General features: G+C 39.1%; 50 protein-coding genes and 4 tRNA genes (2 of these 54 cut by a window edge). 8 read left to right on the top strand and 46 right to left on the bottom strand.

Translation table 11 applies throughout. The annotated features are described in order from the left end of the window. The 4 genes in view from VCHSUH04_RS03025 to VCHSUH04_RS03010 are tightly spaced (at most 57 nt apart) and all read right to left on the bottom strand, a layout consistent with a single transcriptional unit that may run on beyond the window. Positions 1–262, bottom strand: partial view of a phosphate ABC transporter ATP-binding protein gene (locus tag VCHSUH04_RS03025; RefSeq protein WP_105085293.1) — the start only. It extends 482 nt beyond the left edge of the window; the window shows 262 of its 744 coding nt (coding positions 1–262); it begins with the start codon at positions 260–262; its stop codon lies beyond the left edge, outside the window. Beyond that, complete coding sequence (locus VCHSUH04_RS03020) at positions 262–1,080, bottom strand: PstA family ABC transporter permease (RefSeq protein WP_105085292.1); 819 nt, start codon at positions 1,078–1,080, stop codon at positions 262–264. Before VCHSUH04_RS03020 ends, VCHSUH04_RS03025 begins: the two co-directional genes overlap by 1 nt. Beyond that, positions 1,067–1,948, bottom strand: a complete 882-nt coding sequence (gene pstC, locus VCHSUH04_RS03015; protein WP_157939973.1) for a phosphate ABC transporter permease subunit PstC — start codon at positions 1,946–1,948, stop codon at positions 1,067–1,069. Before pstC ends, VCHSUH04_RS03020 begins: the two co-directional genes overlap by 14 nt. A gap of 57 nt (positions 1,949–2,005) precedes the next feature. Then, complete coding sequence (locus VCHSUH04_RS03010; protein WP_105085290.1) at positions 2,006–2,896, bottom strand: phosphate ABC transporter substrate-binding protein; 891 nt, start codon at positions 2,894–2,896, stop codon at positions 2,006–2,008. Positions 2,897–3,202: 306 nt separating this feature from the next. Here VCHSUH04_RS03010 and VCHSUH04_RS03005 point away from each other — a divergent pair, with 306 nt between their 5' ends. Continuing rightward, positions 3,203–4,576 (top strand): MFS transporter, encoded by a 1,374-nt coding sequence (locus tag VCHSUH04_RS03005; RefSeq protein ID WP_105085289.1) that lies wholly within the window; start codon positions 3,203–3,205, stop codon positions 4,574–4,576. A 53-nt stretch (positions 4,577–4,629) separates the two neighbouring features. Here the strand turns inward: VCHSUH04_RS03005 and VCHSUH04_RS03000 are convergent, their stop codons facing one another. The 5 genes from VCHSUH04_RS03000 to VCHSUH04_RS02980 form a co-directional block, all read right to left on the bottom strand. Further along, entirely contained in the window at positions 4,630–5,145 is a 516-nt protein-coding gene (locus VCHSUH04_RS03000; protein ID WP_105085288.1) for a DUF4178 domain-containing protein, read from the bottom strand. Between the two features lie 123 nt (positions 5,146–5,268). Next, positions 5,269–5,354, bottom strand: a tRNA-Leu gene (locus VCHSUH04_RS02995). A 12-nt stretch (positions 5,355–5,366) separates the two neighbouring features. Next, positions 5,367–5,442, bottom strand: a tRNA-Phe gene (locus tag VCHSUH04_RS02990). Between the two features lie 22 nt (positions 5,443–5,464). Then, positions 5,465–5,540, bottom strand: a tRNA-Asp gene (locus VCHSUH04_RS02985). A 287-nt stretch (positions 5,541–5,827) separates the two neighbouring features. Continuing rightward, on the bottom strand, positions 5,828–7,042 hold the full coding sequence (locus VCHSUH04_RS02980; protein ID WP_105085287.1) for an inverse autotransporter beta domain-containing protein: 1,215 nt from the start codon (positions 7,040–7,042) through the stop codon (positions 5,828–5,830). A gap of 258 nt (positions 7,043–7,300) precedes the next feature. Here VCHSUH04_RS02980 and VCHSUH04_RS02975 point away from each other — a divergent pair, with 258 nt between their 5' ends. Continuing rightward, positions 7,301–7,918 (top strand): hypothetical protein, encoded by a 618-nt coding sequence (locus VCHSUH04_RS02975; protein ID WP_105085286.1) that lies wholly within the window; start codon positions 7,301–7,303, stop codon positions 7,916–7,918. Positions 7,919–8,010: 92 nt separating this feature from the next. Here the strand turns inward: VCHSUH04_RS02975 and VCHSUH04_RS02970 are convergent, their stop codons facing one another. From VCHSUH04_RS02970 to VCHSUH04_RS02885, 18 genes are all read right to left on the bottom strand, one after another. Then, entirely contained in the window at positions 8,011–8,388 is a 378-nt protein-coding gene (locus VCHSUH04_RS02970; RefSeq protein ID WP_105085285.1) for a PaaI family thioesterase, read from the bottom strand. Then, positions 8,385–9,536, bottom strand: coding sequence for an o-succinylbenzoate synthase (gene menC, locus VCHSUH04_RS02965; RefSeq protein ID WP_105085284.1), 1,152 nt, complete (start codon positions 9,534–9,536; stop codon positions 8,385–8,387). Before menC ends, VCHSUH04_RS02970 begins: the two co-directional genes overlap by 4 nt. A 7-nt stretch (positions 9,537–9,543) precedes the next feature. After that, entirely contained in the window at positions 9,544–10,929 is a 1,386-nt protein-coding gene (menE, locus tag VCHSUH04_RS02960; protein ID WP_105085283.1) for an o-succinylbenzoate--CoA ligase, read from the bottom strand. Between the two features lie 158 nt (positions 10,930–11,087). Then, complete coding sequence (gene menB, locus VCHSUH04_RS02955; RefSeq protein WP_105085282.1) at positions 11,088–11,930, bottom strand: 1,4-dihydroxy-2-naphthoyl-CoA synthase; 843 nt, start codon at positions 11,928–11,930, stop codon at positions 11,088–11,090. A 4-nt stretch (positions 11,931–11,934) separates the two neighbouring features. Beyond that, positions 11,935–12,795 (bottom strand): 2-succinyl-6-hydroxy-2,4-cyclohexadiene-1-carboxylate synthase, encoded by an 861-nt coding sequence (gene menH, locus VCHSUH04_RS02950; RefSeq protein WP_105085281.1) that lies wholly within the window; start codon positions 12,793–12,795, stop codon positions 11,935–11,937. Next, a complete protein-coding gene (gene menD / locus VCHSUH04_RS02945) occupies positions 12,792–14,543 on the bottom strand; it encodes a 2-succinyl-5-enolpyruvyl-6-hydroxy-3-cyclohexene-1-carboxylic-acid synthase (protein WP_105085280.1) in 1,752 nt (583 codons plus the stop codon). Before menD ends, menH begins: the two co-directional genes overlap by 4 nt. 39 nt (positions 14,544–14,582) lie before the next feature. Beyond that, entirely contained in the window at positions 14,583–15,725 is a 1,143-nt protein-coding gene (locus VCHSUH04_RS02940) for an isochorismate synthase (RefSeq protein WP_105085279.1), read from the bottom strand. Between the two features lie 320 nt (positions 15,726–16,045). Then, positions 16,046–17,308 (bottom strand): phosphoribosylamine--glycine ligase, encoded by a 1,263-nt coding sequence (purD, locus tag VCHSUH04_RS02935; protein WP_105085278.1) that lies wholly within the window; start codon positions 17,306–17,308, stop codon positions 16,046–16,048. Between the two features lie 131 nt (positions 17,309–17,439). Then, the gene (purH, locus tag VCHSUH04_RS02930) at positions 17,440–18,969 is read right to left on the bottom strand and encodes a bifunctional phosphoribosylaminoimidazolecarboxamide formyltransferase/IMP cyclohydrolase (RefSeq protein ID WP_105085277.1); all 1,530 of its coding nucleotides are present in this window, start codon (positions 18,967–18,969) and stop codon (positions 17,440–17,442) included. Between the two features lie 24 nt (positions 18,970–18,993). After that, a complete protein-coding gene (purN, locus tag VCHSUH04_RS02925; protein WP_105085276.1) occupies positions 18,994–19,611 on the bottom strand; it encodes a phosphoribosylglycinamide formyltransferase in 618 nt (205 codons plus the stop codon). Next, on the bottom strand, positions 19,604–20,665 hold the full coding sequence (gene purM / locus VCHSUH04_RS02920) for a phosphoribosylformylglycinamidine cyclo-ligase (RefSeq protein ID WP_105085275.1): 1,062 nt from the start codon (positions 20,663–20,665) through the stop codon (positions 19,604–19,606). Before purM ends, purN begins: the two co-directional genes overlap by 8 nt. After that, positions 20,652–22,070, bottom strand: coding sequence for an amidophosphoribosyltransferase (gene purF / locus VCHSUH04_RS02915; protein WP_105085274.1), 1,419 nt, complete (start codon positions 22,068–22,070; stop codon positions 20,652–20,654). The genes purM and purF overlap by 14 nt, the downstream gene beginning before the upstream one ends. Before the next feature lie 9 nt (positions 22,071–22,079). Further along, positions 22,080–22,808, bottom strand: coding sequence for a phosphoribosylaminoimidazolesuccinocarboxamide synthase (gene purC / locus VCHSUH04_RS02910; protein ID WP_105085273.1), 729 nt, complete (start codon positions 22,806–22,808; stop codon positions 22,080–22,082). Between the two features lie 66 nt (positions 22,809–22,874). Next, entirely contained in the window at positions 22,875–23,366 is a 492-nt protein-coding gene (purE, locus tag VCHSUH04_RS02905; RefSeq protein WP_105085272.1) for a 5-(carboxyamino)imidazole ribonucleotide mutase, read from the bottom strand. A gap of 433 nt (positions 23,367–23,799) precedes the next feature. After that, positions 23,800–24,240, bottom strand: coding sequence for a hypothetical protein (locus VCHSUH04_RS02900; RefSeq protein WP_105085271.1), 441 nt, complete (start codon positions 24,238–24,240; stop codon positions 23,800–23,802). An 11-nt stretch (positions 24,241–24,251) separates the two neighbouring features. Continuing rightward, complete coding sequence (locus VCHSUH04_RS02895) at positions 24,252–24,698, bottom strand: hypothetical protein (RefSeq protein ID WP_105085270.1); 447 nt, start codon at positions 24,696–24,698, stop codon at positions 24,252–24,254. Positions 24,699–24,724: 26 nt separating this feature from the next. Further along, positions 24,725–25,300, bottom strand: coding sequence for a xanthine phosphoribosyltransferase (locus VCHSUH04_RS02890; RefSeq protein ID WP_105085269.1), 576 nt, complete (start codon positions 25,298–25,300; stop codon positions 24,725–24,727). A gap of 247 nt (positions 25,301–25,547) precedes the next feature. Beyond that, positions 25,548–26,453: a LysR family transcriptional regulator gene (locus tag VCHSUH04_RS02885; protein ID WP_105085268.1), complete on the bottom strand. Its 906-nt coding sequence runs from the start codon at positions 26,451–26,453 to the stop codon at positions 25,548–25,550. A gap of 269 nt (positions 26,454–26,722) precedes the next feature. On the opposite strand from VCHSUH04_RS02885, the gene VCHSUH04_RS02880 reads away from it, so the two are divergent. Further along, positions 26,723–30,463 (top strand): phosphoribosylformylglycinamidine synthase, encoded by a 3,741-nt coding sequence (locus VCHSUH04_RS02880; protein WP_105085267.1) that lies wholly within the window; start codon positions 26,723–26,725, stop codon positions 30,461–30,463. 162 nt (positions 30,464–30,625) lie between these two features. Further along, positions 30,626–31,861, top strand: a complete 1,236-nt coding sequence (locus tag VCHSUH04_RS02875) for an FprA family A-type flavoprotein (protein ID WP_105085266.1) — start codon at positions 30,626–30,628, stop codon at positions 31,859–31,861. 60 nt (positions 31,862–31,921) lie between these two features. Here VCHSUH04_RS02875 and VCHSUH04_RS02870 read toward each other — a convergent pair whose 3' ends face one another. After that, a complete protein-coding gene (locus tag VCHSUH04_RS02870) occupies positions 31,922–32,647 on the bottom strand; it encodes a response regulator transcription factor (RefSeq protein WP_105085265.1) in 726 nt (241 codons plus the stop codon). Next, complete coding sequence (locus tag VCHSUH04_RS02865; RefSeq protein WP_105085264.1) at positions 32,644–34,143, bottom strand: HAMP domain-containing sensor histidine kinase; 1,500 nt, start codon at positions 34,141–34,143, stop codon at positions 32,644–32,646. Before VCHSUH04_RS02865 ends, VCHSUH04_RS02870 begins: the two co-directional genes overlap by 4 nt. A 160-nt stretch (positions 34,144–34,303) precedes the next feature. Between VCHSUH04_RS02865 and VCHSUH04_RS02860 the strand changes: the two genes are divergently transcribed. From VCHSUH04_RS02860 to VCHSUH04_RS02850, 3 genes are all read left to right on the top strand, one after another. After that, positions 34,304–34,933 (top strand): phosphatase PAP2 family protein, encoded by a 630-nt coding sequence (locus VCHSUH04_RS02860; RefSeq protein WP_105085263.1) that lies wholly within the window; start codon positions 34,304–34,306, stop codon positions 34,931–34,933. A gap of 32 nt (positions 34,934–34,965) precedes the next feature. Further along, complete coding sequence (locus VCHSUH04_RS02855; RefSeq protein WP_105085262.1) at positions 34,966–36,438, top strand: glycosyltransferase family 39 protein; 1,473 nt, start codon at positions 34,966–34,968, stop codon at positions 36,436–36,438. A gap of 94 nt (positions 36,439–36,532) precedes the next feature. Further along, a tRNA-Ser gene (locus VCHSUH04_RS02850) sits at positions 36,533–36,623 on the top strand. 195 nt (positions 36,624–36,818) lie between these two features. Here VCHSUH04_RS02850 and mmuM read toward each other — a convergent pair. The 3 genes from mmuM to VCHSUH04_RS02835 form a co-directional block, all read right to left on the bottom strand. Next, positions 36,819–37,844 (bottom strand): homocysteine S-methyltransferase, encoded by a 1,026-nt coding sequence (mmuM, locus tag VCHSUH04_RS02845; RefSeq protein WP_105085261.1) that lies wholly within the window; start codon positions 37,842–37,844, stop codon positions 36,819–36,821. A 77-nt stretch (positions 37,845–37,921) separates the two neighbouring features. Beyond that, a complete protein-coding gene (locus VCHSUH04_RS02840; RefSeq protein ID WP_105085260.1) occupies positions 37,922–38,707 on the bottom strand; it encodes a basic amino acid ABC transporter substrate-binding protein in 786 nt (261 codons plus the stop codon). Positions 38,708–39,076: 369 nt separating this feature from the next. Beyond that, entirely contained in the window at positions 39,077–41,014 is a 1,938-nt protein-coding gene (locus VCHSUH04_RS02835; RefSeq protein ID WP_105085259.1) for an OPT family oligopeptide transporter, read from the bottom strand. A gap of 244 nt (positions 41,015–41,258) precedes the next feature. Here VCHSUH04_RS02835 and pepT point away from each other — a divergent pair, with 244 nt between their 5' ends. Next, positions 41,259–42,482 carry a peptidase T gene (gene pepT, locus VCHSUH04_RS02830; RefSeq protein WP_105085258.1) on the top strand — a complete coding sequence of 408 codons (1,224 nt, stop codon included), beginning with the start codon at positions 41,259–41,261 and terminating at the stop codon, positions 42,480–42,482. A 186-nt stretch (positions 42,483–42,668) separates the two neighbouring features. Here the strand turns inward: pepT and VCHSUH04_RS02825 are convergent, their stop codons facing one another. From VCHSUH04_RS02825 to VCHSUH04_RS02760, 14 genes are all read right to left on the bottom strand, one after another. Beyond that, entirely contained in the window at positions 42,669–43,919 is a 1,251-nt protein-coding gene (locus VCHSUH04_RS02825) for an MFS transporter (RefSeq protein ID WP_105085257.1), read from the bottom strand. Between the two features lie 282 nt (positions 43,920–44,201). Continuing rightward, a complete protein-coding gene (locus VCHSUH04_RS02820; RefSeq protein ID WP_105085256.1) occupies positions 44,202–44,795 on the bottom strand; it encodes a DNA glycosylase in 594 nt (197 codons plus the stop codon). 146 nt (positions 44,796–44,941) lie between these two features. Continuing rightward, complete coding sequence (locus VCHSUH04_RS02815; RefSeq protein ID WP_060923819.1) at positions 44,942–45,880, bottom strand: hypothetical protein; 939 nt, start codon at positions 45,878–45,880, stop codon at positions 44,942–44,944. A 54-nt stretch (positions 45,881–45,934) separates the two neighbouring features. Next, positions 45,935–46,666, bottom strand: a complete 732-nt coding sequence (locus VCHSUH04_RS02810; RefSeq protein WP_105085255.1) for a sortase — start codon at positions 46,664–46,666, stop codon at positions 45,935–45,937. A 244-nt stretch (positions 46,667–46,910) separates the two neighbouring features. After that, a complete protein-coding gene (locus VCHSUH04_RS02805; RefSeq protein WP_105085254.1) occupies positions 46,911–47,645 on the bottom strand; it encodes a hypothetical protein in 735 nt (244 codons plus the stop codon). 8 nt (positions 47,646–47,653) lie between these two features. Next, positions 47,654–48,610 carry a flotillin-like protein FloA gene (gene floA / locus VCHSUH04_RS02800; protein ID WP_059361546.1) on the bottom strand — a complete coding sequence of 319 codons (957 nt, stop codon included), beginning with the start codon at positions 48,608–48,610 and terminating at the stop codon, positions 47,654–47,656. A gap of 36 nt (positions 48,611–48,646) precedes the next feature. Beyond that, the gene (locus VCHSUH04_RS02795; RefSeq protein WP_105085253.1) at positions 48,647–49,111 is read right to left on the bottom strand and encodes an NfeD family protein; all 465 of its coding nucleotides are present in this window, start codon (positions 49,109–49,111) and stop codon (positions 48,647–48,649) included. A gap of 93 nt (positions 49,112–49,204) precedes the next feature. Next, on the bottom strand, positions 49,205–51,409 hold the full coding sequence (locus tag VCHSUH04_RS02790; RefSeq protein ID WP_105085252.1) for a heavy metal translocating P-type ATPase: 2,205 nt from the start codon (positions 51,407–51,409) through the stop codon (positions 49,205–49,207). A gap of 19 nt (positions 51,410–51,428) precedes the next feature. Continuing rightward, positions 51,429–51,878, bottom strand: a complete 450-nt coding sequence (locus VCHSUH04_RS02785) for a CopY/TcrY family copper transport repressor (RefSeq protein ID WP_105085251.1) — start codon at positions 51,876–51,878, stop codon at positions 51,429–51,431. A gap of 283 nt (positions 51,879–52,161) precedes the next feature. Next, the gene (gene uraA / locus VCHSUH04_RS02780) at positions 52,162–53,445 is read right to left on the bottom strand and encodes a uracil permease (protein ID WP_105085250.1); all 1,284 of its coding nucleotides are present in this window, start codon (positions 53,443–53,445) and stop codon (positions 52,162–52,164) included. A gap of 110 nt (positions 53,446–53,555) precedes the next feature. Further along, positions 53,556–54,899 carry an FtsW/RodA/SpoVE family cell cycle protein gene (locus tag VCHSUH04_RS02775; RefSeq protein WP_105085249.1) on the bottom strand — a complete coding sequence of 448 codons (1,344 nt, stop codon included), beginning with the start codon at positions 54,897–54,899 and terminating at the stop codon, positions 53,556–53,558. Between the two features lies 1 nt (position 54,900). Further along, positions 54,901–55,560 carry a tRNA (guanosine(46)-N7)-methyltransferase TrmB gene (gene trmB / locus VCHSUH04_RS02770; protein ID WP_105085248.1) on the bottom strand — a complete coding sequence of 220 codons (660 nt, stop codon included), beginning with the start codon at positions 55,558–55,560 and terminating at the stop codon, positions 54,901–54,903. Positions 55,561–55,730: 170 nt separating this feature from the next. Beyond that, positions 55,731–56,414, bottom strand: coding sequence for a carboxymuconolactone decarboxylase family protein (locus VCHSUH04_RS02765; RefSeq protein WP_105085247.1), 684 nt, complete (start codon positions 56,412–56,414; stop codon positions 55,731–55,733). Positions 56,415–56,692: 278 nt separating this feature from the next. Continuing rightward, positions 56,693–57,671: the 3' portion of a 1-deoxy-D-xylulose-5-phosphate synthase gene (locus tag VCHSUH04_RS02760; protein ID WP_105085246.1), read on the bottom strand. Its footprint extends 779 nt past the window's final position; 979 of the gene's 1,758 nt are visible here — the last part of the coding sequence; the start codon falls outside the window, past its right edge; it ends in the stop codon at positions 56,693–56,695.

The following is a 57,671-nucleotide window of genomic DNA, read 5'->3' as shown; positions in this document are numbered from 1 at the left end:
CGATGAGACCGATTTGGCGACGTAACATTTGCGGATTTATTGAGTCTACAGATAGACCATCATAAATGATTTGTCCATTAGTAACTTTTTTTGGTGCCTGCAAACTACCGTTAAGCGAAGCGAGCAATGTACTTTTACCACAACCAGACGGGCCAATGACTGCAGTAATTGCACATTCTGTAATAGGCAAGGTTATGTGTTGCAAAATAGGATGCTCACCAATGGACACCTCTATATTTTTAATATCTAATATTGTGCTCATCAAGACCGCCCTCCTATCCAGCGACAAATGATATTAATGCAAAGTAATATAACCATCAACACGAAGGCTGTAGCATAGGCTAAATCTACGGAATAACCTTCGTTGACTAAAATGTACAAATGGTATGGCAAGGCCATAAATGGATCCGTTATATTCGGTATGGACCGCGTATATAATACGGCGCCAGTGTACATAATCGGTGCGGTGGCTCCCATCGCATAGGCCGCCCCAAGGGCTATAGCGCTCAATCCGTCGCGCATGGCACTAGGTATGACCATATGCATCCATATATAACTTGGTGAAAGCCCCATATTGAGAGCTGCCTCATACGTTTCACGAGGAAACTCGTGGAATACTTTCACAAGGCGCAACGTAATAAAAGGTATAACCATTACCGTTAACGTAATCGACGCAGATAATAAGCTTTTATCGATACCTAAATATAAAATCAGCACACTATAGCCGAATAAGCCAATCAAAACAGATGGCAATCCGGACATACAGCGTAGAGTGAATAAAAAGCATTCTGATTTCCATCTGGAAATATTGCCATATACCATGTAAAGAGCACAAGGAATACTTACAATAGCCGCCATAGAAGCCGTTAATAAGCCCTCGAGAATACTGCCGATTATGGCAGGGAATATGCCTCCTTCTACACCGAGAGGCATGCCCGCTGGATAGAGCCAGAGGAAATCAACAGTTATTAACGGTCCACCATGATACACAATATAGGCGCAAGCAGCGATGAGTATTGCCATAACTAGGACTAGACTGCCATAAGCCCAAGTAGCTAATGCAAGATTAGATAACTTCATGATGACCGTCCTTTCTAGTTTTCCAAGAATACATATAGACTAGAACATTAGTCAGTATCAAAATCATTAACAATACTAACGCTGCTACATATAAACCGCTATAATGCAAACTGTTGTACTCTACACTACCCATTTCAAGGGCAATAAGAGATGGAATCGGCTCAGCCTTACCTAATAAGCTAGGCAAGATAGGCGCATTACCGACAACCATCATAACGGCCATGGTCTCGCCCATAGCACGGGAGAAGGCTAAAACAGAACTAAGAATGATTGAACCTTTAGCACTAGGTAATACTATCGCTTTCATAGTATGCCACGGCGATATGCCAAGGCCCAAAGCCGTTTCTTCATAGCGCAGACGATAGGTTTCGATAGATTCTGTACAGTGAGTCACAATATAAGGCAAAATCATAAAGGCTAATACGAGACTAGCCGATAAAATAGACTCACCAGTAGACAAAGAAAACATGGATTGAACGGCTGGAACCACTACGGCAAGACCGATAAAACCAACAATAACAGATGGTATACCGGCAATCATATCGATAGTAGATAAACAGAATTGGCGAATACGTGGCGATACGCCTAGACTCAGGCCTATAGAAGTACCAATCCCTAAGGGCAACGCCCATAGCAAAGATAACAGCGACACATAAATGCTAGCCGAAATAATATAGGAAAGACCTAATACAGGGCTTTGCGCCATAGGCTTCCAGACTGTACCGGTTATAATATCCATCCAAGACATATGTATTAAAGCAGGCCACGCCTCTATCGCCATATAGAGGACAAGCCCTATATATAAGGCGAGAACAGACACCGCCATAATCGGTACTATGCCAGATGTAAAACGATCTGATAAATGCATAGACTCTCCTTTCATAAGAAAAAAGCAAGGCCGCAGCCTTGCTTTTATTCTATCTGATTAGTTTACAGGAACAAAGCCCATTTTATGAATAACTTTACGGCCTTCTTCAGACTTCAAGTATTTTGTGAAAGCGTCTGCTACGCCACCCATATTACCTTTACCTACGATGAGAAGTGGACGTTGAATTATGTAAGAACCATCAGTAATCGTTTCATCTGTTGGTGCTACACCATTAACTTTGAAAGCAACGATTTGGCCTTTGTTTTGAATCAACATGCCATAAGATGCATAACCAATAGCATATGGGTTTTCTTTAACTTTAGTTACAAGAGCACCCATGGATGGAGCTTGAATAGCGTCTTTAGTTACCTCTACAGAACCCATGATTTTTTGTTGGAATACTTCATGAGCACCGCCACCAAGGTCACGTGTTACTACGATAATTTCTTGGTTAGGCAAGGATGGATCTACTTGATTCCAAGTCTTATACTCGCCAGAGAAGATTTTAATAATTTCTTCTTTACTGAGATTATCTTTTACTGCGTATAAAGGGTTTTCAGGATTTACGGCAATTGTCAACGCATCAATACCTACTTTGATTTCGTTGTAATCTTTAATTTTTGCTTTTTCGCTGTCTTTTACTTCCCGTGCAACTAAACCGAAGTCCGCAGTACCATCGATAACGGCTTTAATGCCAGTGCCAGAACCACCAGAAGATACATAAATAGTAATATCTTTATCTGGCAAGGAGCTATCTGCATGATTCCAAGTTTTATTTTTCTCTGTGAAATCTGTAGCGATTTTAGAAATAACTGGTGCCAACGTGGAGGAACCATTATAAGTCAATTGAGTAGATTGAGAACTTTGATTAGAACCACAACCTACAGTAATAAGCATGGCTGCACCAACACAAGCAGCGAGGATAGCACGTTTAGTAAAACCTTTCATATACAATCTCCTTAAAATAACAATAACTAAGAGCTATTTAACATCCGTATAATTATACCAAATTCTAAATCATCATTACAACAAATTTCAGCACCTATAGAATGTAGTATTTCTACCACATGTTACTATATCCTAATCCTGCTATATACATATAAATAACATTTTTTTGTAAAATAATCATATATCAATTAATTTTATAATTCTAACGCTTAATTTAGTACCATTAATCATTTACATAAATCGTCTAAAAATGGTAGTATTAGCAGTGCACTAGAATTTGGTTATTATGAAAGAAAGGTAATTACTATGTTTTCATTTCTACAACCAAAAGAGGCAAAACCATCGGTTCCACAGAATATGATTATGAATCTATATTACAAATATAGATTTCAATCTCTAGCCGGTATATTTATTGGTTACGCTGCGTACTATATCGTTCGTAACAACTTTGCCTTATCAACTCATTTTTTATCAGATATCTTACACATGAGCAAAACGGAAATCGGTTTGCTATCTAGTGGTATGCTTATCGCCTACGGTCTAAGTAAAGGCTTCATGAGTAGTCTTGCTGACAAAGCAAGTCCTGCAAAATTTATGGCTTTCGGTCTTATTTGCTGTGCAATCATCAATATTTTTATGAGCTTTGCCGATAGCCTCGCTTTCTTCTTAGTATTAGTAGTTCTTAATGGTTTCTTCCAAGGCTTTGGTGTAGGCCCATCCTTCATCACACTCGCTAAATGGTATCCAAAACAAGAACGTGGTCGCTTTGGAGCAATTTGGAATATCTCCCATAATCTTGGTGGCGGTATCGTAGCACCAATCGTAGCTGCTGCGTTATACTTCACCACTACTGATCACTGGCAATTAGGTAGCTATGGTATTCCTGCAATTATTGCGATTGTAGTAGCTGTTATTATTGGCTTCTTGATTAAAGAAAGTCCAGAACGAGAAGGCTTACCACCAACTAGTGAAATCATTGCCGATACATCTCATAAAGCACATAGAAGTGCAGAAGCACCTCACCTAAGCACAAGACAAATTTTTGTACAATATGTATTAAAAAATAAAAATGCTTGGTATGTGTCTCTAGTTGATACATTCGTTTACATGATTCGTTTCGGTATGCTTACATGGTTGCCTATTTACTTATTACAAGTGAAAGGCTTCTCTAAAGCAGAAATGTCTATCGCATTCTTATTCTTTGAATGGGCAGCCATTCCTTCAACAATTTTTGCAGGTTATATTTCCGATAAATTCTTTAAAGGTTATCGTATGCCACCAGCAATCATTGCAGTAAGTATTATCTTCTTCTGTATCTTTGGCTATTGGCAAAGTGAATCCCTCTTGTGGGTTACATTCTTTGCTGCTGTCGTAGGTTGCCTAATCTACATTCCTCAATTCTTAGCATCTGTACAAACTATGGATATTGTACCGCCATTCGCTGTAGGCTCTGCCGTTGGTCTTCGTGGCTTCATGAGTTACATCGTAGGTGCCAACCTTGGTACAACTCTATTTGGTGTTTTGGCAGACAAATTTGGTTGGAATGCAGGTTTCTACCTCTTATTAGTAGCATGTGTTCTTTGCATTACATTCTGTGTACTTGCACACTTCGGCGCAAAAGAATTAGATGCTAAAGAAGCAGAACTTGAACAATTACAACCAGCTGAAGCAAACAGCTAACAACTAAATTCTAGAGCAAACCAAAAGGTAGCAACATATATTGTTGCTACCTTTTATTTATTCTTAAAAAAATTTGCCAAAAACCAAATAATTGGCCCTATGAATCTCACCTTCTTAACAGTATCCATTTTATCTAGAATAGGCTTAGTTATCTCTGCATTGCTTTCAAGCAACACATATTTTTTATCAACATAAACGCCTTTGGAATACTCTGTCGTATGAACCCGTTTTTCAATAGTAAGTATATGAGTACCCTTATCATCTTCATACTCTTCATAACGAGAGAAAGCACCAATATCTATATCTATATCCCCTCTTGTACCTATTGCCATCTGATAACTTCGATGAACTACGTTCATATCAGATGGTATTACTTTGCCACATAACTTTGTAAACTGATATACATCACGCTTTTCATTCCAACTGATCCAAAACTCAGCATTATTCTTGTGTTTAACAAGCTTATACTTATACCAAATTCTCCTATGAGTATCAATGTAACGAATTTTGCCTAGGATCGTATATAACTCATTTCGGATACGCAATGTATCGCCATAGTTAAATTTCATAAAACACTCTCATTTCCAAAACAATATATATTATTAATTACTATGATTGTACACATAATATAAATTTCTGCCTAGATGGATATAGCAAAAAGGACCTACAGTAAACTGTAGGTCCTTATATTTTGGTGCGGTTGGAGGGACTTGAACCCTCACGAGCGTACGCTCACCACCCCCTCAAGATGGCGTGTCTGCCATTCCACCACAACCGCATGGAATACAAATGGTGCCTCAGGACAGAATCGAACTGTCGACACACGGATTTTCAGTCCGTTGCTCTACCAACTGAGCTACCGAGGCACGTTTTTTTGTAAAAAAAAAATGGCGACCCCGATCAGATTTGAACTGACGATCTTCGCCGTGACAGGGCGACATGTTAACCGCTACACCACGGGGCCGCGTATCAACTCTCGTTGACTACTCGTATATATTAACATGAGCCACTAATATAATGCAAGTACTTTTTTCTAATTTTTTGATGAATTTCTCCAAAATATATAGAAATAAGAATTATCTAGCAAAAATCATTTGGATTTACCATTTATATTTCAAATGCTCATTTATACGCAATATTTCATAAGCCTATAAAATAAAATTGGTATCCACCTATTTTAAATAATAGATAGATACCAATTCATTAAGATTTATTAAGAACTATAAACCACCATAATTAATACGATATTAATTATAAATGATCCCAAGGACCGTCACGCAAGTCTTGTTCCCAGTAATACTCAACCTTCATATCACTGCGTTTAACCTTATCAAACATCTTAGAACGTGCCGAAGTCATCACATTTTCACTATGTTTACCACCAAAGTACGCATATCTAGACTTACCTAAAGTATACATAATAGATACATAAGGTTCTACAGAGCTAATATTACTTTTACCAATTCCTAAGTCTACAGAGATATGAGGCGTCACATTCATTTTAGCGCCTACCTTTAGCCCATGTATGGATTGCCACTTATGTTGGTCAATATAGAACATCTCTGCTGGATGTTCTCCTGGTGCTTTTGTTTTCCAATGATATCCTTCCACATAACTAGATAGCCAACGGGCATTCTTATAATCTCGTGTATACCGTATATCAAAGCCATCCAATACATGTTCATAAGAATATCGAGGTGTTCTTCGAATACCATCAGGTGGTGAACTTAAGCTATCATGAAAATCTATTGCCCGTGGTACTTGACGCAAAGGTGTGTTAATGTCATAAGGCCCCACCTTTTTTTCTGATAGTCCATGGTATACATTGACACTAATCGTATTTAGACCAGCTACATATTCTAATCCGGCACTAACACGAGAAAATTTATCCTTAAAAGCATAGTCATAGAATACATTGGCACCGACGTAGGCATGCTCATGTGTACTAAGGCGACGATAGCCAATACCAGCAGTACCGACAACACCAAGAGTATCATGTTCTACTACTTCACCTTTATCAATATAACTTCCTTGACCGACAATTCTTCCAAAATCTGCGTCCGACCCATTCCAATATGTAGTAGTGGAAACTTTTTCGCCACCATTACCATCTAAGCGACCTTGTACAAACACCACGGATTTTCCATCTTTACCATATTGTTTTATGGGTTGTAATGTTTCTATAAAATACTTTGAGTTCATTTTCTGCTTAGAGTTATGATTCCGGTAATGAAATCGTGAATCATAGCTTAGATTATTATCGGTCATTTGTTTATTAGGCATTGCATAATCATGATAAGAATCTTCCTGAGTCCCTTTGAAACCAATACCTATATCCGTACGATCCATCCAGCTTGATTGAACTGTTTCCCCATTATCCTTATCTGCAGCAAAAGCATATGTAGCAAAGCTACAAGTCAATGCCGTGCATACTAAAGATTTGATAATAACCCTTTTACTAACCATAATCTACCCCTCTTTTATATGAAAATTTCATGAAAGATACTTTTATTATATATCCTTTAACCAGCTAAAGCAATAATATATCTTATCCACTTTACAGCATATATATTCTTTATAGTTTATTAGTGCATATATTTGAAAGTTTTATTATTTTAAGTATCACTAATTAATAATTATAGTGAAGGACCTTTGACTATGATAAAATAAATATATATTATATAAATAATAAGAATGTAATATAAAATACTTTGGAGCAATACAATGAAATCAAAATCACTTATAACCATCTTAATTATTGCTATTGTTGGTGCCTTAGCAGCAGCGTGGTATTTCATGTGGTACATTCCCCATACACCAGCTTATACGTTAAAAATTATCCATCAAGCCGTACAAGATAAAGATGCCGATGAAGCCTTACGCCATATAGATACGAAATCTATTGTAAAAAATATCTTAGAGCGAGAAGGCAATAAATATATAGATACGTCCAACCCATTTGGTAAAGCTACTATTGCAGCAGCTAAGACATTTGGTCCCTCTTTAATCGAAGATGTGATGAGAAAATACATCGAAGATCCAGATAGCTTTAAATCACAGCCATCCACAACAGACACTACTAATACAGCTCAAAGTGATGACAATATGTCCATGGTCGATCGCCTTGTGGATGGCCGTCTCTTCAAAGAGCATGATGTGGAGGTTAAAAATATCAAATCTGAAGACGATGGAGATACAGCTACCGTAACAGTAACAATACAAAACAATAAAAAGAACATGACAAAAGATATACGCGTTTTGATGCGCCATTTAGGCGATGGTACATGGGTTATTTATGATATTCCAGATATGGAAGACTTATATACAGTGACTCGTAAGTAAAAAGTAATTAATAAGACATACAAAACCATAAAAGGACAGTAGATACTGAAGTATTTACTGTCCTTTTATCATTGTATATTACTTATTATCTATTACCGATTAAAGTCCACAATAGACAACGTCACTGTCACTTGGGAGATGAGTCGCTCTGCATCATCTAACATATCAAAACGCCAAACGTGAGATGTTTTACCTTTTACAAGTAAAGTACCATGAGCCGTTAAGGCCCCTTCACATCGTACAGGGCGCAAGTGATTAGCTGTTACAGATTGTCCAACACCAAATTTATCTGCCCCAATAAGTTCATTACTCATCATACCTGCAACGATTTCTGCAAAGGCCAAGGTAGCTCCACCATTTAGGTAACCTTGCGGTTGCTTGTGAAAGTCGCCTAGATTCATTTTCGCAATACATGTAGTATCACTCGTCATATAAGGCTTTTCAATTTGTAAAGATTCTATCAAATTCATAGTGTTCGTTTCTCCACACAATACGCTTCTAATCTATCATCAAAGACGGTTACACCTAAGCCATCTCCATCAGGGATGTGCATAACCCCATCTTTAAATGTTAAGTCTGGATAGATAAGATCTCGTTCAAAATATCTATTAGAATCAGATAGATCTCCTGCCATATAGGAATCACCTAGAGCCGCTAGTTGGGCGTGCATCATTTTAGAAATGCCCGACTCTACCATGCTGCCAACCCAATACGGAATATGACATTCTCTACAAAGATTAATAGCTGCTTTAGTAGGTACGAGACCACCCATACGGCCTACTTTTATGTTAAGTACATCAATTAGACCATATTCAATAGCATAGGATAAATCATCATAACCCAATATAGATTCATCTAAACAGATAGGCGTTTCAATATGCCAATCATCGTTATTGAGGCGTCCCCACTTCCACTCCTTATAGGATTGAAGCGTTGTTATAGCAAAAGGCTCTTCTATGCAAGCTAACTTCAAATCGTTAAATTGACGGACCTTATCAATATCATCATAAGAATAGCTTTGATTTGCATCGGCTGCCAAGACTAAATCGGGGTAATGCTTACGCACTAAGGCTGTTCGTTCGTATCCATCTGTAGGATTCACCTTTAACTTGATGCGCTTACAACCATTTGCCACATGAGCTTCTACGGCATCTAGCAATTGTTCCATCGGTACATCACCGATAACAACGCCGCTTTCAATTGTATCTTGTAAGGGCTGTCCCATAATATAGGAAACGGAGTTTACACCTAATCGCTCACAATGAAGGTTAATCAATGCATTTTCTAAGGCCGCAATAGTCATAGGCATATGATCTCGATTTAGCCAGAACTGCAACTGCCGTACATAGGTCATGAGCGGTTTAGGCCGCATCATGCGCAAATTAAAGATATAATCATCTACTAGTTTTTGCCAACATATATCCACCGTCTCTGCTGTATAAAAAGGCTCTGTAAAAGCCACGCATTCCCCATAACCGACATAACCTTGTTGATCCTCGATGCGAATGACGATCGTTTCTCGTTCTTTTACTTCACCTTTGGCAGTTTTAAAGTTAAACTTTAACGGCAATTTAAGGCGATATGTGGTTATACTTTTAAAGTTTAAAATATCATTCATAAGCGCCTCAATCTTCTAAACGCAGTTCATTGCGAACGATTTTACCTGTTCCATTTCTAGGCAAAGCAGGCAATATCTTTACGTATTTCGGAACTTTATATTTTGCTAAGGATTTGGTCATAAAGGATAGAATTGCATCTGTAGTCATGCTTTCACCATCATGAAAAGCCACAAAGAGCGCTGGTACTTGTCCCCATTTAGGATCAGGTACAGGCACAACCGCACATTCCTTGACTGATGGCAACGTATAGACTAAATCCTCTAACTCTTTAGGATAAATGTTTTCTCCACCAGATATGATCAGGTCTTTACGGCGATTCAGAATATATACAAATCCATCTTCATCAACATAACCGATATCATCGGTATTTAAATCCCCATTAATAGGTTCCTGATTGATATATCCAGTCATAACCATAGGTCCAGTTAAGTGAATCTCACCTACTCCATCTGCATCGGGATTATCAATACGAACCTGCATCCCTGGCAATGGTTTCCCTACGGAATCACGTTTATGAGGATAATCTAATACGGAGAAGGTCACGCTTTGACTAAAGGTCTCCGTCATTCCATAGGTCTTGTAAATTGGCAGCGATTTCTTTTCACAAGCATCGATGAGAGCCATAGGAATAAACTCGCCACCTAGCAAAATAACACGTAATGTATGATGTGTAATCTTCGGTTCTAATTGAGTCAAAATTGTGGGTACCAGAGACATCATATTGATTTTCTCAGATTCAATGAGTTCTAAAACCTTTATCTCATCATATTTAGGCAATATAGTGATAGTCGTTCCATTGTAAAGAGACCGCATCAAAATAGATAAACCACTTACATGGAACAGCGGTAATACCATAAGCCAATTATCTTGTTTGGTTTTACCTAACACCTCTTGAGACGCTTGTACATGAGCTCTAATTTGCCCCCATCGAAGGGGTACTGATTTAAACTGACCTGTTGTAGCGCTAGTGTTCATAATAGCTGCAATGTCTGTATCATTAAATGTCCAATCAAAGATATCTTCTGAAACTCGGTCAGATAGAATAGTTTCTAGAGGTTCAAACTCAATAACACACATTGAATCAGGCAGTTGATTCCGTCGCTCTTTGCTATGTAAAACGGTGGTAACACCTAATTGTTTCAATTGGTTTTCTATTTCCTTAGGCTTAAGATGTACATTAAGTAATAGTACCTCTTTATGCACGAGCATAGTTGCCAATACATAGATTGCCATCGTCACGGAGTTATCAGATAAGATAGCTATACGAGTGGCTTCTAAAGGCTCTAATTTACGAGCTACATAGACTACGCCACGGTATATATCGTTATAGGTATATTCATTTATACATATGCGATTAGGATAGTGCTCTGCACCATACCGTAACCATTCCATCGTCTCACCTCATATCTAAGCCTGATTTCTAATTACCATTAAATAACAATCGAAATATCAATATCAAAGAGATATTACAAGAAAGGCGCCTCATATAGAGGCGCCCTTATTATTTTAAAATTAGTTAGTCCTCAACCTAGAACTAGTAACTCTCCCTATTAAGGGAATTTAGGGAATTGTTTGAAGTTCGGTTTACGTTTTTCTTTAAACGCATCACGGCCTTCTTTTGCTTCATCGATTGTGTAGTACATCAATGTAGCATCGCCTGCGAATTGTTGTAAGCCTGCAAGACCGTCTGTATCAGCGTTGAATGCACCTTTCAACATACGCAATGCCATTGGGGACAATTCAAGAATTTCGTTACACCATTGAACTGTTTCTTCTTCCAATTTATCGAATGGTACAACAGTATTAACCATGCCCATTTCATAGGCTTGAGCAGCAGTGTATTGACGGCACAAGAACCATACTTCGCGAGCGCGTTTATGACCGATCATGCGAGCCAAGTAACCTGCACCATAACCAGCGTCAAAGGAACCTACACGAGGGCCTGTTTGACCAAATTTAGCATTCTCAGAAGCGATGGTAAGGTCACATACGATGTGCAACACATGACCGCCACCAATAGCATAACCGTTAACCATAGCGATTACAGGTTTAGGGATAACGCGAATCAAACGTTGCAAATCAAGAACGTTTAAACGAGGAACATTATCTTCGCCTACATAACCACCATGACCGCGTACGCTTTGGTCACCACCGGAGCAGAATGCTTCTTTATCTTCACCTTGACCGTGGTTTGCACCAGTCAATACAATTACGCCTACTTCATTATCTTCACGAGCTACTGTGAAAGCATCGATTAACTCCATAACAGTTTTAGGACGGAACGCGTTACGTACCTGTGGGCGATTAATAGTAATCTTTGCAATGCCATTATATGTTTCGTAAATTACATCTTCATAATTACGATTCAATACTTTCCAATCAAATTTGCTCATGGACTTAACCTTTCTTGTGTAAAAAATCTAATACCGCTTGTTCAAACATCTGCGGTTTTTCTATATGCACATTATGCCCCGCCCCTTCGACGATGACATGCGTAAAGTTTGGCAACTTGCCAAATACATCTCTTCCTATTGTAGTATATTTTGTATCTAATGCGCCACTCACATATAAGCCTTCAACAGAGAATTTTTCTAATTTATCTCCTATATAAGGCATGACACCCTGGCCTGAGCCACGCAAGGTACATGCTAAGGCGTACGTACTATTATTGGAACGACGTAGATAGATTAATTCCTCTACGGCCTCTGAAAGTTGTTTTTGACTTTCAAAAATAGGTGCCTCCGCCCAACGTGTCGCAAACCACGCACCATCATGATTTTCAATGTGAACCGCTAGCTCTTCATCGGCCTTACGACGCTTCGCTCGCTCATCATCAGAAGCGATACCTACAGATCCACTTTCAAGAATAAGCCCTTTGATTTCACTTTCATATTGCAAGGCATAAGAAAGTGCAATGCGGGCCCCCATGGAGTACCCCATGAGGTAATATCTAACTCCCACCATATGATAAATAACGGTATGCAAATCCTCTATCATTTGAGGGATCGTATAGGCCTTATCTTCATCAGGAATATCGGAATCACCATGACCAATCAAGTCGATACGGACCACGCGATAGCCGGGAAGATTAATAGCATCCCAAGTGTAGCTCGATTCAGAGAAGCCATGGAAGCACACAATAGGTTCTCCATCGCCAACTACAGTTAAACCGTAGCGGTATTCTCCTAAATCAAAGTACATGCGTTGAGCTGGATTACACAAAGCATTATCTACAATACTGCAAAAATACTGACTCATAGTAATGCCTCCATATCAACTGAAACCTTTGTATATTTCTTATGCAATTCTCTACTATATTCCCGATTTGTAGGTATTTCAATGATATGTACACCTGATTCTGAGCTAACCTTAGCTAGTACAGCACTCAATTCGTCGGGACTTGCGATTTTAGTATAACCACAGCCATAGAGTTTAGCAGCTCCACTATAATCTAAGCCTTGCGATGTAGAGAACAAGTAATCAAAATGCTTCGTTCCCTTTTGCGGTAAGTATTCAAAAATACCGCCGCCATCATTATTATGCAAAATAATCGTCAAATTGAGATTATGCGTTTTGGCTACTGCCAATCCATTTAAATCATGGAACAAAGATAAATCCCCAGTTACTAAATATGTAGGTCTGCCATTTGCTGCCAGCCCTAGAGCTGTAGAAATAGTGCCATCAATGCCATTGACGCCTCGATTACCGTATAGAGTTGCTTTAGACTCCCCACTAAACCAGAAGTAATCAAAGTCCCGAATGGTCATACTATTGGCAACGAAAATTTGTCCATCTTCAGGGATTTGTTTTTGTAGCTCCCGTATGGTTCGACCTTCAAAGCAATGAGGCTCATCAATAGCTAAGCTTAGTTGCTTCTTACCCACTTGATCTAAACATCGCCATATGTTTAGGTACGTATCAGAGCTATTGTTTTTACCATGTAAATGGGTAAATACATCAATACTAGCTTGCATATGAATCGTAGTTTTACCTGTAGGATTCATGGAGTCCATTGTAGGGTTAACCTCGACGTACTCCACATCAGTCCAACTAGCAATCATCTGTTGCACTCGTTTTGACACAACGATTTGACCAAACTGAATCACACAATCTGGTTTTAACTCATTCCAAAGAGCTTGCCCTGCTAATAATGCATCATACGTAGAAATTACAACTTTAGATGTACCGCATCCCCGTACATTCGATAAGGGATCCGCCAAAATAGGGGCTTGTAAAGCCTCCCCAAAGAACCGAATCGTATTAGCTTCATCTATATCGATCTGTGGACCTGCTAGGATAAGGATACGCTCATATCTTTCAAGTAAATCATTAATCTCCTTTGTACCATCATTTCCATGAGTAATATCAATTGCATTATTAACATGAGTCAAATTGTTTCTATTATCACAGCCAAATACACTACTATAGTTTGGCTTAACCACTTTAAAGGAACTGCGACCAGCTTCAAAATGATTACGACTCAATTCTGGCACCAATGGCTCAAAGAGAGGCACATTGATATGGACAGGTCCCTTTTTAGTATCCATCGCTTTCATATACGATTTACGAGCCACTTGACGAGGATATGTATAGTAATGAGATTCTTGAGGCACAGCTAATTCTTCAAAATAATTGACCGCAGTACCAAAGATTTTGTGCTGATCTACAGTCTGAGGAGCCCCTACATGCAATAGTGTATGAGGTCTATCGGCAGACAGTACAATGAGTGGAACCCCACTATATTGAGCTTCTAAAATAGCTGGTAAATAATGGGCCACAGCCGAACCTGAAGTACAAACGAGTACAGTCGGTTCTTTACGAGCCTTTGCAATGCCAAGAGCCATAAAACTAGCAGAGCGCTCATCTATATTCATATAGGTTTCAAATCCTTCATGCTCCTTGAACAGCATGGCCATCGTCGTAGAACGAGAACCAGGGCTAAACACGGCATGACGGACGCCGAGTTGGTAGAATTCGTCTACCAAGGCAGCAATATATTCATTCATTATATTCCCTTTCAAACACCCCTAGAGGTACGGAAACAATTATAAAGCATCCAAGATGGTGCGCATTTTATTATTAGTTTCAGCATATTCTTCATCCGCATCAGACTCGGCTACAACGCCACAACCTGCATAGGCATATAATACATTATCCATGATAAGAGCAGATCGAATAGCAACAACTACGATGCCGTCCCCCATATCTTTCATAAAACCAAAAGGTGCTGCGTACATACCACGCTCATGGGCTTCATACTTTTGTAATAAGGCTAGTGCCTTTTCTCGAGGTTCACCACCAAGGGCTGGTGTAGGGTGTAACAATTTAGCCCATTCCACAAGAGATTTTGTACTATCCTTTGCAGTAATTATGGTACGCAAATGATAGAGGTGAGATAACTCCATAATACCGGTTTCCCCTACAGTAACATCTGGAGTAATCGCTTTCATCGTATTCACGATACGGTCGCGAACGATATTATGTTCTACAAGATTTTTCTTATTAGTTAGTAATTGTTCCTTAGTCCACGCATTAGGACCATCCTTTGGAGCAGTGCCCGCTAAGGCATAGCTTAATATTTCACTGCCACGATGGCGGACTAAAATTTCTGGCGATGCCCCTACAAAGGTACGCCCATCCTTTTCGTAGCCAAAGATAAAGCAATTTGGATTATTATCCACCAAATTAGCCAAGATACTTGCCACATTATATGGTGTATCACTAGTGAATTCTACCTCACGAGAGGAAACGACCTTAGTCATTTCACCGCTGCTAATACCTTTGGCAATAGCATTCATTAAACGGTTCCAATCCGCCTTATCATCACTAGTCTCCTTGTAATTATGGCGAATAAGGGGCACTTCAAAATCCTCGATAGGAACACTTTCACCAGCATGGAGATAGAAGGATTCTCTGTTTTCTACGATGTAGTAATGGGTGAAAGCAATCATTTCATGCCCCATACCAGACCATTTAGGGTCTTTTACAGTATCAAAAAAAGTATCCCCATAAAATACATACGCATAATTATGGCGATCGTCATCATCTTTAACCGTCGCTAGACGTTTAGCGCCTACAACGATGCGGTCACTTTGGCGATCCACCCAAAACACGCGTTCTTCATTGGGGAAATTCATCCAAAATGATACCGGACTATTCAGTTTTAACGGTTCTTTGTTATATTTCATAGTTGTATGTCGCTATACGAAAAATAGACTATAGTAAAAACACCTAATATGTAGAAGATGTACTTCTACATATTAGGCGCCATCAATAGGTTTCAAAATTTTTGAGATGAGCCTAACGCCATCACACGTCGATGGGCCCTCTTTATATCTACATTATTATAACATAGGTAACCATTAAAAGGTAGAAAATAAAAACCTCTACATCACATGTAATATGCATGAGTGTAGAGGTTTTGCTCTGTTCAAAACGTTTTTTTGCTGTATTTAAAACGCTGTTACTGTATTTAAAACGCTGTTACTGTATTCAAAATACTTTTTCTTTATTTGAAAGCTTTCGCCCCAATATCTGTACGGTATTGCATACCCTCAAAATTGATGTGTTCTATACGGCCATAAGCTCTATCGAGCGCCGTTCTAAGGTCTTTACCAAGACCTACTACGCCAAGAACTCGGCCGCCATTTGTGACATATTCGTCTCCCATAAGTTTTGTACCAGAGTGGAATACGATGGTTGTATCATGTTGTTTAATATCACCATGAATCACATCACCCTTGGAGGATGTTTCAGGATATCCTTTAGAAGCAAGAATGACACAAGCTGCCGAGGAATCTTTCCATTTCACCATATCAGCTGTTAATGTGCCTGTGGCACAAGCCATCATAATTTGACCTAAATCACTATCAAGTAATGGCAATACAACTTGTGTTTCTGGATCGCCAAAGCGTGCATTAAATTCTACAACCTTAGGACCTTGAGGCGTAATCATAAGGCCTGCATAGAGACAACCTACATAAGGCATGCCCTCTTTTTGCATGGCCTCTACCATAGGTTCTAAGATTGTTTTCATCGCTTCATCTCGTAATGCATCAGTAAGAACTGGTGCAGGTGCATAGGTCCCCATACCGCCGGTATTAGGGCCTTTATCGCCATCAAAGATGCGTTTATGATCCTGGGAAGCAATCATGGGAACTACTGTTTTACCATCTACAAAGGCAAGTAAACTCGCCTCTTCACCTTCCATGAACTCTTCGATAACTACGGTACTACCGGCCTCTCCAAAACGGTTTCCACTGAGCATATCTTCTACAGCTGCATTTGCTTCGTCAATAGTCATAGCCACTACAACGCCCTTGCCAGCCGCTAAACCATCAGCTTTCACTACGATAGGAGCACCTGTTTGAGCGATAAATTCTTTTGCTTCATCCACCTTGTGGAATACACCATAGGCAGCAGTCGGTATGTTATATTTTTTCATAAGGTCTTTGGCAAATACCTTTGAGCCCTCTAGTTGAGCAGCTGCTTTAGATGGGCCAAATACAGGAATTCCAGCTGTATTGAGTGCATCTGCTAGTCCTGCTACAAGAGGAGCCTCTGGACCAACAACGACTAAATCAACGTGATTATCTTTCAAAAAACGAATTAAATGATCGCTTTGCTGCCAATCAATGCCGACTAGCTCTGCACAATCTGACATGGCCGCACTGCCAGGAATGGCATATACCTTTGTTACGCTAGGGCTGATGGACAATCGCCATGCTAATGCATGTTCGCGGCCGCCGTTACCGATTACACATACGTTCATAAGTCCTCCATCGACGCCTAAACGCCATCAATACATCATTTATGTAAGCACCTATATCCTCTATAATCATCATTACACATTAATGATTACGAGCTAGTGCTCGACTGTAACCCTCAATTATGCTAGACAAATTAATGTTTAAAGTGACGAATACTTGTAAATACCATGGCAATTCCTGCTTCGTCAGCTGCTTTAATGGATTCTTCATCGCGAATGGATCCACCTGGTTGGATAATGGCTGCAATACCATGCTTTGCCGCCGTTTCTACAGTATCCCCAAATGGGAAGAACGCATCAGATGCTAATACGGCGCCTTTTGCGGCTTCACCAGCTTGTTCAAGCGCAATTTTTGCAGACCCAACGCGGTTCATTTGACCAGCCCCAACACCGAGGGTACGTTTTTCATTGGAGATCAAAATGGCATTGGATTTTACGTGTTTCACGAGCTTCCAAGCAAATTCGAGGGCTTTCCATTGTTCCTCTGTTGGCTGCACCTTTGTAACCACTTTATAGTTAGCCCGGTCTTCTTGAATTTCATCTTCTGTTTGAACTAATAGACCACCAGAAACCTTTTTCACTGTTACTTGGCCAGATTCAGGCTTAGATAACTGGATGAGGCGAATATTTTTCTTTCCTTCAAGGATTTCTAATGCTTCTTTTGTGAAAGCAGGTGCCATAATGACTTCTAAGAAAATTTTGCTCATTTCTTCTGCAGTAGCTGCATCGACTTCACGGTTTAAAGCTACAATACCACCAAAGGCAGATACGGAGTCTGCTTCGTAAGCATTTACATACGCATCATGCAAGGTAGCCGCTGTAGCCGCACCGCAAGGGTTTGTATGCTTAATAATACAAGCTGCAGGATCTGTAAACTCCCACACCATGTTCCAAGCCGCTTCCATATCTACGATATTGTTATAGGAGAGCTCTTTACCATGGAGTTGTTTTAACGCGCCCATACCATGAGCTGTACCAATTTCTTTGTAGAATGCCGCTTTTTGATGCGGATTTTCGCCATAGCGAAGGTCTGTTACCTTTTCATAAGCACTTAAATATTCAGGTGGTGTAGGGCCTTCATTTAAGACACCACTCATATAGTTAGCAATAGCTACGTCATAAGCGGCAGTATGAGCAAAGGCTTCTTTCGCCAAACCAAAGCGATATTCTTTAGTCAACTCGCCATGTTCTTTTAACATTGCTAAGATTTCATCATAATGATTTGGGTTTACAACGATGCCTACATACGCATGGTTTTTAGCAGCAGAGCGCACCATGGTAGGACCACCGATATCGATATTTTCAATAGCTTCCTCTAAGGATACATTTGGTTTTGCAATGGTTTCACGGAATGGATAGAGATTAACAACTACAAGGTCGATTGGTTCAATACCATGATCTGCCATAGCTTTTTGATGTTCCGTATTGTCGCGGATAGCCAAAATACCGCCATGAACCTTTGGATGCAAGGTCTTAACGCGGCCATCCATCATTTCAGGAAAGCTTGTCAAAGATTCAACTGCTTTTGCTGCAATGCCCGCATCAGTAATCGCCTTAAGCGTACCACCTGTTGAATAAATGGTTACACCTAGTTCAACTAAACCTTTTGCAAAGTCTACAATACCTGTTTTATCTGAAACACTAAGAAGTGCATTTTTAATCATGTAACCTCTCCCTTTGCTTTTTTATCAATCTTCAATATAAACGACTCTACCTTTTATGGTAAGTTTGTCTTCACAAAATAGCCGTAACGCCTCTTTATACGTTTTATGTTCGATAGGCAACAATCTATCACTCAAGGTATCCTCTGTATCATCGGGTAATACAGGAACCGTATTCTGCATAATGATTGGGCCCGTATCCATTCCCGCATCAACAAAGTGTACCGTACACCCCGTAATTTTTACACCTCCGTCGATGGCTTGTTGATGACCATGAAGCCCCGGAAAGGATGGTAATAATGCAGGATGGATATTTAAGATTTTATGCTCATACCGCTCAATGAGCTTAGACCCTACTATGCGCATATAGCCAGCTAACACAATACCATCTATCTTATAAGGTTCTAAGGCATCCAATTGAGCTTGTTCAAAGCTAGCTTTAGAATCATAGTTGCTACGGTCGATAACAATAAGCGGAATATTCCAAGATTTGGAACGTTCCACAATTCCTGCATTGCCGTGATCTGTAATGATTACAACAAATTCACCATTAATATAGCCTTCTTGCATGGCCTTATACAGAGCTTCCCCATTAGAACCACGACCACTGGCAAAGAGGGCTAACCGCTTTTTAGAATTATGCATCGAACTCAGCCCCTTTAAGGACAACAGGACCATCACCACTTACGATGCGGCCAATTTCGTATACTACTTCACCACGGCTAGCAAGGTTCTCTTTAACCGTTTCCACATCCTTTTGATCAACGATGAGTATCATACCAATGCCCATATTGAACGTGCGATACATTTCAGGCCAGGCAACATTGCCCCATTCTTGTAGTTTTGTAAATACAGGAAGTCGTGGCCATGTAGTGACATCTACCTCTGCAGTAACGCCTTTTGGCAATACGCGTGGAATATTTTCATAGAAGCCACCGCCGGTAATATGAACCATGCCTTTTACAAGCTGTTGTTCAATCAATGGCAATACGGCTTTAGGATATAAACGAGTAGGCGTCAATAATTCTTCGCCTAAAGTTTTACCAAACTCTGGAATTTTTGTATCGATAGATAACTGTTTATGGTCGAATACAATTTTACGAACCAAGGAGAAGCCATTAGAATGTACACCAGACGATGGTAGACCTAAAATTACGTCGCCAGCTTTGATACTTTCACCAGTAATCAATTTAGGGCGATCAACAATCCCCACTGCAAAGCCCGCTACATCGTAGTCATCATTATCATAAAAACCTGCCATTTCAGCAGTTTCACCGCCTAACAAAGCGCATCCAGATTCTTCACAAGCCTCAGCTACACCACGCACGATGTCTGCTACTTTCACAGGATCCAACTTGCCTACTGCAATATAGTCTAGAAAAAATAGAGGCGTTGCCCCTTGCACAAGAATATCGTTAACACTCATGGCTACGCAGTCTTGACCAATCGTATCATGTTTATCCATCATGATAGCGAGACGCAATTTAGTGCCTACCCCATCTGTACCAGATACGAGCATAGGGTCCGACATAGTATGACCAGCTAAAGAGTAGAGTCCCCCAAAACCACCTAAATCACCTACAACACCAGGTGTATAGGTGCGTTTTACGGATTCTTTCATCAATTCTACTGCGCGATTACCTGCATCAATATCAACACCTGCATCACGATAGGTTAAACTAGTTTTATTCGAGCACATATTTGACCCCTTCCTCTTGTTCCGCAGGAACCGCTACGCTATAATCCCCGTTAAAGCAGGCAAAGCACAAATCATCGGGTGCTACATTGGCTATAGCACGGCATAAACCTTCACGAGACAAGTAATGTAATTTATCAGCATGAATATAATCTTTAATTTCATCTACTGTATGAGTAGACGCTATAAGCTCTTTACGCACCGATGTATCAATACCGTAGTGGCAGGAATACTCAATTGTTGGAGAGCTAACGCACATGTAAACCTCTTTAGCGCCTGCTTCTTTCAGCATCTTAACAATGATGCCACTTGTAGTACCACGTACGATAGAATCGTCAATGAGGACGATCCGTTTCCCACTTACCACATGAGGCAATGCATTTAGCTTCATGCGAACTGCCAATTCCCGTTCCTCTTGGTTTGGTTTGATAAAGGTACGACCACTATAACGGTTTTTAACAAGACCTTCTGCAAAAGGGATACCCGATGCACGAGCATATCCTAATGCAGCAGTTGTGCCAGAATCAGGAATAGACATAACAATATCTGCATCATACTTTGTTTCGTTATATAATTCTCGGCCCATATTCAGACGAGATTGGTAAACTGATTGACCATCAATATGGCTATCGCCACGGGCAAAATAAATATATTCAAAGACGCAAAGCTTTTTGTCGATTTTTTCTGGTTCCGCATACATGGTGCTACGCACACCAGAGTCATCGATAATTACCATTTCGCCTGGATCGATGTGACGAATAAACTCGGCTTTTATAGCATCTAAGGCACAGCTTTCACTAGAAAGGACATAGCCATTAGCCGTTTTACCTAAACAAAGAGGTCTAAAGCCTTGGGGATCACGCACACCTACCAAGGAGTCGTTCGTAGTAATAACGAGAGAAAAAGCCCCTTCAATTTGACGGGCTGCATCAGCAATGCGTTCCTCTTGTGTCTCAGCTTTAGAACGGGCAATGAGATTTACAATGACCTCGGAATCCATAGTCGTTTGAAAAATAGACCCATCTGCTTCAAGGCGTTTGCGAATGGCTAAAGCATTCGTTAAATTACCGTTATGGGCCACTGCGATTTGACCACCTTGATAATGAATGACTAAAGGTTGAATATTGCGTGGATTATTGGACCCTGTTGTGGAGTACCGCACATGGCCAGTACCCATATGGCTAGGCAAAGATGGTAATTCCTTGATAGCCTCAGTCAACAAGCCCATACCTTTTTTTAGTTCTACATCATGACCATCGGTAACGGCAATGCCCGCGCTTTCTTGACCACGGTGTTGGAGCGCAAAGAGTCCCCAATATACATAGCGTGCTACATCAACGGTTCTATCATAGACACCGAATACACCACACTCTTCATGCCATTTATCAAAAACAGGATCGTAGTTCATTGTGCCCCCTTAGGCGCGTTCGCCAGTAAGACGGAATAACATTTCTTTGTACGCTTCTTCGATATTACCAAGATCTCGACGGAAACGGTCTTTGTCGAGTTTTTCACCTGTTGTAGCATCCCAGAAACGGCATGTATCAGGAGAAATTTCATCGCCTAATAATACTTCACCATTATGTGTACCAAATTCTAATTTAAAATCTACAAGAGTTACATTTTTAGTAGCCAAGAATTTTTTCAAAATATCGTTTACTTTTAACGTGATAGTAGAGATTACATCAAGTTGTTCTTGCGTAGCCCAGCCAAGTGCTGTGATTTGGGATTCGTTGGCAAATGGGTCACCTAATTCATCATTTTTGTAGCAGAATTCAAGGATTGGATGTTTAAGAGGAGTACCTTCTTCAATACCAAAGCGTTTAGCCATAGAACCAGCTGCAATGTTACGAACGATAACTTCTAAAGGAATGATATTCAATGTAAGTACTGTTTGATTACGATCATCTTCGCGACGAACGAAATGAGTTGGAACGCCTTCTTTTTTCAATAATTCAAAGAAGAAGGAAGAGATTTTATTATTCAATACGCCTTTACCAAGGATGGTATCATGTTTCTCGCCGTTAAATGCAGTAGCATCATCTTTGTAATGAACAATGTACTCGTCTTTGTTATCTGTTTGATATACTTGTTTTGCTTTACCTTCGTACAATAATGTTAATGTTTCCAAGTCGATGTTAGCCATGATGTGTCTCCTTTTACTCTTATCTATTCAAAGATGTATAAATGATGATGTAAACGCTTCAAACGATTATAGTTTAATGGCACCTTGTAATTCAGCATTGTCCGCTAATACTTTTTCAGCCATATCTTTGCGATACTGTACATATCGGTCTTTCAATTCTTTGTTGAAAGCTGCTCCAATTTGTACTGCAAAAAGTGCTGCATTTTTAGCACCATCTACAGCCATAGTTGCTACAGGCATGCCAGATGGCATTTGAACGATAGCAAGCAAGGAATCGATACCTTTTAAAGCTGTTGCGTTAAGAGGAATACCGATAACAGGCAATATAGTGAAGCTAGCCACTACACCTGGTAAGTGGGCCGCTGCACCAGCACCAGCGATAAAAGCGATAGCCCCTTCATCTTCAAGACGTGTAACAAAATCCTTTACAGCCTCCGGCGTACGATGTGCAGAAGCGATAACCATTTCATAAGGGATGTTAAATTCATCAAGTACGGCAGATGCCTTTTTCATTGTGTCTAGGTCAGACTTGCTGCCCATAATAATACCGACCTTCATAGATCCTCCTAATAAAAAAGCCCAGCCGAAACAGACTGGGTCAAATGCGCACAAATAGCCTCCGTAGACTTGCTTTGAGTTTGTTGATTTGCATAGTTCACGGTGCTACCTCCTTCTTGTACACAAATTGTAACACCTAATATTTACAAAATCAACACAATTTTCGAATGTTATATAATTAATTATTTTTATTGTTCGTTATATTCCGAACTATTTGAAAGTATTAATTTTAATTAAATCGACTTTATTCAAATTGGTTGATTACAAATATCCTCTCAATTTGTACAAAAATATCCATGCAATAAACGAGCTATTTCACACTATATATATTTTTTCTGCAAAAATAAAAGAGGGTATTCTATCTATAAAGATAGAATACCCTCTTTCATTTAATCTCCGAACATTATGCCAGTTAATCTATATTTGTTATTAATTAGTGAGTACCACTTTCAAAAGCAGCTTTCAACTCACCTACAGCTTCAGGAACATAATCTACAATAGAAGACATCAATGCGTACATCAATGCAGGTTCGAACGCATCATCACCACACATATATACGCAGTCTAAATACAGACTAGAATCTTGTTCATCAATATATAGTTTATAGTTTTTGTATGTCGCATTGTCACGGTTAACCAAAGCATTCAAGGCATTCATATTTTGTGCAGTTACCTTTTCAGGGCCCAACACCAAACGAATAACACTGTAAATACTGTTATCAAGAATGACAAATAACGGCATATCCCACAATGGAGATTTAATATAGGAACGGTATACAACCGTACCATCTTCATCATCAAAATCCTTACGTTCAAAGGATGTGATTTCTTCGTCTTTTAAAAACTTATCAAATAATAACGCTTTAGGATTCATAACAACCTCTATTAAGCTAAACCAGCTACTTTAAGAATGCCTTTATGTACAGCATCTAAGTGTGGTTGAACAACTTCAAGCAATAAATTAACTACTACTGTAGGATCAAACTGTTCTGTCAAACCAGGAACAGATACATCCATATAGATGTTATTGTCTTCATTGCTTACATAGTATTTAGATACTTTATAATCTTGATTTAATGTGTTAAGTTCTTTTAACACAGCAGGAATCACTTTTTCATCAATAGATGTTGTTGTGATAGCTATACGAGCATAGGAGAATGCAGAATCATCCACAACGATGAATACAGGCAAGCTATGCTCATGAACATCCAAACGGCCGTGATAAACGACTGTATGAAGATCATCTGTCATTTCTTCCTTTGTAAACCAAGAGTTACCACCTTTGTTTAGGTCAGCAACGAGTAAGTCGAATTTTTCTGCTTTTTGATTCATAATTCCCTCTACAAATAATCAGACTATTAGTCTTCGATAAATACACAACCATTGTCTTTAAATTCTTTAATACGAACTAAAGACTCTACACGATAACCTGCATGTTCAAGGCGTTCGCGACCAGGTTGGAAGGATTTTTCGATTGCAATAGCCATACCTACCACTTCATCACCTGCGTCTTCTACCAATTTAGCAAGGCCCATAGCCGCCTCACCAGATGCCAAGAAGTCATCGATGATTAACACTTTTTCACCAGCTGGCAAGAATTTTTTAGAAATAGTAATATCGTAGTTTTCTTCTTTTGTGTAGGAGTACACCACACTATGATATACATCGTCTACCATAAGAATAGATTTTTTCTTACGCGCAAATACTAATGGCACATCAAGTTCAAGCGCAGCCATCAATGCCAATGCAATGCCAGATGCCTCAATAGTAACAATACGTTGTACCCCTGCATCACGGTAACGATCAGCAATTTCTTTACCGATTGCTTTAAACAATTGTGGATCGATTTGATGATTTAAAAAACCATCGACTTTTAGCACGCGATTATTGAGGACAATCCCCTCTTCACGAATGCGTTGTTTTAATAATTCCATGTGCTCTTACCTCCGCAGTATAACTATCTTTAAATTTTAACGTAAATAACCCCTTAGGGTCAACCTATATCAAGTAAAAGCCTTAACAATATGACTAATACAATAACCATCAAAGAGACTTAAAAACTTTCAACTCTGAATTATAAAATTCAACAGGTTTATAACAATATAATATAGCACAGATAAGACTAGTCTAAAATATAAAAAGACACACTTTCTGAAACTTCCCAAAAAGTGTGCCTTATAATTATAAGACCTTATCACGAGTGCTTTCACGATTAATAAGCAAGGATGTGAAGCGCGCAGCCCCTTCAGACTGAGGTACCAAACGAGAACGGACAAGTACAATATCACGGGTCGGCACAGGAATATCTGTATCGATACGCACGATGGAGCCTTCTTGCATCTTTTGTTGCACTACATGGTTAGGCAACATGGAAATTCCCATATTAATTTCTACAAGATCGAGCAATACATCGACGCTACCAAGTTCAAAGCGAGGTTTACGGCATGCGCCATGTGTTACTTCATCAAAGAAGGTACGGCTCGCAGAGCCCTTATGTAATAATAAGATAGGCTCGTTAAGTAAGCGACCTTGATCAAAGAACCCTGCCCCTTTATAGTCAGGGCCACCAACAAATACATCTTGAATTGTAGCCAATGTAGTGACCTCTAATTGAGGATTATCACGCAAGCCTTCATAATCATTAACCACCGCTAACTGAGCCTCTTTATTGAGTACCAACTCTACGCAATTAGGGGATGGACGATTAATGATATGCAATCCGATTTCACTTTCTTGCAATTGCCATTTATGGAAATATGGTAATAAGAAATGGCGACATAATGTATCTGTAGCAGCAAGGTTTAAACTTTCATAAGCTTGGCCAACACGTTCTTGTAATTGAGTCACCCCATTATCAAGGATGGAGAACGCTTTAGCTACCGTATCAAACAATTCTTTACCTTCTGGCGTGAATCCTACAGATTTTGTAGTACGCACGAAAAGAGGCATATTCAGTTCCCCTTCTAATTGTTTAATGCTTTGACTGATGGCGGATTGAGACACACCTAGTTCTTTTGCGGCACGAGAAAAGGATAAATATAAGCCTACCCCTAAAAAGGTTCTATATAAATCTGCAGATACTGCCATTTTATTCACCTCTGTTATATACTAATAGTAACGTCTTACTTTTAACTATACATTTCATTTATTATATTATAACGATGAACTCTCAATATATAATGAATATGTAGAAATCTTCATGAAATCCAGGTCCTATGACCTTCATGAACCTTTCATATTTATTAGTATTTCTAATCTTTTCATAAGTAAGATTATCTTTACTTATAAGTCTAGACCGACTATACTTAATTTGTCAATATCCCCCTAGGGAATTATATACATTACAGGAGGCTACAATGGCTATACAACGATTATTCGTAACAAAACGAGAATCTTTCAACCAAGAAGCACAACGCATGTTACAGACCTTACAACAGGAATTATCTATGCCTGTTACAGGTGTTACCATTTATGAACGATATGATATTGAAAATTTAGATGCCAAGGATTTAGAATCTGCCAAAAATTTAATTTTCTCCGAACCTCCTGTGGATACAGTATTAGAAGAAATTCCAGCTGTACAAGGTTTCGTATTCGCTGTTGAATATGTACCAGGTCAATACGATCAACGCGCCGATAGTGCTGAGCAATGTATTTCTATGCTAACCCTTACTTCTGGCCATATTGTTCACTGTGCCCGTGTATTTGCTATCGAAGGTACTTTCACAAAAGAACAAGAAAATGCCATCAAAGCATACTACATTAACCCTGTTGATTCCCGTGAAGCAAGCCTTGAATTACCTAACACTTTGGCTCTCAATTTAGAGGACCCAAAACCAGTGGCAATTATCGATGGCTTTACGACAATGAGCGATGCTGAGTTAGAAGGACTTATCAAAAACTATGGTCTTGCTATGACATTAGCGGACCTTCAAATAATTAGACAACAATATGCAGAGGTAGAACACCGGGATCCTACGATTACAGAAATTCGCCTCTTCGATACATATTGGTCCGACCACTGCCGTCATACCACATTTATGACAGAGTTAACGGATATCTCTATCGAAGCGAGTCGCTTCACAGGACCTATTGAAGAAGCCCTCGAAGAATACATGGAAGGTCGTGCTGAGCTCTATACAACTAAGAAAAAAGCTCGTTCCCTCATGGACATGGCTACACTAGCCGTAAAAGAATTGCGCCATGCTGGTGGTTTAACAAATCTCGATGAATCCGATGAAATCAATGCATGTACTATCATCGTTCCTGTCGATGTAGACGGAAAGACTGAAGAATGGTTGTTATTATTCAAAAATGAAACCCATAACCACCCTACTGAAATCGAACCATTCGGCGGTGCCGCTACCTGCTTAGGCGGTTGTATCCGCGACCCATTGAGCGGCCGCGCCTATGTATACCAAGCAATGCGCATCACTGGCTCTGGTGATCCACATACGAGTCTTGAAGATACATTAGAAGGTAAATTACCACAGAAGAAAATCACTCAAGAAGCAGCTCGTGGCTATTCATCTTACGGCAATCAAATCGGTCTTGCTACAGGTGAAGTAAAAGAATATTACCATCCTGGCTACGTAGCAAAACGCATGGAAATTGGCGCTGTTATCGGTGCAGCTCCACGTAATCAAGTACGCCGCGAAGTACCAGTTCCAGGCGATGTTGTAGTATTACTTGGTGGTAAAACTGGTCGCGATGGCTGTGGTGGTGCTACTGGCTCCTCTAAAGAACATACCGTAGAATCTCTATCCACATGCGGTGCCGAGGTACAAAAAGGCAACGCCCTTACAGAACGCAAAATTCAACGCCTCTTCCGTCGCGGTGAAGTAACTACCCTTATCAAACGTTGTAATGACTTCGGTGCTGGCGGTGTATCCGTTGCTATCGGTGAATTAACAGATGGCGTAACTATTAACCTTGATTTAGTGCCTAAAAAATACGCTGGCCTTGATGGCACAGAGCTAGCAATCTCTGAATCTCAAGAGCGCATGGCTTGCGTTATCTCCGCTACCGATGTAAATGCATTTAAAGCATATTGCGACGAAGAAAACTTAGAATGTACAGTTGTAGCTGATGTAACTGATACAAATCGTCTAATCATGAACTGGAATGGCGAAACAATTGTAGATATTAGCCGCGACTTCTTAAATACAAATGGTGCAAGCCAACAGCAAGAAGCTATAGTAACAGCTCCAGCGGATCGATCTTACTTCTTACGTGGTTCTTCTAGTGCAGATAACTTTAAAGAAAAATGGCTCGCAGCCGTATCTGATTTAAATACAGCGTCCCAACAGGGCTTAGCAGAACGCTTTGACAGCACTGTGGGTGCTAATACTGTGCTCATGCCATTTGGTGGCAAATTCCAGAAAACACCGACTCAAGGTATGGTAGCAAAGTTACCGGTTCTAAACGGTGAAACTACTACTGCTAGCATCATGACTCACGGCTTTGTACCAGAATTATCTGCTTGGAGCCCATACCATGGCGCCCAATATGCTGTACTATTATCTGTTGCTAAGTTAGTAGCTCTTGGCGGTCGCCGTGAAGATGCATACTTAACATTACAAGAGTACTTTGAACGCCTCAACTCTAAGGAATCCTGGGGTAAACCTGTAGCAGCCCTTCTCGGCGCTTATAAAGCACAAAAAGAACTTGAAATTGGCGCTATTGGTGGCAAAGACTCTATGAGCGGTACATTTATGGACCTTACAGTTCCTCCTACGCTCGTATCCTTTGCGGTTGGCACAGCTCATGTAGATAACATTGTGAGCCAAGATCTTAAAGGCGTAGACCATCGCCTCGTATTCTTCGATGTACCTCGCATGTACGATGACACTCCAGATTGGGATCGTTTCAAAGAAAATTGCGATACCTTGCAAGAACAAATTGAAAAAGGTCGTGTTTACTCTGCTTATGTAGTTGAACAAGGTGGTATTCCTGAAGCTGTCACAAAAATGGCTCTTGGCAACAACATCGGTGTTAAATTCGATAAATATGCTGAACGAGGTATTTTCCAACCTGCTCTTGGTGCATTTATCGTAGAGGTAGATATTAAAGCTGTTAACTATCTCTTAGAGCTACCAGGTTTAAAAGTAATCGGTGTAACACAAGCAAATCCAGTTATTGAATGGGCGGATCAATCCGTATCACTCAAGGAGATCCAAGCAACTTATGAAGCTCCACTCAACGATATATTCCCTATGCATGCTCCAAATGGCTCTGGAGAAGCAGTAGCGTACATCCATGATCAACACGCTAAACCTCGCAGTACATCCTTAGGTGCCAAACCTAAAGTTCTCATTCCCGTATTCCCTGGTACAAACTGCGAATTTGATGCGGCTCGTGCCTTCGAACGAGCTGGGGCCGAAACAGATATTGTAGTAATTCGAAACCAAACACCAGAACAATTAAAAGAATCTATCGACGTAATCAAAGCTAAATTAGCAGAATCTCAAATTCTTATGTTCCCTGGTGGTTTCAGTGCTGGCGACGAACCAGATGGTTCTGGTAAATTTATGGCTACCCTCTTCCGTAATCCATACCTTGCTGAAGGCCTAGAAAATCTCTTGTACAAACAAGATGGCCTTGTACTTGGTATTTGTAACGGATTCCAAGCACTTATCAAATTAGGCTTGTTGCCAGGTGGTCATATTGAAACCTTAACTGCTGACCATTCTACTTTGACGTACAACACCATTGGTCGTCACTTGTCTCGTATGGTTAACACTAAAGTTATTTCTACAAAATCTCCTTGGATGAGCGATGCTAAAGCAGGCGAAATCTACACTGTACCTATCTCTCACGGTGAAGGTCGCTTCATCGCATCCCCTCAACAAGTATTGGAATTCAATAAAACTGGTCAAATTGCTACACAATATGTAGACTTTGATGGTATTGCATCTATGGATAGCCGCTTCAACCCTAACCAATCTGCAGCTGCTATTGAAGGTATTTATAGTCCTGATGGTCGCGTATTTGGTAAAATGGCACACTCCGAACGCTGTGGCACAGGAATTAGCAAAAATATTCCTGGTCAATTAGAGATGCCAATCTTTACATCTGGTGTAAAATACTTTAAATAATTTATGACTATTCTTTCAGGTGAAAGCCTACTCCTTGGGGTAGGCTTTTCAATATTGATTTTTTTCGAAAATATTAGTATTATAAGTTGATGATATATTTACGAACATGAGAATTCGTGTAAACCTATACATAACAAATGTGAGTTAAGAAAGGATTTTATTATGCATTGTGCTCAGAAAATGACCCATAATATCTACTGGATTGGTAGTAATGACTGGACTACAGAACGTTTTGAAAACTTATTCCCTATTCCAAATGGTGTTAGCTATAACAGCTATTTCATCGATGATGAAAAAACTTGTGTTGTAGACTCTGTTGATGCAGAAATTCGCGAAGAATACTTTGACAACTTGACTCATCTTTTGAATGGTCGCGACCTTGATTACATCATTGTAAACCATATGGAACCAGATCATTGCCAAACATTGTTAGACACATTGGAACGCTATCCAAACTGTAAAATGGTTGGTAATGCTACAACATTCCGCATGTTTGAACAATTCTACAATACTCCAAAACCTGACCAATATTACACAGTTAAAGAGGGCGATGAAATTTGCCTAGGTAAACATACTCTTGTTTCCTACACTATGCCTATGGTTCACTGGCCAGAAGTAACTTGTACTTATGAAAAATCTACAGGCACATTGTTCTCTGCAGATGCTTTCGGTACATTTGGTACAGTTAACGGTAACATCTTTGCGGACCAAACTGATTACGTTGCTACCTACGAAGATGAAGCTCGTCGTTACTACACAAATATAGTTGGTAAATACGGTCCTCAAGTACAAAATGCGATTCGTAAAGTTTCTGGTCTTGACATCAAACGCATTGCTCCACTACATGGTCCTATCTGGCGTACACCTGAAACTATCGATTATATCTTGCGCAAATACTTGCACTGGTCCAGCTACACAGCTTGTAAAAAAGGTGTTGTTATTGCCTTCGGTTCTATGTACGGTAACACTCGTGCTATTGCACAACAATTGGCAAAACAATTGTCTAAACGCGGCGTAACAGATATTAAAATCTATGATGTTTCCAAAACTAACGCTTCCTACATTATCGCTGATGCTTGGAAATACACTAACTTGGTAACAATTGCACCTACATACAATTTGAACCTATACCTTACTATGGAAAACTTCATTCATGAATTAAAAGCACTTAACTTCCAAAACCATAAGGTATCCATCATTGGTAACCACTCTTGGGCATCTGCTGCAATGAAAACAATGGTTGCTCACTTTGAAAACGACTTCAAAGACATTGAAATCATATCCGAACCACTTGATATCAAATCCTCTTTAAAACCAGAAGATCTTCCAAAAATCGAAAAAATGGCAGACGATATCAAAGCATCCATCGATGCAGCTGAAATTAAAGAAGTATTATAATTGAATAGAAAAAGCTAGAGGCTCGTAGACAAGAAAATCTATGAGCCTCTAGCTTTTTTTCTATTTAATTATTTTATAATTGTCCCATTGGTGAAATCGATACCCTACGCCCCATACGGTATCTATATATTGTTCACCATTATATTTCTTATCCACCTTTATACGCAATCGATTCACGTGAACCATAACCGTAGATGTTTCACCAAAAGAATCTGCCTCCCACAGCCTTTCATAAATCTCTTCTTTAGTAAATACACGGCTTGGATGTGTAGCTAAAAGGACTAGAATCTCGTATTCTCTTGGTGTTAAAGGTACAACCTCATCATGAAGTAGTACCATACGGGATGCCAAATTAATTTCAAGGTGCCCTGCTGTAATCTTAGGTTCTTCAACTTTCACAGGAGATGCAGTAGAGGCTAGTATTCTTTCAAAACGTTGAATGTGAGATTTTACACGTGCTACAAGTTCTACAGGGCTAAAAGGTTTGGTTAAATAATCATCTGCTCCTATTCCTAACCCTCTAATTTTATCAATATCTTCACGTTTAGCACTAACCATTAGAATCGGTACTTCCTTCTTCATACGGATATCTTTACATATGGAGAATCCATCCTTTTTAGGAAGCATTATATCTAGGATAATACAGCTATAATCATTTTGTATGGCTTTTTCTACCCCCGTCACGCCATCAGTGGCAATCTCGACTTCAAACCCTTCAATCTCTAAATAATCCCTTTCCAACTCGGAAATTCCTTTATCATCTTCTATGATCAAGATTTTTTTCATGCTTCCTCCAACTCTGTCATAATTGGAAATTCCATAATAATCGATAGACCGGAACCATTCAAACCCTTTTCGGCCCAAATTTCTCCATCCATATCCATTACAATTTGTTTTACAATGGCAAGACCTATCCCATTCCCGTTAGCCACTTCACTACGGGCCTCATCGGTGCGGAAAAATATGTCAAATAGTTGATTTAATGATGCTTCTGGTACACCTATTCCATTATCGGTAATGGTAAGGCGAACCCTATGATTCTGATAGACAGTGCTAACATTAATCTTAAGTGGATCTGTACTCCTATATTTCCAACTATTGGAAAATATATTATCCAGTATTCGTACAAATTGTTTTACATCAGTTCTAACAAGTTGGTCAGATTCACCATAAGACTCTACCAGTATAATCCCTTTATCTTCAAAATCTCCTTTATGTCTTTCTATATATTCAGAAATAACTTGATTCAAACTAACTGGTCTATAATCATACACAATCTGCCCAAGCTCAAGCTTTGAAAAATCAGACAGCATAGATACTAATTTCTCAATATTACCAGCCATAATATATATCATTTGTACATAATGAGTTTGCTTTTCTGGAGTTCGTGCAACACCATCTAAAATACCACTTGCATAGCCCTTAACAGATGTAAGCGGTGTTGCAATATCATGGCAAATGCCTGCAATCATTTGCCTCCGTTTCTCTTCATACTCTTCACGCAATTGCTTTTCTCTGGCTAAGGATCTTTGCATATTATTAAAAGCCTCACAAGTTTCTCCTAACTCATCATGATAGGTCACTTTAATAAGACTAGGTGTAACCCCTTTCTTAATATCTATAGCAGCCCTTTGAAGATATTGTAAAGGTAATAAAATTTGCTTAGACAAGCGATTGGCAATATAAATACCACCAAATACAGCCGATGCCACTACTAAAGCAAGAGCTAGTCCAAATAGAAACTCTACCAGTACCTTCTCATCTGTTTCATGTCCCATCGATTTTGCCATAAAGGGGATGTGTCCCGCTCCAATGACCAACATACCGTCACCATAACGATTAACATATGTCAATCGATCACCATCCCATTCATAGTATCTACTATCATTATCTGTAATCAATCCTATTTTCTTGAAAGTAGACACTATATGCTCACCATCACTGTCAGGTGTCATATATAGTACCGTATCATCTTTCATAATAACAACATCAACGCCTTGCGCTTCTATAACAGATGTATTATTACGTAAGCTAAACACAGTCGTGTCTTTAGATAATAACTTTTTATTTATTTGTTCTAGTTCGAATTGAAGGATTTGAGATTGTATCGTACTAGGTGCTAACATCATCCAAAAGCGCTGCTCTATAGGGTTAGAAAACCGCAACAAACTCCAAATACCACCAACCAGTAGGAATAGTGTAATAAGTGGTATCACTAGCATTAATAAATTACTGAGCAATAATTTATATTGTACCTTTAGGTTTTGAAACCATGTATTCATAAAAACCTCCTTTAATAGCTCCATTATAAGCATAAAAATAACATTATCCTATATCATCTGTACACCTTTCTAATATTGTTATAAGGTCGTAAGATTTTCGTAAGATTTCTCCGATATGATGTATGCATTAAGAAAACCATACTCAACATTAGGAGGAATTATGAACTACGAATTGTTTCAAGTCATTAATAATCTAGCAGGTATAAGCCCAATTTTAGATCAATTCATGATTTATATAGTAAAATTTAGTGCACCAATCATGGCTATACTAGTAGCGACCCTATTAGGGCTTGGCCTTTATACAAAAGATAAAGAGCTTACTATGAATAGCATACATACAATCTTACTATTAGGAATTACGCTTGCTATACATCAAGTAATCGGTTTTTTCTATGTAGAGCCACGACCATTCGTATCTCATACAGTTAATCTCTTGCTAGTACACAGTGCAGATCCAAGTTTTCCAAGTACACATGCTATGGGAATGAGCGCTATAGCTCTATCTCTATTTGCTGTATATAAAAGATTAGGCTCCATTTTAATTGCCCTAACACTTCTTACAGGATTTGCCAAAATATTTGTAGGGCATCATTATCCTATAGATATTATCGGTGGTTTTATTATTACCTATGTGTTATTTCTTTTATATAATAAGTTACTCAAACAAAGAATTACACCATATATCAGTAATTTAAAACATATGCAAAGACACCTTAGCACTATATTTAAACGATCCAGCGTTCTCATTATAGAGTCTCAACGCCCCTTAACTAAGCGTTTCACAAAATAATTTATTTTTCAGACTAATAAGGACTAATAAATATGCCACAAATTTGTAGTAGATGGATCCATGCTAAATACTTTCATATAACAATAATCCTAATAATCTCAGGAATACTATATCTTCTAGGAAATGCGGGCCTTGCCATTACGGATCCTGTAGAGTCCAATTATGCTTTAACAGCAAAGGAAATGTTATTAAATCAAAACTATTTTTCTCCTCAGATTTTTAACCACTATTGGTATGATAAACCTATCTTTTATTATGTAGAGCTTATCATAAGTTACAAACTATTCGGCATTTCTAATTTCGGAGCACGCTTTTTCTCCGCTCTATTAGGAGTGGTGAATATTGGATTGCTCTATAGCTTTGTACATCAGATACGAGGAAAAAAGACGGCTGTTATCGCCGCTATTCTATATGCTACCTGTGCGGAATTCTGGATTATCTCCAAAGCTGTCATTACCGATATGACGCTAGTATTATTCATCAATATTACCTTGATGAGTTTTTATATTGGGTACCGAAAGCATATGTTACATCAAAAATATGCTACGTACTATTATATAGCTTATATAGGGGCCGCTCTAGCAGTATTAACAAAAGGTCCTATTGGATTTTTATTGCCAGGACTCATCATCCTCATATATTTAGCTGTATCACATAATCTCAAAGAATTATTATATCTAAAAATACCACTAGGCTTATTACTACTTACTTTCATAGGTGGGAGTTGGTATATCTATATGTATACAATGCATGGTAGTGATTTCATCAATGTATTTTTGGGAGTCCATAACTGGTTACGTGCTACTGTGTCAGAACATCCCCAATTCAATGTATGGTATTACTACATTATTGTAACACTCATCGCCCTATTCCCATGGTCTTTTATTATATCCTATAAGCTTTATACACAAAGAAAGCGCTTACATAAACACAATCATATAACCCCCTTCACCATCTTTTTAGGTATATGGGCCTTAACTGTACTTATATTTTTTACTTGTATGGCTACTAAGTATACAACATATACCTTCCCAGCTCTTGCACCTATGACAATACTTATAGCGATACTATGTAAACCACATTATCGTTTCATTCGGAAAGCAGCAATATTAACTGTAATGTTATATGGTATATTAACCTATACAGTAGCGATGCCACTAATGAATCATGCATCGTCTGTTATTACCAGTCAATACATCCTCAATACTATTTCCGATAATGCAATGATTATCAGTGCGCGTCATGATTATCGTGTATCAACTACGTACTATAGCAATCACACAATTTATAAATTGGAAGCAACCCGAGACGATTCTATAAATCCTATGAGTTTATCATGGGATGCAAAAAAAATCATGCCCTTAGCTTATGCTAACGAATTACCTTCCAATACCGCCATCTATTTATTAACAGATTCTGATCAGTTTCCTAATAGTCTAAATAAATCAGAATGGACATGTATTGAAAGCAATGCAGAGGTAGATATCTATAAACACAATAAATAGCTATCGAAAATACTATACTCCATCAAAAATTTTCTTGACATCTAAACTCCTATCTAATATACTATACAAGTACCTGTTACACAACAGAATACATGGAGAGGTGTCCGAGCGGCTGAAGGAGCATGATTGGAAATCATGTGTGCGGTTATCCCGTACCCAGGGTTCAAATCCCTGTCTCTCCGCCATAGTAAAAGCAGTGCTTATGCACTGCTTTTTTATTTCTCTAAAGAGAGGCAATACTTATCTCCTCTTTTATACTTTCAAAATAATATATTATCTTATATCTTATATCTTATATTTTATATCTTATGTCTCATATCTTAACTCTATATAACAAAAGGCTATTCGAAGATACTTCGAATAGCCTTTTATAGTCTCACTTATTTATGAATTTTCTTTGCAATATCACCGATGATTTCAGGTGTTGTTCTACAGCAGCCACCTATAATATTAGCACCAGCCGCGCGCCATGCATCTACGTAATCAACAAAAGATCCAGGGTCACCATACCAAGTTTTAGTTTCACTATCATAGCTTTCACCAAGATTTGGATATACAGCAATTGGTTTATCGGTAACTGTACGAATATCCTTAACTAGGGACTCTACATATTCTGGCTTGGTGCAATTGATACCAAGGCCAGTTATAGGACGAACCTTATCGATCATTTCCGCACATTTAATGATGGTTTCCCCACTAGAGACATGATGTTCATCCTTACAAGAGAAGGCAATCCAGCCAGGAATCCCCCTTGATGTATATGGATCAGACATGGCTCGAGCAATAGCAATGGCCTCATCATAAGATGGTATCGTCTCAAAGGATAATATATCTGGATTCTCTTCCGCAAACAATGCTAACCGAGGGATATGGAATACCTCAAGGTATTCTGTTTGTACATCAGGATATCCACGGTATTCGGATCCGTCAGCCAAGAAGGCCCCATAAGGACCTACAGAGGCTGCTACCAATGGTTTCGGTAATGCACCTTCGGAAAAGTACTTAACGCCATCTGCTGTTTCTTCTCCCAGCTTAATACCTCTAAGTGTAAGCGCCCCACTCGCTTTGGCTTCCACGAACTCATTACGAGCTTGTACTGCTAGACGAACAGATAGCTTAACGAGTTCTATGGCCTCTTCCGTACCAAGCCCTAATCCTTTAAAACCTGCTACAGTTGCTTGATAGCCAGAGCTTTGAATAATGTCTGCTCCAGCCGCTAGGTAGGAAATATGTATTTTCTTGATGATATCCGGTTGATCCATAAGAACCTTGGCAGACCACAACTTATGTTGAAGATCACAGCCATAACGTTCTAATTCTGACCCTAACCCACCATCTAAAACGAGGGCGCCCTTCTGTTTAATTATATCTAAAAATGCTCTTCGTTTAGCCATCATATCACCCATTCTATACTTTACCTCTTACAACTTGAGGCTTACCAAGCGTATTATATCAAATAATATGCTTGGGTACTATCTACAAACTATTTTAACACCTCTGCTGGTGGCTCCTTACCAAACCATTTTTTATAAATCTCAGCATATTTGCCATTTGCTTTAATCTTAGCTAGGCCATCGTTAATTTTATTGAGAAGCTCTGTATTACCTTTTTTCACAGCAATACCAAGTGGTGCCGCATCATAGTCTTCTCCAGTGACTTTTGCAATACCTTTCCCCTTCCCATTAACATAATATTCGTTTACCGGCGTATCGTTAATAACTACATCGACGCCTTTATTTTGTAGTTCTAAAAAGGCATCAACGATGATATTGAACTGGCGCACATCAGCATTAGGAATCTTGCTAGCAATTTCAGCCCCCGTAGAACCAATAGATACACCGATACGCTTGCCTTCTAGATCCTTAAAGCTATTAATATTTGTGTTATCTATATTAACAACGAGCCCATTACCTGCAATATAGTATGGTTTACTGAAATCTACAGATTTTGCTCGTTCTTCAGAAATGGTCATATCTGAAATAGCAATGTCGATAGTATTACTTTGCAATGCAGGCAACAGTGCATCAAAGTTCAAGTTTTGAATATCCGCTTCGATGCCCTCTTCTTTTGCAATGGCATTGATAATATCGATATCAAAACCTGCTAACTGACCACTATCTTTATCTTTAAAACCAAAAGGTGCATAGGTCGCATCAGTACCAACGCGCCATACCTTTTGACTACTATTTGTATTTCCACAGCCCGCAATAAATAGACTGCTAGCAATTGTAAAAGCTCCCAAAAGAGCTGCAATTTTCTTAAATTTCATAATTGCCCCTACTTAACCCTGTTTACTTAGAAACAGGAGTTCTCTTCAATCAACTATTATATCTATACTTACATTATATGAACATAATAAAAATAATACCTCTAGAGGTATTATAGTATTATGATAACATTCGATATAGTTAAGGTCAATTAATCCGACTATATTAATAGGTATTATATTAATATAGTTTTAAGTTATACCGAAGAAATTATTGATAGACACAGGAATAAGCCTAAAATTAACAATAAAAAGACCGCCTTCACCAAGCACAGATAATACTCGGTAAAGGCGGTCATCCCTAGAGTAGAGAATTCCTAACAATTTTTAATCAAACAAAATACTCACATTCTTAAGGGTATATCTTATTCTTTATTTAGCTTTTTTAGCTTTTACGTACATAGCTACTTTGTACAAGAATATGCAAAGTAATAAGTACATTACGATACTGAGGTATGTTGCTTCTGGTGTTTCAACCCAGTCTTGAGCGAATACATCAACACCTGCAATACGAAGTACGGCACTGAATAAAGAACCAATAGCACCACCAGCTACGAGACCAGATGCAATTGTGCTACCTTTGGAGAAGCGAAGATCTGCCAATTCTTTATCTTTTGTACTATTTTGTACGAAGTATGCAATCAAACCACCGATAAGTAATGGTGTGTTGATTTCCATAGGCAAGTACGTACCAAGTGCAAATGCCAATGGTGGAACTTTTACCATCCACAAGATAATAGCGAATAATGCACCAGCCATGTATAGAGGCCATTGAGCACTACCACCAGTCATCATTGGCTCAATGATAGCAGCCATAGCATTAGCTTGTGGAGCATTTAATGCATGGTCTCCTACGAAGCCATATGCATCGTTCAAGAGGATCATAACGCCTACAGAAAGTACGGCACAAAGAATGGTACCAACGATTTGCCATTGTTCCATTTTCTTAGGTGTCGCACCTGTCATGTGCGCTACTTTGAGTTCAGACATGAAGTTACCAGCCATACCGATGGTTGTACCGATGAAGGATGCCATCATGAGGACTGCAATCATACCTACTTTACCAGTCATACCTGCAGCTGTTAAGCATACAGCGGAGATGATAATCATGAAGATTGTCATACCAGATACTGGTTCTGTACCTGTATAAGCAATGGAGCTGATACCTACTACAGATAATAAGAAGGACATAATTAGAACGATTAAGAATGCTACGATTGTTTGGGAGAAGCTTTCAGCATACATAAAGTGGAAATATGCTGCAAATAGAACTGTACATAATAAGATGCCAGCGCCAATCCAAGATGTAGGAACATCACGTTGTGTACGAAGCAAGTTAACATCAACAGTTTTGGAACTGAAAATATCAAGTACTGCATTTTTTACAACACTAGCTACTACCTTAGACATATTGAGCAATCCGATGATACCTGCCATAGCAAGCATACCGATACCAATATGGCGAACATAGTCTAAGAATACTTTACGAATAGGAGCTTCTGCAAGTGGAACTGCATGCCCATTGATTTGCATGATGTGTTCCGGAGCTAAATAGTATACGATTGGAATACATACGAACCAAGAGAAGAAGGAACCAGCTGCGATAATAGCTGCATACCGTAAGCCTGTAAAGTAACCAAGGCCAAGCAATGCAGCATCTGTATCTACAGCAGCATTTAACTTAGTTTGATCTGCCAAAGCAGTGCCCCATTTAAATGCGGTAGTACGGATAACCTCTTCCCACCAACCGAGGCTGTTAAGAATAAAGTCATATACAAGAGCGATAAGACCAGAACCAAGCATGAGTTTCGCTTTGCTACCTTCATTACTCATTAGCACTTCAGCAGCAGCACGACCGCTTGGGAACGGATACACATAGTGCATTTCCTCAACAAAGTAGCGACGGAACATAACGCATAATAGAACACCAAGTACGCCACCAAGGATAATAGGAATCGCCATTTGTACAAAGGTTACATCTGTAACATTCCAAATGTATAGAGCTGGTAAGAAGAACATGGCACCAGCTAATGTGTTCGTACTAGAACTAGCGATAGCCTGAATGTGAACCGTTTCGGCAAAAGCATTTTGCCGTTTCAAAATAACTGCTGTACCCATAGCAAGTACAGATACTGGAGCAAAGGCATCTACTGTTTGACCAATTTTCAAACATAAATACCCTACAGCCAGTGTGAAAATTGCCGCATAGAATAGGCCCCAGAATACTACATATGAGTTAATCTCTACGTAATCCTTCTTAGGATCTAATACGGGTTCTACGGGCGGAATAGAACGAGTTTCGTCCGACATGGTAAAACCTCCTCACAGAAAATGTACAAACGTATAACTATTCACCTTTATACTAACACGGCACTATATATGGTTCAATGGTTTTCTATGCATTATGCGAATAAAATATCACACCTTCCATAAATATTTATTTTGCATTTTCATCCCCACTGTTCTACAATGAAAGTATATTAAGAACCTTTATTATATACAGTATTTATACCAATATGTATAACACGTATGTTTACTTACGAGGAGGCTCATTATGGAATCAATGGTCGAACGTTTTGTACGCTATACAAGCATAAATACACGGTCTAACGAGGAAAGTACAACCATTCCAAGTACTCAAACTCAAGTAGACTTTGCTACTAATGTGCTCGTTCCTGATTTAAAAGCAATCGGTTTAGATGAAGTTATTTACAACCGTGAAAATGGTTTTGTTATCGGCACATTAAATGCTAATACAGATGAAAAAGCACCTGCTATTGGCTTTATCGCTCATATGGATACAGCTGATTACAACGCAGAAAATATTAAACCTCGCATTGTAGAAAACTATGATGGCGGCGATATTTGCCTCAACGAAGAACATCAAATCTATACACGTCGTGCAGATTTTCCTAATTTAAAGAACTATATTGGTAAATCCTTGGTAGTAACCGATGGTCTTACACTACTAGGCGGTGACGACAAAGCTGGCATCTGCGAAATCATGGAAGCCCTCGCCTACCTCGTAGCTCATCCAGAAATCAAGCACGGTAAAATCATGTGTGCCTTTGGCCCAGATGAAGAAATCGGTACCGGTGCAGATCACTTTGATGTAAAACAGTTTCCTGTTGATTTTGCTTATACTATTGATGGTGAAAGCCTTGGCCAACTTGAATACGAAACATTTAATGCTGCTGGCGGTACAGTTACATTAAAAGGTGTATCTGTTCATACAGGCACTGCGAAAGGCATTATGATTAACTGTGCTAAATTAGCAATGCAATTCGATGCGCTATTACCAGGTGCTGCTGTTCCAGAACACACATGCGGTCGCCAAGGTTTCTTTATGCTCATGAGCATGGAAACTCAAGTGGATACTGGTAAAATGAACTATATCATACGCGACCATGACAAAGAATTGTTCGAAGCGAAAAAAGCATTCTTCTTACAAGCTGGTCAAACATTAAACGAAATCTATGGCCGCGAAGTATGTGAAGTATCTGTAAAAGATCAATATTACAATATGTACGATATCATCAAAGACAACATGGAATGTGTCAACGTAGCTAAAGCAGCTATGGAAAAAGCAGGTATTACTCCTATTTGCGACCCTATCCGAGGCGGTACAGATGGTTCTAAAATCTCCTTCATGGGCATCCCTACCCCTAATATCTTCACTGGCGTAGAAAACCTACACGGCCGTCATGAATTCGCATGTATCGATGACATGAAAAAAGCCGTAGAAATTATCGTAAACATCGTTAATATTGAGAAATAATAGGTTACAATGTAAGTTCTCATGCACCTATACTACTAGATGGCGTTTGAAGGATATTTAAATACTAAACTAGTAGTATAGACTACAATGGAATACTAAGATACCTGAACAATAAATAAGGACTATACGAGATATCTCGTATAGTCCTTTTTATACGTTATGTGCTTGTAAGAAATATAGCTAATATTATGCTAATTTTCCATTACGTTTACGATTTCTGATTTGTTCTTCTTCAGCGCGAGCTTTCAAAGAAAGATCTTTTTCAGTACCTACATAACGGCCATAGAGGAAATAATAAGCAACGAATGCAAGAAGTGCTACTACAACAGTAACATGGAACATACTTGTATAACCGACTACCTCTTTAATAGCACCTAAAATGTATGGACCAAAACCTAGGCCCATATCTAAGGCAATGAAATATGTAGATGTGGCAACACCAATGCGGTGAACAGGAACGATTTTAACAGTTACTGCTTGACCGTTTGACATAAATGTACCGTAGCCAAGACCAACAAACACAGCAGATAAGAGTATAAGCCATGTAGAGTGAGCGATGGACAATAAGAAAATACCAAGCGCTAAAGATATGAAGCAAGGATAAAGAACGAAGTTTTCCCCTTTCATATCAAATACAATACCAAGTAATGGTCTTGTTATCGTAATAACTACAGCATATACAACGAAGAAGAATGTACCTGCTAAGATAAGGTTTAAATCTTTTGTATAAGCTGCCATAAAACCAATAACACCAGAGTATGCAAAACCTACTAGTATAGAAACAAGACTAATAGAATTCATACGTGGTTCGATATAATCGGAAATTTTAATGCCTTTATGTTCTTCAGAATCAATATCGAGCTTAGGTTCATTAAATTTCATGATAACGGAACTGATACCACAAAGGATGATAAGAGCAACACAGAAGGCGATGATAAAGTCATAGCCAAGGCTATGAAGCATCAAAATACCTAAAAACGGACCTACTGCAGCGGCAAGAGATGTAGACAAACCATAGTAGTTAATCCCTTCACCACGACGTGACATTGGAATAATAGCGGCTATGATTGTACTTGTAGCTGTAGATGTAATACCGTAAGCAAAACCATTTATGAAACGAACACTGTAGAGCATCAATAAATTAGGTGTATAGAAGTACATAGCTGTTGAAACTAAGTAAATCAATAAACCTAAGTACAACATCTTACGACAGCCTAAAATACTAATAAACCGTCCTGCTAACAAACGAGCAACAACAGTACCAATAATATAAATACCAACAGCCAATCCAGCTTGACTTGCTGTGGCATGAAGATTATCCTTTGCTACTACCGCAATAATAACGATTAATAAATAATAAATCAAAAATACTAGGAAATTAATCAAAGTATCAAGGACAAAGGCTCTTGTCCATAAGGCCTCTTTAGCCTTATCCATAATATCAACTCCATTTTCTTAAACTATTGTCAACCATTTGCAACAACGGTTAATTATAAACCTCTCACTATAAAAATCAAGAATTAAAATGTTATACACCTCATTACTTTTATTTATAACAGGATATATATAACCAATTATAATATAGTTATTGTCGTTATTTTTATTTACATTAATTTTTAATAATAAAAACACCTTTGACTGTTTATATGGCATCATTAAAAATACAATATAACAACAAAGGTGTTATTTATACATATTAAATTAGTTTACTTATCAAGATTATTTCGTTTGTAATCCACAAGCCTTAAAGAAATTTTTATAGGCTTCAGCCTTTTTGTCAAGGCTTAATGGATATGCACGAGATGTAGATGGCAATCGTGTTAACGTCAATTCACGACCGTTAAACACAAAGGGAATTGTCTCCCCTGTTTTAGGTAGTTTAACCTTTTCTGGCAAAAGGCTTAACAAAATTTCTGTGGCCTTACCACCTGTGGTACCAATATGTTTACAGTGTGGAATTCGGTCCAATACCTCTGCAAGCGGTACAGGTTCAACGACCTTAAGAAATGCATCCGATGCATTGCCCTTTTCGCGTATAGCTTTCAAAACAGTAGGACAAGAAGCAATCCCCGCTTCAGATAAGAACGCTTTGATCTTATCCGCATCAAAGGCTTTTTCCTCACCTTTTCTAAAGTGTTCCTTATCGTCAAAGAATACTAAGCCATACACGCGCCACATATCATTTTGAAAGTTAGGATAATGAAATTCCATAGATCGCTTTTCGGAAGTTGGTGGGAATGTTCCCATCATCATTACCGTCGTATTCTTTGGTAAGAATGGCGGAAATGGTCTCGTTTCAATTGTTTCTGCCACAGAGCATCAACTCCTTTCACAATCTAGTATGGACTCAACTTTCAACACAATATATGAACTATGTCACACATTCAAGTTCAATAACATACTACGTGAGATATTAAAAATATTACTAAAACATATAGCGATGACTATAAGATCAACCATTATTGAACGATAGGTTGAGATACCAATGTATTGATATAATCAAAACCTACTGGTGTTGGAGATACGAGGTACAAGCACACAACAGCAGCTACAGCAAATCCAATAGCCAAGTAGGAGAAGCTGCCATGGCGTGGAAACTCGTACAAACCAAAGAGACGAATACCGATAGCCGCACCAATAGCAGTAATCAAGGATGGTATGGAGAAGATATTATACAGTCCAAACACCACCATGAGACCTGCATAACCACCTACTACGGTAATCATTGGTAACATACGATCCATTGGATTTGGAATAGAACGAGTTAGCGCCGCTGGGTAGTAAGATGCTTCTACACCAAACATCCCCAAGAATAGATTAAAGTCAGCCCAAATTGTTTCCCACGCACCTCTAAAAGCATCTCGATGGTTACCTACATACCATGCAAAGCCTGTAATAACTAAGATTGCTAAACCAGCACAGATGAAGTAGTATTCGCTAGGAATTTTTGGACCTGCATAAGCACCTACAGCCGTTACAACAGCACTTAAAACTGATGTAACGATAACGCGGTGTAAACGAGGACGTTTATTTTCAGGAATCCGTTTATACACGGTAGCCAATAGTTCTAATACAAAGCAAGCCATAAAGACTGCAATACCCGCAGCCGGTGCAAAGTAGGCTGTAATAATAGTCAAAATAAAGGGAATGCACAAGCGCCATTTAGGGAATAATACAAGATCTTTATAATCTAAACGAACGTCTTGTGTCTCCATTGTAAAGTTGTTATACACTACAAAGAGCAACATGAAAGCGATGACATCAATGGCATTAGCACCCCAAATCAATAGAGTTGGTACTATAATCATTGACAAGGCCACCCCAGATACACGGGATAAACCAGCGGCAACTATGCCAAGTAAGAAAAACGGTATTAAAGCAGAGATAATTTCGAACATAATATTCCTCCCATCATTGTATAAATTTAAGTATATAGTATCTACTACACTACATCAAGGAGAGATATATTTTTTCATAGCTAGTCGCTTTCTCACCGCAGAAGCAGAGCATCCCATCATCTGTGCTATTTTAGCAACACCATACCCTTTTGCTCGTAGGTTTTTTATGTTATTTTCATCTAACTGTAAAGTATTGGTACGAATTTCTATGCCTTGTTCCCGTAGATAAATAGCCACCGTAGATCCTCGTATACCATAGGCTAAACCTATGTCATCAGTACTCATATGATGATGAATATATAAGTAAGCCATCTCCTCTACCTTTTGAGATGTTTGTGCCCTAGGCGTTGTACACATTCCCATATGGCGCAATATATGATGTACCTTCCATCGGGATATGCCGTACATGCGAGCAATAGAATCCGAAGTATTTCCACTTTTATAAGCCCTACAAATACGTACTGGATCGATAGATACATTCTTCGTGGATCGCTGACAAGCCAGTCCATATTCCTTCATACGGCTTGCCATTGTCGTAATAGACACATCATAACGCTTTGCTAACGAGTGCAGAGACCACTTACCAGTTTCGTATAGAGCTTGTACATGAACCATATTGATATCCTTTTGTAAAGGTCTTCGCTCAATGTCATACTGCTTCATGCGTCGCATAATAGTGTCTACACTACACTGAAAATACTCTGCTACCTCTCTAACACTCCACTGTTTTTCTACATATAGTTGTTCCAATAGCTGTCTAGGTATAACGCGCACATTACGATACATAATATCACCTTTCCTTATAGACGAACTCCTTTCTCTATTATTGTGAAAGCTCCATCAAGAAAAAACAATACAAAAAAGGTTCCTAATAGTCACATAGGTGACCAATAGGAACCTCTTTCCATATGTAATTATATGCACCACATACGATAGATATAATTTTAGTTGCTATCACAATATCCGGCATAAACCATTCATATTCTATGGCCTAACAACCTTCTAGTAGAGCTTATTGTTAGCATTCTAATTAGCGATATCTCCGCTCTAGAGCTTTTGGCTTGCCTAAAATGATAGACCACTTCATCCCCTCTTTCAAGGCATGATTAGCTTTTCGTTTACCTGTTGAGGTTACAGCTGGGGCAGTCGTAACGTCTATATTCTCAAGAAGAACACGACCCTCTTTAGATGCTTTATCGCGTTTAAACTCAGCTAATCGCTCATTTAAAGAAGGACCTGTAACAGATTCTCGAGTCGAACGAGTCGTATTAGTACTAAAGCTAGTTGATTTAATTGAGGTTTTCTTGGATGAACCATGAGTACCTTGTTGCGTTGTAGACGCTTCATCGTAATGATTCTCGGAAGCTAAAACTGTTTGAGTTTTATCATTACTTGGATGCACTTCAACATGTTTTTCAGATGTCTCCGTATCATCATATTGAAACAGTCTTCCGCCCTTTTTTCGTAAAGGGGCCTCAGGATGCTGATTCTCAATCGGTCTATTTTTAAAAATATCTCGATAGAAATCATCATCATACAACAAATCCTCAGGCGAAGGTTCTACAGGCTTTTTCTCTATGGAGATACCATATTCACGCTCCATATCCTCCCAAGTCTGACCTGAACTTTCATGGTCCTCATACTCTTCAGGCTCTTCAGTATTCTTGCTTTTTATAATAGAAAAAGCAATGTACGCGATGATAGCTAGAACAAATATAGGATTATTCGAAAAGATGGATAGCACGGAAGACAAAATAGAGTCCATAGCTACTCCTATTCACTATCTGCTAAGTTTTCACGCATTTTAGTGTCTGCAATAATATTGTTCATATTGTAGTAATCCATAACGCCAAGATTACCGTTTCTGAAAGCTTCTGCCAATGCTTTAGGAACTTCAGCTTGTGCTTCCACAACCTTAGCTTGCATGTCTTGTGTTTTCGCACGCATTTCTTGTTCTGTAGCAACAGCCATTGCACGGCGTTCTTCCGCACGAGCTTGAGCAATTTTCTTGTCTGCTTCCGCTTGATCTGTTTGCAATTGAGCACCGATATTACGTCCTACGTCTACGTCAGCAATATCGATGGACAAGATTTCGAATGCAGTACCCGCATCAAGACCTTTACCCAATACAGTACGAGAGATGTGATCTGGATTTTCTAATACATCTGTATGCTCTTCAGAGGAACCTACAGTTGTTACAATACCTTCACCAACACGGGCGATAATAGTAGCTTCGCCAGCACCACCAACGAGGCGATCAATATTAGCACGTACAGTTACACGAGCACGAACCTTGAGTTCGATACCGTTTTTCGCTACTGCAGAGATAATTGGTGTTTCAATCACTTTAGGATTAACGGACATTTGAACCGCTTCCAATACGTCACGACCTGCAAGGTCGATAGCTGCGGAACGTTCGAATGTCAAAGGAATAGATGCCCGTTCAGCGGCAATCAAAGCATCTACAACGCGGTCAACGTCACCACCTGCAAGGTAATGAGCTTCAAGCTGATTTACATTAACATCAAGGCCCGCTTTATTAGCTTTGATCAAAGGCATTACGATTTGGGATGGATTTACACGACGCAAGCGCATACCTACGAGTGTAAAGATACCAACATTAACGCCTGCTGCAAGAGCAGATACCCAAAGGCCTAATGGCACTACATACAAGAACACCATAATCCCAATCAGTAGAATCGGAATCAAAATTAAAATACCTACATCCATAATAACCTCCATTATATACGACGATGTGGTGAAAGCTTAATCGCGCTTTCTAACAATATTGCGGCCGCCTACAACACGAAGTACCACAATAGGTGAACCGGCATCGATGAAGTCCCCTTCGGTCACAACATCCACCAAATTACCATCAATTTTAGCAATACCTGCAGGACGCAGTGTAGTATGAGCTACGCCCTCTTTACCAGCTAAGTCCTCTAATACATCATTAGATACATAGCCAGCCTTGGTCGTAGATCGTTGCCCTAAGGTAAACAATTTGCCTATCCAAGTCTTTTCAAAGTGATTAAAGAACACGATGATAAGGACAATTAGCAAGGCTGTTAATCCTAGTACTGCATACAGCGCTATCGTTCCTTCTCCAAGAGCTACAAAAACGCCCCAAAGAAATGCACAATAACCGATGAGTCCTAAAATACCGCCCGGTACAACGAGTTCTACCGCCATCAGGGAAATCCCTATAGCCATCCAAATTAAAAACTCCATAGGCCCTCCTCTCTATAATTAATTTTATACAACTTATATACTCATTATACAATATTAAAAATAATTTTTAAATTGCAATATGAATTCGATCTGTTAACCGTTATTTTTTGGATCTAACCTTAATAACATAGCATTAATGGCGACGATGACTGTTGACACAGACATTAGGACTGCTCCTAATGCAGGGCTTAATGTGATACCAATAGGAGCCAAAATTCCTGCAGCTAGAGGGATAGCTATAAAGTTATAACCGGCTCCCCAAAAGAGATTTTGTTTCATTTTACGAGTTGTTTTGTGTGCTAATTCAATAAATGATTCAATATCTCCTGGATCAGATTGAGTCAAGATGACATCAGCTGAATCCAACGCCACTTGAGTTCCTGCACCGACCGCTATTCCAACATCTGCCAAGGCAAGAGAAGGAGCATCATTGATACCGTCACCTACCATGATAACTTTTTTTCCTTCTTCTTTAAGTGTTTTTACTAACTCATATTTGTCTTGTGGAGATTGATTTGATCTATATTCAATCTCTAAATATTCTGCCACGCCTTGAGCTGCTTTTTCATTATCACCTGTTGCCATAATTGGTTGAATATTGTTCTTTTTAAGAACTTTAATTAACTCTTTGCTCGTTGGTTTTAATTCATCCCCTAAAGCTACAGCACCAATAGCATCATCGTTTTCTACTAAGACACTGAGAGTTGCCCCTTTTGGAATATCAATATCCAGATTACGTCCGTAGGCTTTTTGACTGATTAATTGGTAACGGTGCCCGCCTGCTTTACCCTCTACTCCAGCACCGGAAATCACATCAATAGAATCAAAAGATGCTGGACGTATATTTTGCTGCTCGGCGAAACTTATAATTGATTGAGCAATTGGGTGACTAGATCCTCCTTCAATACCTGCCAATAAGGCAATGATTTCCTCTTTCTTATATTTGTTACTAAAAAGTTCAACGTCTAATACTTTAAACTCACCAGTTGTTAAAGTACCTGTTTTATCTAAAATTATCACATCTGCATCTTGAGCTATTTCTAAGGCTTGGCGGTCTTTCACCAGTAACCCACGACTGGCTCCTAAGCTTGTGCTACGGGCGGTGACCAATGGAATAGCCAGACCTAATGCATGTGGACAAGCTATAACTAAGGTCGCGATAGTAAAGGTAACTGCCGTTGGGATATCTCCAATAATCATCCACACTACAAAAGCTATTAGTGCGGCAATGACCGCAATATAGAAGAGCCATCCTGCAACCTTTTGAGCAATATTTTCTGCTCTGGAAGGCTGACTTTGAGCTTGACTGATTAAATTCTGAACTTGAGAGATGAAGGATTGATCACCTGTCTCAAGCACTTTAATATAAAGTACCCCTTCTCCATTTGTTGAGCCTCCGATTACTTCATCGCCAGGGCCTTTTTTTACTGCTTTTGACTCCCCAGTTAGAAGAGCTTCATTTAAACGTGATTCGCCACGCTCGATAATCCCGTCTGCTGGCACATTTTCTCCGGCTTGAACACGAATTAAATCACCTATCTTTAAGTCAGCAACTGGTCGTGTTTCAATTGAATCGTCTTCTAATACAACGTGAGCATCTTTCGGCACTAACTTAGCCAATGCTGCTTGTGCGTCTCCTGCTTCTCCAATAGCTTTCATCTCAATCCAGTGACCTAATAACATGATTAATAGTAATGAAGCAAATTCAAAGAAAAAGTCCATCACGTGTTCACCCGTTACGTAGGTGATGATCACAGCATAAACACTGTATAAATATGAAGCACTTAAACCTAAAGAAACTAGAGTCATCATTCCAAGTTCTTTTTGTTTAAATTCGTCAACTGCGCCTTGATAGAACGGACGTCCACCATAAATAATTAATATAGTAGATAAAATAGCTACTACAATATCAGAATACGAAAAAGTAAACTGGAATGGTAGTTCAAATCCATACATAGGGGATAAGAGCATAATAACGATTCCTAGTGGCAATGACTTTAAGAAAAGTTCCTTAAAGCTTCCGTGATGATGGTGGTCATGCCCTCTGTGCCCACTGTGATCATGACCCGCATGATGGTCGTGATGTTGATCCTTATGGTGCCCACTGTGGTCATGACCAGTATGATGGTCGTGATGTTGATCCTTATGGTGCCCGCTGTGATCATGCCCAGCATGATGGTCGTGATGTTGATCCTTATGGTCTCCATGTTCATCTGTGATTCCATGCTCGTGTTTTAACTTATCCATGTCGTCATAATCATGGTGATTATGGGACGAATATCTGTTGTCATTATTCATTTTAAATTCCACCTTATGCTTAATGATGATGTAAATGACATTCGCATTGTCCTTCTGGACAATTGCAATCCACTTCTTCTACTGCGAAAGATTTTTTCATCTCTAATATTTTTTCTAGTCGATCTATATCATCGAAGCTTAAAACATGATTTTCAATGATGCTTCCTATTACATTTCCGACTTTCTTATTGCAAATACGGTTAAAAATATCTTCTACATAATCCCTTACGGCTTCTTTCTCTTCAATATTGGCAGTGTAAATAAAATTTCTACCTTCTTGCTCTGTATTTAGTACGCCTTTTCCAACTAATCGACCTAAGATCGTTTTGATAGTGGATTGTGTCCAGCCCATTTTTTCTTGCAATACGGAAATGACTTTTTTACTAGTTACTCGATCATTTGACCAAACTACACGCATGACTTCCCACTCAGCATCTGTGATATAAGTATTAAGTTCTATTGTTCTCATTTTCCTTTTCACCTCGTCGTTTACAAATGTAAACAAATTTGTTTAAAACAAGTCTACTATTGTAAACGAATTATGTCAAGTCTTTTTAATAAATGTAAGCAACGCTTATAGCTTTTTATCTCTCCACTTCTATCCCATAATAATTTTCATGGTTTTTTCTAAACTAAAAACGACTACTTTCACAGATATACATCTGATCTAGTAGTCGTTTATTATAAGGAGTAAAAAACAAATTGGGCTTATAAACGCAACGATTTATATGGTAGCCTCACAGCAACTTGAATTATACTTCTGTTTTTTTCAATTGATCATTACCAACGCCTGTTTTTTGAAGGATTAATAAGATAATACTCATTGCCATGCCTACTACAGTAGCAAGACCCATGCCTTTCAATACAACAGGACCTACAGCAAGTTCTGCACCGCTAAGACCTACAACAAGGATAACAGATGTTAAGATCATATTAACAGGGTTTGTATAATCTACCTTGCGTTCTACAAGCATGCGCAAACCGGATGCTGCAATGATACCGAATAAGAGAATGGATACACCACCCATAACTGGAACTGGAATAGCATGAATAAGAGCTGCTACTTTACCTACAAAGGAGATAATCATCGCAAGAACTGCAGCACCACCAATTACCCATACGCTAAAGCAACGAGTAATAGCGAGGACACCAATATTTTCACCGTATGTCGTATTTGGTGTGGCACCAAAGAACCCAGAAAGGATGTTCGCAAGGCCATCACCTAGCAAGGAACGTTGTAAACCTGGTTCTTTCATCAAGTCTTTTGATACAATGTTGCTCGTTACAACTAAGTGACCTACGTGCTCAGCAAATACTACAAAGAGTGCTGGCATAATCATAATAATGGCATTGATATCAAATACAGGCATGCCATAGAACTGTGGTAAAGAGAACCAAGGAGCAGCCTCTACACCAGAGAAATCAACAACGCCCATGAAGGCAGACAAGATATATCCGGATACAACGCCAATCAAAACAGGGATTACAGCTAAGAAGCCACGGAACACAACAGTACCAAGCAAGGTAACAACTAAGGAAAACATAGAGATAAAAATAGCTTGGCTGTGGCTCATGCCCAAGTCTTGATTACCAATAAGGCCAGACATACTCATCGCTACTGGCGCTAATTCCAAACCGATAATAGCTACGATAGCCCCCATCGCTGCTGGAGGGAATAACTTATCGATCCAACGAGTACCAATATAACGAACGAGAATAGATAAAATTACAAAGGATAAACCAAATACAACGAAGGCCCCCTTTGCGGCCTCATAACCGAGACCTGCAGATAATACGCCTGCTACAGGAGCAATGAAAGCAAAGCTAGATCCGAGGTATGCAGGGATTTTACCTTTACAAACAAATAAATACAGTAATGTACCGATACCATTCATAAATAAAGCTGTTGCCGGATCTACTTTTAACAAATATGGTACCAATACAGTAGAACCAAACATAGCAAATAAATGTTGGAAACTAAGTGGCAACATTCGACCCCAGGACGGGCGTTCTTGGATATCAATATAATCCTTCATTTTTTCTCCTCACACACAATACAAGTACGTTACATTTATGCAGCACCTCTTAAGAGATGCTATATCAATCCACACTAAATATATTCACCTTATACTACATAAGTTAAATATCAACGTTCAGACCTAGGTCGTCTACGAGTAGGCTTTTTAGTCTCTCTCGGTCTGAATGGACCAGGCATTTCCGTTTTTTGAGGACTCTTCGGAGCAGCCGGTTTGAATCGGCTTTGCGTTTCCTCACGTAAAGATGGTAAAGCCTCAGCAGTACCAACTTGTTTTACACCTTCCACATTGCGACGACCAACGCTAGCTAACAAGCCTATGGCCATAAAGTTCATTAACAATGAAGAACCACCATAACTAATAAATGGCAAAGGCACACCTGTTACCGGCATAATACCGCAAACCATGGCAATATTAAACAATGCTTGTCCACTGATGAGCAAGGTTATGCCCATAGCTAACCATCTGCCAAATTCATCACGAGATTTATTAGCAATGCGGAAACCAAAGTATGTAAAGGCCGCTACCAACAGAACGACAAAGACAGCTCCGACAAAGCCCATTTCTTGAGCCCACACGGCAAATGCAAAATCTGTATGAGCCTCTGGCAAGTAAAAGTACTTAGATGTACCTTGCATAAAGCCTTCCCCAAGAATACCACCAGAACCTACGGCCAAAAGACCTTGTACAGTTTGATAGCCCATATCTTGAGCATGAGGCCAAGGATCGAACCAAGACTGAATCCGTTCCCAACGATATGGCGACATTCGAGCTGCAATGAAGCCTATCACACCAGCTACGGCAAAGGCACCACCAAAGAATCGCCCATCAAAACCTGCTAAGTAAATTAGTATGAAAGAGAACCCAAAAATCAGTACAGTAGTCCCCATATCTGGTTGCAAGATGGTTAGAACTGCAAAGATTATAGGCCAAACTAACATTGGCAACATATAACCTACCCGTTCTCCCACATAACCTTGTAAATTCGTTAGTGGATTATTATATCTCGCTTTCCCCCATTTTCTCATAGTACTCAACTTAGCCGATGTCCATATTATGGCGGCTAACTTGGCAAATTCCGATGGCTGTATTGATACGGGACCGATAACAATCCACCGGCGAGCACCATTAATGACAGAGCCAGCCACTAGGACTAACACCATACCTATGAGTGTTACAATCATGATGCGTTGTAACATATGTGGCTTTTGTAGTTGTCTATAATCATACCGATATAAAACAACACCTATTGCCATTGAAAGAAATAGGAAACCTATATGTTTTGAAAAGTACCCTAAAAGCCCTGTATTTTCGTAAATAGAGCTAATATAGGTGGCACTGAAGATATTCACACTACCTATAATCGTGATGAGTACTATAGGTAAGAGCATACCTTGTAAATCATTTTTAAAGAGTGAGCCCCACCGACTATCCCCCTTATTCGGTGTTTCCATGTTAAGCCTCCTTTTGTACTTTCGGCTTAATTGCTTCTAAGCGAAAAATAGGTTGCCCTTTAGCACTAAACTTTTCTTCATACTCAGTTTTTACATTTGGAAGATCTGTACTATGTAAATCATAGGTTACATTTTTAAGTTCCCATCCGCATTCTTTGAATTCTTCAAGAGAGAACATAAATAAGCCTTCATTATCAGTTTTAAAGTGAACCTCACCACCGTCTTTTAAAAGACGAGCATAACGATCGAGGAATGTATGATATGTGAGGCGACGCTTAGCATGCTTTGCCTTAGGCCATGGATCACAGAAGTTGATATAGAAGCGATCTACTTCACCTGGCGCAACAATCTCTTCAATACCAGCGATATCAAAGAGAGATACCTTAGCATTATCTCGTTCCGCTTCAAAGATTTTTTGTGCTGCGTAATAAATTACCCCAATTTGCACTTCAAATCCTACGAAGTTAGCATCTGGATACGCTTCGGCCATACCCGCAATAAAGCGGCCCTTACCTGTACCAAGCTCCATATATAATGGTCGTTCAGGATGTGCAAATAACTCACGCCATTTACCCTTGTACTGCTCTTGACCAGATAAAATAATATGAGAGTCATATTCGTGGATAGCTTCATCAATCCACGGTTTTCTACGAAGGCGCATACTTTCTCCTTACATCTATATTAATTATTAATTATATCTATTATTACAGGTCATATACCTATCTTATTAATTATAGAAAAGGGGGCGTTAAACGTCAATTATATTTCCCTTTTCTACATATGATTAGAACATAAAAAGACCTACCTCCGAAGAAGTAGGTCTAGATGGTATTAGAAGATCAAAGTTTCAAGATTTTCAATTTGATATTTGCTGAGGCCAAGCTCAGATAAACTCTTTTCAGATGCAGCGAATAGATTATTTTTACCTACACGCGTACCTAAAGCTGCGGCAGCGACCAATTCACGGTCCAATTTACCTAGGCGAGAACGATTGCGATTTTGCGGTTTCGGCTTCTTCATACGGAACGTATTATATTGAACCGCTTCCTTAGCGTCCTCAGGCTTCTGCTTTGTTAAAGCAGCCCCATTAGTGCCATTCCCCAATAAAGCACTAAGTCCTGTTTGCTTAGGAACCATTTTTTCGTAATCAGCACCAAACTCAGGGCGCTCTTCACGCAATTGATCGAATGTAGCTAAAGCTGCATTCATTTGCTTCAAACCAGCAGCAGAGTAAAGTTGACGAATCGCAATACTCACCTCTTGCGGTGTCAACGTACCTCGCTCAATAGCAGAAGCGATTGCACTTTTCAACGCACCTTGATCACCGGACGCTGTATAGCGACCGATATCAACTAAGTCTTTTTGACGTGCATTGAGTTCTTTAGGCGTATATATATTTATCTCAGATATAGACGGTGCCTGCTTAGAAGGCTGTTCTCCCGCCCCATTAGCCTCAGACATATAGCCACCGGCGACGATGGCCACGGCTAATGTTAAGGTTAATACTTTTTTCAACGTCTTAGAATCTCCCTTTTCATTAATACTTACTTATATAATACTGTGATATTTTTGTACATTAACAACAAACTTGTTCTACTGTAATACATACTGTAGATAATATTATATAATACTTCATCTAATTTTTATAGTCCTATTCGAAAAAAATCTATAATCTTTTAACATTTTTTATATTTTTATAAAATATAACATTAAAATAATGCAGTAGGAATCGGAAATTCACTAAATTCCTACTGCATTTATAGAGAGAATTATTTATTTAATATTTTATCAAACTAAACGGATAAAATTTGTTTGGCATCAGCCACAATTTGTTCTAAAGAAACGCCATTTTCTCTTAACAGTTCAGTTGCATCATAACGATCGTGGAACTCTTTAGCAATACCATAGTTTTTAACGCGCATATTAGATGGCCCATAGAAACTAGCTACACGTTGGCCCCAACCGCCTTCAACTACACCATCTTCTAAAGTAAATACAACAGAATGATTTGCCTTCAAAGATTCAAGTAATTCTTCATCTATACCCGAAGCAAATTTAGGGTTTACAACAGTTGCACTGATGCCCTCTTTCAATAATTCATCTGCTACTTCATTAGCTAAGTGGTAGAAATTACCCAAACCGAGCAATACAATATCTTTACCTTCACGTGTCACTTCGAATTTATTTAACACGCTATAATCCGTCGTATCAGCCACACCAGTAGATATAAACTTACCTACAGGAACACGAATTGCTACCGGATGCTCATGTTGATGCACGGCATACTCAGTCATAGCCAACAACTCTTCATTATTGGTAGGTGCTAAGTATACCAAATTAGGAATGCTTGTAAGCATAGGTATATCAAAGAACCCCAAATGCGTGACATCGTTCATGCCATATACAGAGGCCTGGTGATTCATAATAACGGCACTATTATTATTGACGCAAAGATCTTGTACTAATTGGTCATAGGTACGTTGTAAGAATGTACTATACACATTAAATACGGGTTTACCACCATTTTTAGCAATACCAGAGCTCATGGCAATAGCATGCTCTTCTGCAATACCTACGTCAATATATTGTTTGCCTGCCGCTTTGCGCCTTTCAGAATTAAATCCGAGGCCACCTGGTGTACCTGCAATAATAGCTACCACTGTTGGATCTACTTTGATTTGCTCCATCAAGTAGTTCGCAATCGTACCAACATACGTTGGACCATTATCTTTCGCTTTTAGCTTACCTGTTTCTAAGTCAAATGGCATTGTC

Origin of the sequence: Veillonella sp. T14073-2 (genome assembly GCF_002959875.1) — a bacterium.
In the GTDB taxonomy this organism is placed as follows: Bacteria; Bacillota; Negativicutes; order Veillonellales; family Veillonellaceae; genus Veillonella; species Veillonella infantium.
Note: the sequence above shows the minus strand (reverse complement) of the source record. Positions and strands in the feature narration are given on the sequence as shown.

Bases quoted from the DNA above. Each gene is read 5' to 3' on its own strand.
- VCHSUH04_RS03020 (WP_105085292.1), bottom strand. From the start codon at position 1,080: ATGAAGTTATCTAATCTTGCATTAGCTACTTGGGCTTATGGCAGTCTA.
- pstC (WP_157939973.1), bottom strand. From the start codon at position 1,948: ATGCATTTATCAGATCGTTTTACATCTGGCATAGTACCGATTATGGCG.
- VCHSUH04_RS03010 (WP_105085290.1), bottom strand. From the start codon at position 2,896: ATGAAAGGTTTTACTAAACGTGCTATCCTCGCTGCTTGTGTTGGTGCA.
- VCHSUH04_RS03005 (WP_105085289.1), top strand. From the start codon at position 3,203: ATGTTTTCATTTCTACAACCAAAAGAGGCAAAACCATCGGTTCCACAG.
- VCHSUH04_RS03000 (WP_105085288.1), bottom strand. From the start codon at position 5,145: ATGAAATTTAACTATGGCGATACATTGCGTATCCGAAATGAGTTATAT.
- VCHSUH04_RS02980 (WP_105085287.1), bottom strand. From the start codon at position 7,042: ATGGTTAGTAAAAGGGTTATTATCAAATCTTTAGTATGCACGGCATTG.
- VCHSUH04_RS02975 (WP_105085286.1), top strand. From the start codon at position 7,301: ATGAAATCAAAATCACTTATAACCATCTTAATTATTGCTATTGTTGGT.
- VCHSUH04_RS02970 (WP_105085285.1), bottom strand. From the start codon at position 8,388: ATGAATTTGATAGAATCTTTACAAATTGAAAAGCCTTATATGACGAGT.
- menC (WP_105085284.1), bottom strand. From the start codon at position 9,536: ATGAATGATATTTTAAACTTTAAAAGTATAACCACATATCGCCTTAAA.
- menE (WP_105085283.1), bottom strand. From the start codon at position 10,929: ATGGAATGGTTACGGTATGGTGCAGAGCACTATCCTAATCGCATATGT.
- menB (WP_105085282.1), bottom strand. From the start codon at position 11,930: ATGAGCAAATTTGATTGGAAAGTATTGAATCGTAATTATGAAGATGTA.
- menH (WP_105085281.1), bottom strand. From the start codon at position 12,795: ATGAGTCAGTATTTTTGCAGTATTGTAGATAATGCTTTGTGTAATCCA.
- menD (WP_105085280.1), bottom strand. From the start codon at position 14,543: ATGAATGAATATATTGCTGCCTTGGTAGACGAATTCTACCAACTCGGC.
- VCHSUH04_RS02940 (WP_105085279.1), bottom strand. From the start codon at position 15,725: ATGAAATATAACAAAGAACCGTTAAAACTGAATAGTCCGGTATCATTT.
- purD (WP_105085278.1), bottom strand. From the start codon at position 17,308: ATGAACGTATGTGTAATCGGTAACGGCGGCCGCGAACATGCATTAGCA.
- purH (WP_105085277.1), bottom strand. From the start codon at position 18,969: ATGATTAAAAATGCACTTCTTAGTGTTTCAGATAAAACAGGTATTGTA.
- purN (WP_105085276.1), bottom strand. From the start codon at position 19,611: ATGCATAATTCTAAAAAGCGGTTAGCCCTCTTTGCCAGTGGTCGTGGT.
- purM (WP_105085275.1), bottom strand. From the start codon at position 20,665: ATGTGCTCGAATAAAACTAGTTTAACCTATCGTGATGCAGGTGTTGAT.
- purF (WP_105085274.1), bottom strand. From the start codon at position 22,070: ATGAACTACGATCCTGTTTTTGATAAATGGCATGAAGAGTGTGGTGTA.
- purC (WP_105085273.1), bottom strand. From the start codon at position 22,808: ATGGCTAACATCGACTTGGAAACATTAACATTATTGTACGAAGGTAAA.
- purE (WP_105085272.1), bottom strand. From the start codon at position 23,366: ATGAAGGTCGGTATTATTATGGGCAGCAAGTCTGACCTAGACACAATG.
- VCHSUH04_RS02900 (WP_105085271.1), bottom strand. From the start codon at position 24,240: ATGAATCCTAAAGCGTTATTATTTGATAAGTTTTTAAAAGACGAAGAA.
- VCHSUH04_RS02895 (WP_105085270.1), bottom strand. From the start codon at position 24,698: ATGAATCAAAAAGCAGAAAAATTCGACTTACTCGTTGCTGACCTAAAC.
- VCHSUH04_RS02890 (WP_105085269.1), bottom strand. From the start codon at position 25,300: ATGGAATTATTAAAACAACGCATTCGTGAAGAGGGGATTGTCCTCAAT.
- VCHSUH04_RS02885 (WP_105085268.1), bottom strand. From the start codon at position 26,453: ATGGCAGTATCTGCAGATTTATATAGAACCTTTTTAGGGGTAGGCTTA.
- VCHSUH04_RS02880 (WP_105085267.1), top strand. From the start codon at position 26,723: ATGGCTATACAACGATTATTCGTAACAAAACGAGAATCTTTCAACCAA.
- VCHSUH04_RS02875 (WP_105085266.1), top strand. From the start codon at position 30,626: ATGCATTGTGCTCAGAAAATGACCCATAATATCTACTGGATTGGTAGT.
- VCHSUH04_RS02870 (WP_105085265.1), bottom strand. From the start codon at position 32,647: ATGAAAAAAATCTTGATCATAGAAGATGATAAAGGAATTTCCGAGTTG.
- VCHSUH04_RS02865 (WP_105085264.1), bottom strand. From the start codon at position 34,143: ATGAATACATGGTTTCAAAACCTAAAGGTACAATATAAATTATTGCTC.
- VCHSUH04_RS02860 (WP_105085263.1), top strand. From the start codon at position 34,304: ATGAACTACGAATTGTTTCAAGTCATTAATAATCTAGCAGGTATAAGC.
- VCHSUH04_RS02855 (WP_105085262.1), top strand. From the start codon at position 34,966: ATGCCACAAATTTGTAGTAGATGGATCCATGCTAAATACTTTCATATA.
- mmuM (WP_105085261.1), bottom strand. From the start codon at position 37,844: ATGGGTGATATGATGGCTAAACGAAGAGCATTTTTAGATATAATTAAA.
- VCHSUH04_RS02840 (WP_105085260.1), bottom strand. From the start codon at position 38,707: ATGAAATTTAAGAAAATTGCAGCTCTTTTGGGAGCTTTTACAATTGCT.
- VCHSUH04_RS02835 (WP_105085259.1), bottom strand. From the start codon at position 41,014: ATGTCGGACGAAACTCGTTCTATTCCGCCCGTAGAACCCGTATTAGAT.
- pepT (WP_105085258.1), top strand. From the start codon at position 41,259: ATGGAATCAATGGTCGAACGTTTTGTACGCTATACAAGCATAAATACA.
- VCHSUH04_RS02825 (WP_105085257.1), bottom strand. From the start codon at position 43,919: ATGGATAAGGCTAAAGAGGCCTTATGGACAAGAGCCTTTGTCCTTGAT.
- VCHSUH04_RS02815 (WP_060923819.1), bottom strand. From the start codon at position 45,880: ATGTTCGAAATTATCTCTGCTTTAATACCGTTTTTCTTACTTGGCATA.
- VCHSUH04_RS02810 (WP_105085255.1), bottom strand. From the start codon at position 46,666: ATGTATCGTAATGTGCGCGTTATACCTAGACAGCTATTGGAACAACTA.
- VCHSUH04_RS02805 (WP_105085254.1), bottom strand. From the start codon at position 47,645: ATGGACTCTATTTTGTCTTCCGTGCTATCCATCTTTTCGAATAATCCT.
- floA (WP_059361546.1), bottom strand. From the start codon at position 48,610: ATGGATGTAGGTATTTTAATTTTGATTCCGATTCTACTGATTGGGATT.
- VCHSUH04_RS02795 (WP_105085253.1), bottom strand. From the start codon at position 49,111: ATGGAGTTTTTAATTTGGATGGCTATAGGGATTTCCCTGATGGCGGTA.
- VCHSUH04_RS02790 (WP_105085252.1), bottom strand. From the start codon at position 51,409: ATGAATAATGACAACAGATATTCGTCCCATAATCACCATGATTATGAC.
- VCHSUH04_RS02785 (WP_105085251.1), bottom strand. From the start codon at position 51,878: ATGAGAACAATAGAACTTAATACTTATATCACAGATGCTGAGTGGGAA.
- uraA (WP_105085250.1), bottom strand. From the start codon at position 53,445: ATGAAGGATTATATTGATATCCAAGAACGCCCGTCCTGGGGTCGAATG.
- VCHSUH04_RS02775 (WP_105085249.1), bottom strand. From the start codon at position 54,899: ATGGAAACACCGAATAAGGGGGATAGTCGGTGGGGCTCACTCTTTAAA.
- trmB (WP_105085248.1), bottom strand. From the start codon at position 55,560: ATGCGCCTTCGTAGAAAACCGTGGATTGATGAAGCTATCCACGAATAT.